This window comes from Streptomyces sp. NPDC058464 (assembly GCF_042721035.1).
GTDB lineage: Bacteria > Actinomycetota > Actinomycetes > Streptomycetales > Streptomycetaceae > Streptomyces.
The window spans coordinates 1-55,552 of sequence record NZ_JBHXMA010000001.1; the positions used below are offsets into that span (position 1 = coordinate 1).

Annotated in this window: 55 protein-coding genes; 33 read left to right on the forward strand and 22 right to left on the reverse strand. The window is 71.6% G+C overall.

From position 1 onward, the window contains the following. Positions 1-44 precede the first annotated feature (44 nt). Together ACFWPQ_RS00005 and ACFWPQ_RS00010 are read right to left on the reverse strand one after the other, a co-directional pair. Positions 45-1,274 carry an amidohydrolase family protein gene (locus ACFWPQ_RS00005; protein ID WP_384028215.1) on the reverse strand — a complete coding sequence of 410 codons (1,230 nt, stop codon included), beginning with the start codon at positions 1,272-1,274 and terminating at the stop codon, positions 45-47. 32 nt (positions 1,275-1,306) lie between these two features. Then, on the reverse strand, positions 1,307-1,636 hold the full coding sequence (locus ACFWPQ_RS00010; protein WP_384028217.1) for a hypothetical protein: 330 nt from the start codon (positions 1,634-1,636) through the stop codon (positions 1,307-1,309). Positions 1,637-1,791: 155 nt separating this feature from the next. Between ACFWPQ_RS00010 and ACFWPQ_RS00015 the strand changes: the two genes are divergently transcribed. Further along, positions 1,792-2,991: an RNA-guided endonuclease InsQ/TnpB family protein gene (locus tag ACFWPQ_RS00015; protein WP_384028219.1), complete on the forward strand. Its 1,200-nt coding sequence runs from the start codon at positions 1,792-1,794 to the stop codon at positions 2,989-2,991. Between the two features lie 73 nt (positions 2,992-3,064). Here the strand turns inward: ACFWPQ_RS00015 and ACFWPQ_RS00020 are convergent, their stop codons facing one another. Then, the gene (locus tag ACFWPQ_RS00020; RefSeq protein ID WP_384028221.1) at positions 3,065-4,348 is read right to left on the reverse strand and encodes an aromatic ring-hydroxylating dioxygenase subunit alpha; all 1,284 of its coding nucleotides are present in this window, start codon (positions 4,346-4,348) and stop codon (positions 3,065-3,067) included. Positions 4,349-4,484: 136 nt separating this feature from the next. Between ACFWPQ_RS00020 and ACFWPQ_RS00025 the strand changes: the two genes are divergently transcribed. The 3 genes from ACFWPQ_RS00025 to ACFWPQ_RS00035 are packed head-to-tail and all read left to right on the forward strand — an operon-like array spanning position 4,485 to position 6,436. Then, positions 4,485-5,213, forward strand: coding sequence for an aldehyde dehydrogenase family protein (locus ACFWPQ_RS00025; protein ID WP_384028223.1), 729 nt, complete (start codon positions 4,485-4,487; stop codon positions 5,211-5,213). A gap of 3 nt (positions 5,214-5,216) precedes the next feature. Continuing rightward, positions 5,217-5,588 (forward strand): carboxymuconolactone decarboxylase family protein, encoded by a 372-nt coding sequence (locus ACFWPQ_RS00030; protein ID WP_384028225.1) that lies wholly within the window; start codon positions 5,217-5,219, stop codon positions 5,586-5,588. Further along, positions 5,585-6,436 carry an NAD(P)-dependent oxidoreductase gene (locus tag ACFWPQ_RS00035; protein WP_384028227.1) on the forward strand — a complete coding sequence of 284 codons (852 nt, stop codon included), beginning with the start codon at positions 5,585-5,587 and terminating at the stop codon, positions 6,434-6,436. Before ACFWPQ_RS00030 ends, ACFWPQ_RS00035 begins: the two co-directional genes overlap by 4 nt. On the opposite strand, the gene ACFWPQ_RS00040 is transcribed toward ACFWPQ_RS00035, so the two are convergent. The 11 genes from ACFWPQ_RS00040 to ACFWPQ_RS00090 form a co-directional block, all read right to left on the reverse strand. After that, positions 6,412-7,005, reverse strand: coding sequence for a TetR/AcrR family transcriptional regulator (locus tag ACFWPQ_RS00040; RefSeq protein ID WP_383717378.1), 594 nt, complete (start codon positions 7,003-7,005; stop codon positions 6,412-6,414). The two genes, ACFWPQ_RS00035 and ACFWPQ_RS00040, sit on opposite strands and share 25 nt — an antisense overlap. Before the next feature lie 89 nt (positions 7,006-7,094). Beyond that, the gene (locus ACFWPQ_RS00045) at positions 7,095-7,910 is read right to left on the reverse strand and encodes an NAD(P)-dependent oxidoreductase (RefSeq protein ID WP_384028229.1); all 816 of its coding nucleotides are present in this window, start codon (positions 7,908-7,910) and stop codon (positions 7,095-7,097) included. 16 nt (positions 7,911-7,926) lie between these two features. After that, complete coding sequence (locus ACFWPQ_RS00050; RefSeq protein ID WP_361282372.1) at positions 7,927-8,427, reverse strand: DoxX family protein; 501 nt, start codon at positions 8,425-8,427, stop codon at positions 7,927-7,929. After that, positions 8,420-9,334: an alpha/beta hydrolase gene (locus ACFWPQ_RS00055; RefSeq protein WP_384028232.1), complete on the reverse strand. Its 915-nt coding sequence runs from the start codon at positions 9,332-9,334 to the stop codon at positions 8,420-8,422. Before ACFWPQ_RS00055 ends, ACFWPQ_RS00050 begins: the two co-directional genes overlap by 8 nt. Before the next feature lie 16 nt (positions 9,335-9,350). Further along, the gene (locus ACFWPQ_RS00060) at positions 9,351-11,027 is read right to left on the reverse strand and encodes an OB-fold domain-containing protein (protein ID WP_384028234.1); all 1,677 of its coding nucleotides are present in this window, start codon (positions 11,025-11,027) and stop codon (positions 9,351-9,353) included. Next, positions 11,024-12,394 (reverse strand): cytochrome P450, encoded by a 1,371-nt coding sequence (locus tag ACFWPQ_RS00065; protein ID WP_384028236.1) that lies wholly within the window; start codon positions 12,392-12,394, stop codon positions 11,024-11,026. Before ACFWPQ_RS00065 ends, ACFWPQ_RS00060 begins: the two co-directional genes overlap by 4 nt. Before the next feature lie 33 nt (positions 12,395-12,427). Next, positions 12,428-12,628, reverse strand: coding sequence for a ferredoxin (locus ACFWPQ_RS00070; protein WP_384028238.1), 201 nt, complete (start codon positions 12,626-12,628; stop codon positions 12,428-12,430). Between the two features lie 8 nt (positions 12,629-12,636). Next, complete coding sequence (locus ACFWPQ_RS00075) at positions 12,637-14,022, reverse strand: ABC transporter substrate-binding protein (protein ID WP_384028240.1); 1,386 nt, start codon at positions 14,020-14,022, stop codon at positions 12,637-12,639. Positions 14,023-14,123: 101 nt separating this feature from the next. Beyond that, positions 14,124-15,329, reverse strand: a complete 1,206-nt coding sequence (locus ACFWPQ_RS00080) for a CaiB/BaiF CoA transferase family protein (protein ID WP_384028242.1) — start codon at positions 15,327-15,329, stop codon at positions 14,124-14,126. After that, on the reverse strand, positions 15,326-16,792 hold the full coding sequence (locus ACFWPQ_RS00085) for an aldehyde dehydrogenase family protein (RefSeq protein ID WP_384028244.1): 1,467 nt from the start codon (positions 16,790-16,792) through the stop codon (positions 15,326-15,328). Before ACFWPQ_RS00085 ends, ACFWPQ_RS00080 begins: the two co-directional genes overlap by 4 nt. Continuing rightward, positions 16,789-17,520 carry an SDR family oxidoreductase gene (locus ACFWPQ_RS00090; RefSeq protein ID WP_384028246.1) on the reverse strand — a complete coding sequence of 244 codons (732 nt, stop codon included), beginning with the start codon at positions 17,518-17,520 and terminating at the stop codon, positions 16,789-16,791. Before ACFWPQ_RS00090 ends, ACFWPQ_RS00085 begins: the two co-directional genes overlap by 4 nt. A 143-nt stretch (positions 17,521-17,663) precedes the next feature. On the opposite strand from ACFWPQ_RS00090, the gene ACFWPQ_RS00095 reads away from it, so the two are divergent. The 4 genes from ACFWPQ_RS00095 (at position 17,664) to ACFWPQ_RS00110 (ending at position 20,786) form a co-directional block, all read left to right on the forward strand. Next, positions 17,664-18,470 carry a TauD/TfdA dioxygenase family protein gene (locus ACFWPQ_RS00095; protein ID WP_384028248.1) on the forward strand — a complete coding sequence of 269 codons (807 nt, stop codon included), beginning with the start codon at positions 17,664-17,666 and terminating at the stop codon, positions 18,468-18,470. Then, a complete protein-coding gene (locus tag ACFWPQ_RS00100; RefSeq protein WP_384028250.1) occupies positions 18,467-19,195 on the forward strand; it encodes an SDR family NAD(P)-dependent oxidoreductase in 729 nt (242 codons plus the stop codon). The genes ACFWPQ_RS00095 and ACFWPQ_RS00100 overlap by 4 nt, the downstream gene beginning before the upstream one ends. Then, a complete protein-coding gene (locus tag ACFWPQ_RS00105) occupies positions 19,192-19,719 on the forward strand; it encodes a carboxymuconolactone decarboxylase family protein (protein ID WP_361282350.1) in 528 nt (175 codons plus the stop codon). The genes ACFWPQ_RS00100 and ACFWPQ_RS00105 overlap by 4 nt, the downstream gene beginning before the upstream one ends. Before the next feature lie 113 nt (positions 19,720-19,832). Continuing rightward, positions 19,833-20,786 carry a dihydrodipicolinate reductase gene (locus tag ACFWPQ_RS00110; RefSeq protein WP_384028253.1) on the forward strand — a complete coding sequence of 318 codons (954 nt, stop codon included), beginning with the start codon at positions 19,833-19,835 and terminating at the stop codon, positions 20,784-20,786. 34 nt (positions 20,787-20,820) lie between these two features. On the opposite strand, the gene ACFWPQ_RS00115 is transcribed toward ACFWPQ_RS00110, so the two are convergent. The 3 genes from ACFWPQ_RS00115 to ACFWPQ_RS00125 are packed head-to-tail and all read right to left on the reverse strand — an operon-like array spanning position 20,821 to position 23,668. After that, positions 20,821-21,612 (reverse strand): enoyl-CoA hydratase, encoded by a 792-nt coding sequence (locus ACFWPQ_RS00115; protein ID WP_384028255.1) that lies wholly within the window; start codon positions 21,610-21,612, stop codon positions 20,821-20,823. A 23-nt stretch (positions 21,613-21,635) separates the two neighbouring features. Beyond that, positions 21,636-22,769 (reverse strand): acyl-CoA dehydrogenase family protein, encoded by a 1,134-nt coding sequence (locus tag ACFWPQ_RS00120; RefSeq protein ID WP_384028257.1) that lies wholly within the window; start codon positions 22,767-22,769, stop codon positions 21,636-21,638. A gap of 20 nt (positions 22,770-22,789) precedes the next feature. Then, positions 22,790-23,668: an acyl-CoA dehydrogenase family protein gene (locus ACFWPQ_RS00125; RefSeq protein ID WP_384028259.1), complete on the reverse strand. Its 879-nt coding sequence runs from the start codon at positions 23,666-23,668 to the stop codon at positions 22,790-22,792. Positions 23,669-23,835: 167 nt separating this feature from the next. On the opposite strand from ACFWPQ_RS00125, the gene ACFWPQ_RS00130 reads away from it, so the two are divergent. The 13 genes from ACFWPQ_RS00130 (at position 23,836) to ACFWPQ_RS00190 (ending at position 37,407) form a co-directional block, all read left to right on the forward strand. Then, positions 23,836-24,720, forward strand: a complete 885-nt coding sequence (locus tag ACFWPQ_RS00130; RefSeq protein ID WP_384028261.1) for a TetR/AcrR family transcriptional regulator — start codon at positions 23,836-23,838, stop codon at positions 24,718-24,720. A gap of 226 nt (positions 24,721-24,946) precedes the next feature. After that, positions 24,947-26,110 (forward strand): acyl-CoA dehydrogenase family protein, encoded by a 1,164-nt coding sequence (locus tag ACFWPQ_RS00135; protein WP_384028263.1) that lies wholly within the window; start codon positions 24,947-24,949, stop codon positions 26,108-26,110. A 10-nt stretch (positions 26,111-26,120) separates the two neighbouring features. Beyond that, a complete protein-coding gene (locus ACFWPQ_RS00140) occupies positions 26,121-26,888 on the forward strand; it encodes an SDR family NAD(P)-dependent oxidoreductase (RefSeq protein ID WP_384028265.1) in 768 nt (255 codons plus the stop codon). A 65-nt stretch (positions 26,889-26,953) separates the two neighbouring features. Beyond that, on the forward strand, positions 26,954-27,721 hold the full coding sequence (locus ACFWPQ_RS00145; RefSeq protein ID WP_384028267.1) for a FadR/GntR family transcriptional regulator: 768 nt from the start codon (positions 26,954-26,956) through the stop codon (positions 27,719-27,721). 110 nt (positions 27,722-27,831) lie between these two features. Beyond that, on the forward strand, positions 27,832-28,632 hold the full coding sequence (locus ACFWPQ_RS00150) for an enoyl-CoA hydratase/isomerase family protein (RefSeq protein WP_384028269.1): 801 nt from the start codon (positions 27,832-27,834) through the stop codon (positions 28,630-28,632). A 2-nt stretch (positions 28,633-28,634) separates the two neighbouring features. After that, positions 28,635-29,600: an acyl-CoA dehydrogenase family protein gene (locus ACFWPQ_RS00155; RefSeq protein WP_384028271.1), complete on the forward strand. Its 966-nt coding sequence runs from the start codon at positions 28,635-28,637 to the stop codon at positions 29,598-29,600. Further along, positions 29,597-30,745, forward strand: a complete 1,149-nt coding sequence (locus ACFWPQ_RS00160) for an acyl-CoA dehydrogenase family protein (RefSeq protein WP_384028273.1) — start codon at positions 29,597-29,599, stop codon at positions 30,743-30,745. The genes ACFWPQ_RS00155 and ACFWPQ_RS00160 overlap by 4 nt, the downstream gene beginning before the upstream one ends. 16 nt (positions 30,746-30,761) lie before the next feature. Then, the gene (locus ACFWPQ_RS00165; protein ID WP_384028275.1) at positions 30,762-32,345 is read left to right on the forward strand and encodes a FadD3 family acyl-CoA ligase; all 1,584 of its coding nucleotides are present in this window, start codon (positions 30,762-30,764) and stop codon (positions 32,343-32,345) included. Between the two features lies 1 nt (position 32,346). Further along, positions 32,347-33,531: a CaiB/BaiF CoA transferase family protein gene (locus ACFWPQ_RS00170; protein WP_384028277.1), complete on the forward strand. Its 1,185-nt coding sequence runs from the start codon at positions 32,347-32,349 to the stop codon at positions 33,529-33,531. Next, a complete protein-coding gene (locus ACFWPQ_RS00175; RefSeq protein WP_384028279.1) occupies positions 33,528-34,331 on the forward strand; it encodes an enoyl-CoA hydratase/isomerase family protein in 804 nt (267 codons plus the stop codon). Before ACFWPQ_RS00170 ends, ACFWPQ_RS00175 begins: the two co-directional genes overlap by 4 nt. Continuing rightward, the gene (locus tag ACFWPQ_RS00180; RefSeq protein WP_384028281.1) at positions 34,328-35,464 is read left to right on the forward strand and encodes a thiolase family protein; all 1,137 of its coding nucleotides are present in this window, start codon (positions 34,328-34,330) and stop codon (positions 35,462-35,464) included. Before ACFWPQ_RS00175 ends, ACFWPQ_RS00180 begins: the two co-directional genes overlap by 4 nt. 14 nt (positions 35,465-35,478) lie before the next feature. After that, entirely contained in the window at positions 35,479-36,627 is a 1,149-nt protein-coding gene (locus ACFWPQ_RS00185; protein WP_384028283.1) for an acyl-CoA dehydrogenase family protein, read from the forward strand. 3 nt (positions 36,628-36,630) lie between these two features. Continuing rightward, positions 36,631-37,407 (forward strand): SDR family NAD(P)-dependent oxidoreductase, encoded by a 777-nt coding sequence (locus ACFWPQ_RS00190; RefSeq protein WP_384028285.1) that lies wholly within the window; start codon positions 36,631-36,633, stop codon positions 37,405-37,407. A gap of 15 nt (positions 37,408-37,422) precedes the next feature. Here the strand turns inward: ACFWPQ_RS00190 and ACFWPQ_RS00195 are convergent, their stop codons facing one another. Continuing rightward, positions 37,423-38,688, reverse strand: a complete 1,266-nt coding sequence (locus ACFWPQ_RS00195; protein ID WP_384028287.1) for an amidohydrolase family protein — start codon at positions 38,686-38,688, stop codon at positions 37,423-37,425. A gap of 565 nt (positions 38,689-39,253) precedes the next feature. Here ACFWPQ_RS00195 and ACFWPQ_RS00200 point away from each other — a divergent pair. The 7 genes from ACFWPQ_RS00200 (at position 39,254) to ACFWPQ_RS00230 (ending at position 47,438) form a co-directional block, all read left to right on the forward strand. Further along, positions 39,254-39,790 (forward strand): enoyl-CoA hydratase/isomerase family protein, encoded by a 537-nt coding sequence (locus tag ACFWPQ_RS00200; protein ID WP_384028289.1) that lies wholly within the window; start codon positions 39,254-39,256, stop codon positions 39,788-39,790. 766 nt (positions 39,791-40,556) lie between these two features. Beyond that, complete coding sequence (locus tag ACFWPQ_RS00205; protein ID WP_384028291.1) at positions 40,557-41,921, forward strand: amidohydrolase family protein; 1,365 nt, start codon at positions 40,557-40,559, stop codon at positions 41,919-41,921. Next, positions 41,903-42,865, forward strand: coding sequence for an ABC transporter permease (locus ACFWPQ_RS00210; protein ID WP_384028293.1), 963 nt, complete (start codon positions 41,903-41,905; stop codon positions 42,863-42,865). Before ACFWPQ_RS00205 ends, ACFWPQ_RS00210 begins: the two co-directional genes overlap by 19 nt. Beyond that, positions 42,855-43,742 carry an ABC transporter permease gene (locus ACFWPQ_RS00215; protein ID WP_384028295.1) on the forward strand — a complete coding sequence of 296 codons (888 nt, stop codon included), beginning with the start codon at positions 42,855-42,857 and terminating at the stop codon, positions 43,740-43,742. Before ACFWPQ_RS00210 ends, ACFWPQ_RS00215 begins: the two co-directional genes overlap by 11 nt. 84 nt (positions 43,743-43,826) lie before the next feature. Continuing rightward, positions 43,827-45,407 (forward strand): ABC transporter substrate-binding protein, encoded by a 1,581-nt coding sequence (locus ACFWPQ_RS00220; RefSeq protein ID WP_384028297.1) that lies wholly within the window; start codon positions 43,827-43,829, stop codon positions 45,405-45,407. Then, complete coding sequence (locus ACFWPQ_RS00225; protein WP_384028299.1) at positions 45,404-46,441, forward strand: ABC transporter ATP-binding protein; 1,038 nt, start codon at positions 45,404-45,406, stop codon at positions 46,439-46,441. The genes ACFWPQ_RS00220 and ACFWPQ_RS00225 overlap by 4 nt, the downstream gene beginning before the upstream one ends. Next, positions 46,434-47,438: an ABC transporter ATP-binding protein gene (locus ACFWPQ_RS00230; RefSeq protein ID WP_384028301.1), complete on the forward strand. Its 1,005-nt coding sequence runs from the start codon at positions 46,434-46,436 to the stop codon at positions 47,436-47,438. Before ACFWPQ_RS00225 ends, ACFWPQ_RS00230 begins: the two co-directional genes overlap by 8 nt. Here ACFWPQ_RS00230 and ACFWPQ_RS00235 read toward each other — a convergent pair. Both ACFWPQ_RS00235 and ACFWPQ_RS00240 read right to left on the reverse strand, forming a co-directional pair. Beyond that, positions 47,399-48,193: an alpha/beta fold hydrolase gene (locus tag ACFWPQ_RS00235; RefSeq protein ID WP_384028303.1), complete on the reverse strand. Its 795-nt coding sequence runs from the start codon at positions 48,191-48,193 to the stop codon at positions 47,399-47,401. The genes ACFWPQ_RS00230 and ACFWPQ_RS00235 overlap by 40 nt on opposite strands. Beyond that, a complete protein-coding gene (locus ACFWPQ_RS00240) occupies positions 48,193-49,383 on the reverse strand; it encodes an Lrp/AsnC family transcriptional regulator (RefSeq protein WP_384028305.1) in 1,191 nt (396 codons plus the stop codon). Before ACFWPQ_RS00240 ends, ACFWPQ_RS00235 begins: the two co-directional genes overlap by 1 nt. A 50-nt stretch (positions 49,384-49,433) precedes the next feature. Here ACFWPQ_RS00240 and ACFWPQ_RS00245 point away from each other — a divergent pair, with 50 nt between their 5' ends. The 4 genes from ACFWPQ_RS00245 to ACFWPQ_RS00260 all read left to right on the forward strand — a co-directional run bounded on the left by ACFWPQ_RS00245 (position 49,434) and on the right by ACFWPQ_RS00260 (position 53,172). Next, the gene (locus tag ACFWPQ_RS00245; protein WP_384028307.1) at positions 49,434-50,738 is read left to right on the forward strand and encodes an amidohydrolase family protein; all 1,305 of its coding nucleotides are present in this window, start codon (positions 49,434-49,436) and stop codon (positions 50,736-50,738) included. A gap of 387 nt (positions 50,739-51,125) precedes the next feature. Continuing rightward, positions 51,126-52,118 carry a dihydroxyacetone kinase subunit DhaK gene (dhaK, locus tag ACFWPQ_RS00250; protein WP_361282292.1) on the forward strand — a complete coding sequence of 331 codons (993 nt, stop codon included), beginning with the start codon at positions 51,126-51,128 and terminating at the stop codon, positions 52,116-52,118. A 51-nt stretch (positions 52,119-52,169) separates the two neighbouring features. Then, entirely contained in the window at positions 52,170-52,769 is a 600-nt protein-coding gene (gene dhaL / locus ACFWPQ_RS00255; RefSeq protein WP_384028309.1) for a dihydroxyacetone kinase subunit DhaL, read from the forward strand. Then, positions 52,762-53,172 (forward strand): PTS-dependent dihydroxyacetone kinase phosphotransferase subunit DhaM, encoded by a 411-nt coding sequence (locus tag ACFWPQ_RS00260; protein WP_384028312.1) that lies wholly within the window; start codon positions 52,762-52,764, stop codon positions 53,170-53,172. Before dhaL ends, ACFWPQ_RS00260 begins: the two co-directional genes overlap by 8 nt. A 7-nt stretch (positions 53,173-53,179) precedes the next feature. Here ACFWPQ_RS00260 and ACFWPQ_RS00265 read toward each other — a convergent pair whose 3' ends face one another. Continuing rightward, positions 53,180-53,815 carry a TetR/AcrR family transcriptional regulator gene (locus ACFWPQ_RS00265; RefSeq protein WP_384028314.1) on the reverse strand — a complete coding sequence of 212 codons (636 nt, stop codon included), beginning with the start codon at positions 53,813-53,815 and terminating at the stop codon, positions 53,180-53,182. Between the two features lie 161 nt (positions 53,816-53,976). On the opposite strand from ACFWPQ_RS00265, the gene ACFWPQ_RS00270 reads away from it, so the two are divergent. Beyond that, positions 53,977-54,738 (forward strand): SDR family NAD(P)-dependent oxidoreductase, encoded by a 762-nt coding sequence (locus ACFWPQ_RS00270; protein WP_384028316.1) that lies wholly within the window; start codon positions 53,977-53,979, stop codon positions 54,736-54,738. Positions 54,739-54,799: 61 nt separating this feature from the next. Here the strand turns inward: ACFWPQ_RS00270 and ACFWPQ_RS00275 are convergent, their stop codons facing one another. Then, entirely contained in the window at positions 54,800-55,486 is a 687-nt protein-coding gene (locus tag ACFWPQ_RS00275) for a glycoside hydrolase family 75 protein (RefSeq protein WP_384028318.1), read from the reverse strand. Between the last annotated feature and the right edge of the window lie 66 nt (positions 55,487-55,552).

Genomic DNA, 55,552 nt, shown 5'->3' on the forward strand with positions numbered 1-55,552 from the left:
GGCCCGGACAACATCCGGGCCACCACTGTCGTCCCGTACGGCGGTCAGGCCCCCTGCGTGTCGTCGCGGTACACCCGGCCCCCCTTCATCACGAAGCACACCCGCCCCGCGACGGACAGGTCGGCGAGCGGGTCGCCCGGGACGGCGATGACGTCGGCGAGCAGGCCCGGGCCCAGACGGCCCCGGTCGTCGGCGCCGATCAGTTCGGCGGCGACCGTGGTGGCCGCGCGCAGGGCCTGGAGCGGCCGCATGCCCCGGTCGACGAGGGCGAGCAGTTCCAGGGCGCCCTTGCCGTGCGGGATGGCGGGCGCGTCGGTGCCGAAGGCCACCTTGACCCCGCGCCGGATCGCGCGGGCGGTGGACTCACGGGCGCGAGGGAAGACCTCGGCGGCCTTCGCGCGGAGTTCCGGGTCCGCGTGCTCGGTGTTCATGCCCTCGGTGAGATACGTGGTGGCCACCAGGAAGGTGCCGCGCTCCACCATCAGGTCGAGGGTGGCGTCGCTCGCGAGGAAGCCGTGCTCGATGCAGTCGATGCCGGCCTCCACGGCGGCCCGGATCGCCGCGTCCCCCATGCAGTGGGCGGCGACCCTGAGGCCCGCCCGGTGTGCCTCGTCGACGGCGGCGCGCAGTTCCTCGTCCGAGTACTGCTGCGCGCCCGCCGGGCCGGTGTGTGACATGACACCGTTGGAGGCGCAGACCTTGATGACCTTCGCCCCGTACTTGATCTGGTACCGGACCGCCTTGCGCACCTCCGCCACGCCGTTGGCGATGCCCTCCTCCACGGTGAGGGGCAGCACGCCGGGTGCGAAGGCCTGGAACATGGTCGGGTCGAGGTGCCCGCCGGTCGGGGCGATCGCGTGCCCGGCGGGCACCACGCGCGGTCCGTCCACCCACCCGAGGTCGATCGCCTTCTTCAGGGCGACGTCCAGGAGCACGCCCCCGGTCTGCACGAAGAGACCGAGGTTGCGTACGGTCGTGTACCCGCGGTGAAGGGTGCGGCGGGCGTTGGCGACCGCCCGCAGGGTGCGCAGCGCCGGGTCCTCCTGGACCGGGATCAGCGGGCTGCGGTGGTCGGGGCCGCCGAGGAAGAGGTTGACCTCCATGTCCATCAGGCCCGGCATGAGGGTGACGTCCCCCAGTTCGTGGACGACCGTACCCTCGGGCAGCCTCTCCGGCTGTATCTCGGCGATGTGCTCGCCGACCACCAGCATCTCACCCGGCTCGACCAGTTCGCCCTTGTCGACGTCGAGGAGCCGGGCCGCCCGCAGGAGCACGGGCGGCCGTGGCTCCGTCTCCCGGCCCGCCATCACACGGCGGGTTCGACGACGGCGTGGATGCCGGCGGGACCGCTGTCCGGGACCCTCGGCTGGCCCCACGCCTCCACCGGGAAGGCGACGGTCACCAGCGAGCAGAACGCCCACAGCAGGTTCCGGTCCTGCTCACCGATACCCTCTATACCGACCTGCTCCAGATACACGGTGCCCTTCTGCAGCAGCGGGAACGCCACGTCGTAGAAGGCCTGCAACTCCTCCATGGTGCTGGCGACGCGCTTGGCGTAGCGGGCGCGCTCGCCGTGGATCGCCCAGTCCGCGAACGGCTCCAGCTCGTGGAACCCGGCGGGAAAGACCGTGGTCATCTGAGTCCTTTCGTGAATGCCTCCGGCTTCAGCCGGGGGAGGAAACGAGACCCCTTGCGGAGCAGGGCAAGGAGCTGGGATTGGCCGCCAAGGCGGATCCAGGTGCTCTGACCGGCAGGTTTGATCCTCACCTGTAGCCAGGCTAGTTTGTGAGCATGGCCGCGAGCCCTGTGAAGCGTGCGTTCAAGTACCGCTTCCATCCGACCGATGCGCAGGCGGCCGAGCTGTCGCGCACGTTCGGGTGCGTGCGGAAGGTCTACAACCTGGCGCTGGCGGCCCGTACCGAGGCGTGGACGCGGCAGGAGAGGGTCAACTACAACGCCACCTCGGCCATGCTGACGGCGTGGAAGAAGACCGGGGAGCTGGCGTTCCTCAACGAAGTCTCCTCGGTGCCGTTGCAGCAGACACTGCGGCATCTGCAGACCGCGTTCACCCACTTCTTCGCCAAGCGGGCGAAGTACCCGCGCTTCAAGTCGCGGAAGAAGTCGCGCAGGTCCGCCGAGTACACCACCAGCGGTTTCCGCTTCCGGAACGGCGCGCTGACCCTGGCGAAGATGACGGACCCGCTGGAGATCGTGTGGTCCCGGCCGCTGCCCGAAGGAGCACAGCCGTCCACCGTGACCGTCTCGCAGGACACAGCTGGACGCTGGTTCGTCTCCATGCTCTGCGACGACCCCACCGTCGGGCCGCTTCCCGCCATCGACACGGCGGTCGGAGTCGACGTCGGCCTGGACCACCTCCTGACCCTCTCCACCGGGGAGAAGATCGCCAATCCCCGACACGAGCGCCGTGACCGCGGCCGTCTCGCCAAGGCCCAGCGGGAGCTGTCCCGCAAGGCCAAGGGAGACGGCGCCAACCGTCGTAAAGCCCGGTGCAAGGTCGCCAAGATCCACGCCCGGATCGCCGACCGGCGCCGGGACATGCTCCACAAGATCACCACCCGACTCGTGCGTGAGAACCAAACGCTCGTGATCGAGGACCTGACCGTGCGCAACATGGTCAGGAACCACATGCTCGCCCGGGCGATCTCGGACGCGAGCTGGAGCGAGTTCCGCTCCATGCTGGAGTACAAGGCCGCCTGGTATGGGCGGGAAGTGATCGCGGTGGACCGCTTCTTCCCCTCCTCCAGACTGTGCTCCGCATGCGGCACCCTGAAGGACAAGATGCCGCTCAACGTCCGTACGTGGACGTGTGACGGCTGCGGCACGACCCATGACCGGGACGTGAACGCGGCGAACAACCTTCTGGCCGCCGGGCTGGCGGTGACAGTCTGTGGAGCCGGTGTAAGACCTCAACGGAGAACTCCGGGCGGGCAGTCGGCGACGAAGCAGAAAGCCCCACGGCGCGAGCCGTAGGAATCCCCCTCGTTCACGAGGGGGAGAAAGTCAACTCTGCACTCTCCCTGTCTGCTTCTGCTCGATGGACGTCTCAGGACGCGGGGGCCGGTGCCGCCGGCTGCTCGTGGGCGCGCACGAACCGCTGTGCGGTGGCGTGCAGATGGCGCAGCAGGACCTCCTGGTCGCACAGCGGGAACCCGTCCACGGTGCGCGACTCCAGCATGGTCTGGGTGGCCTCCAGGGTGTTGCCGTCCTGCAGGCCGTACTCCTTGAAGGACACCACCGCGAGTTCCTGCTGGAGCCGTTGGAAGGCGTTCTCGGGCGGGACGAAGTAGCAGGTGCCCTCGAAGATGTGGGTGTTGTGGGACGTCGGCCAGTAGTGGTAGGTCAGCACCCAGTTCGGCCGCCAGAGGAGCAGCATGAAGTTGGGGAAGAAGACGAACGAGTCCATGCCCCAGACCTTGCTGCGGGTGGGGTTGATCGCCGGGGGCAGCTGCTCGGTGGTCAGGCCGATGTCGGGAGCCTCCCAGGGCCCGAACAGGCCACTGCGCAGGGCCCGTTCGACGGGTTTGACCATCGCCCGCTCCTTCGGCGGAGCGATGCCGCCCCAGGAGGAGACCATGCTGTGCGGGCCGTCGATGTCGTACGACAGCGCCTCGTAGCCGTACTTCTTGATCTTGGCGGCCTCTTCGGAGACGTACTGGCCGGAGTGCAGGATCGGCGCGTGGTAGAACTCGGCGAACGCGTCGATGAACAGCTTCCAGTTGCTGCCGATCTCGGCACGGTACTTGTGCACCTGGGTGAGCTTGTGGAAGGGGTAGCCCTCGATGCCGTGGGCGAACCGGCCGAGGTAGTCCCGTAGTGGAGTGGTGTTGTCGGGGTCGAGATTGACGAAGACGAACCCTTCCCAGACCTCGGTCTGCACGGCCAGCAGCCCGTACTTCGACTTGTCGACGTCGAAGAACTCCGACTCCTGCTGGACGAAGGCGAGTTTGCCCTCCAGGTCGTAGCGCCAGGCGTGGTACTTGCAGGTGAAGGCACGGCAGGTGCCCTTGGTCTCCTCGCGGGGATAGTCGTCCCACACCAGCTTGTTGCCGCGGTGGCGGCAGATGTTGTGGAAGGCGCGCACCACGTCGTCGGTGCCGCGCACCACGACGACGGAGGCGCGGGCCGCGTCCAGCTCCTTGGTGAAGTAACTGCCCTTGCGGGGCAGTTGTTCGACCCGCCCGACGTTCAGCCAGGTCCGCCGGAAGATGGCGTCCCGCTCCCGTTCGTAGAACTCCGGTGAGATCGAGTCCGCGTAGGAGACCGGCTCCGTACCGATCTTGAAGTGCTCGGTCCAGCTGCCCTCGGCGGGCTTCGGGAAGTGCGCCATCAGTGGGAACCTCCGATCGGTTGACAGCCCCACGATAACAATCGTCTCTGATTTGGAGAATAGCGTTTCCGTATTCTGCATATGGAACCTATGGTCGGGTCATCGGTCCCGTGCTTCCCACGAGTGGAGGACGCCCTTGACGACACGCCACGACCACTGGATCGACGGCCGTCCCGAGCCGCCGGCGGGCGGCACCCGGCTGGCGACGCTCGATCCGGCTGCCCGGCTGCCCGGCGACGAGATCGCGGCCGGGGACGCGGCCGACATCGGACGTGCCGTCGCCGCGGCGGAACGGGCCCGGCACGGCTGGGCCGCCCGCTCCCCCACCGAGCGCGGAGCGGTCCTGCATCGCATCGCGGACGCGATCGAGGCCGACGCCGGCACCCTGATGCGGCTGGAGCGGGAATGCACCGGGAAGGTCCCCGCGCAGCTGCGGCTGGAGACGGACATGTCGGCGGCCTACTTCCGCTACTACGCGGGGGTGGTACGGGCCGCCGGCCACGGGCAGGTCATCGAGCAGGGGGCGGGCGTCCACACGTACACGCGCTACGAGCCGTACGGCGTGGTCGGCGTGATCACCCCCTGGAACCTGCCCCTCAACCAGGCCTGCCGGACCCTGGCCCCCGCCCTCGCGATGGGCACCGTGGTGGTGGTGTGGAGCGGCGACCTGGCGCGCGGGCTGCGGCTCGCCGAGCGGATCGAAGCGGGGCAGGTGTCGGTGAACGGCGGCCCGCTCACCATCGAGACGCCGTTCGGCGGCTACCGGAACAGCGGCCACGGCCGGGAGAAGGGCCTGGCGGCACTGTACGAGTACGCACAGCTCAAGACCGTCAGCGCGAGCCTCGGCCGACCACGGAGGGGATGACTCATGTACGACGAAGCAGCGCAGCGGGCCGCACGGACGGTGCGCCGTGAGGTGATCGGCGACGACGGCACGGCCGCCGCGGACACCCTGCCGGACGGGTACCAGGACTTCGTCACGGCGACGGCCTGGGGTGTCTGGGCCCGTGGCGGGCCGCTGAGCAGGCGCGACCGCAGTCTGCTGGTGCTGGCGATGACGGCCGCGACGGGCCGGATGGGTGCCTTCCGCATCCACTTGGAGGCAGCCCCACGCGCCGGTGTCACCGACGCCGAGATCGACGAACTCCTCTTCCAGCTGACCGCCTACTGCGGCGCGCCGGCCGGGAACGAGGCGTCGGCGGTCCTCCGCCAGGTACGGGCCGCCCGGGAAGCGGTATGAGCGGGACCCGGGCGGTGGGCTTCATCGGGCTGGGCAACATGGGCGGGGCGCTGGCGACGAACCTGGTGCGCGGCGGCTTCGAGGTGGTGGCCTACGACGCCGCCGGTCCGGCCCGCACCCCCGACGGCGCCCGCTGGGCACCGAACCCGGCGGAGGTGGCCCGAGCCGTCGGCACGGTGGTGCTGAGCCTGCCGGACGGCACGGTCTGCGGGAACGTCGTGGGTGACCTCCTCGCCACGAGGGACCGGCGGGTCACCCACGTCGTGGACACCTCCACCGTGGGAGTGGCGGCAGCCCGTCAACTGGCCGCCACCGGGATGGCGTACGTCGACGCGCCCGTGTCGGGCGGAGTCGCGGGGGCACGGAAACGCACCTTGATGGTCATGTACGCCGGCTCCGACGAGGACTGCGCGCACGTCGAACCGGTGCTCGCGGGGCTGAGCGACCGCAGACGCAGGGTCGGTGACCGTCCGGGGCAGGCGCAGGCGTTGAAGCTCGCCAACAACTTCCTGTCCGCGAGCGCGCTCGCGGCGGCCAGCGAGGCCGTGGCCTTCGCGCGGGCCGCCGGACTGGACATGGGTGTGCTGCTGGACGTGCTCAACGCGTCCAGCGGTCGCAGCGGGGCCACGATCGACAAATTCCCGCAGGAGGTGCTGACCGGTCGCTACGCCTCGGGGTTCAGCAACTCGCTGATGGCCAAGGACCTGCGGCTGTATCTGCGCGAGGTGGACGAGACGGACACGCCCGCGGCGCTCGCCGCCGTCACGGAGGCGGTGTGGGAGGCGTTCGCCACGGCCGAGCCGGACGTCGACTTCACCCGCATCTATCCGTTCGTCAGCGGCAGTTGAGGCTCCGGGACGCTGTCGGTGCCGAGCAGCACGGACAGCGCCTCGCGCACGATCCGGGGGTAGCGCTCGGCGTCCTGGTCGACGAGCCACAGCTGGTGGACGCCTTCGATGAGGGCCAAGACAGCGGCCGCGGCGGTCCGCGGGTCCAGTCCGCTGGGCAGCCGCTCTCCGTATCGCTCGATCAGATGGGCGGTGAGATGCTCCTGGAGGGACCGGCTGCGTTCGCGGACGTAGCCGCAGGCCGGTTCCTGGCCGGTGACCGCCTCGGCGAGGACCACGGTCTGCACGGTGGCGAGCGAGGGATGGTGCACTTCGAAGGCCACGGCCTCGGCGAAGTCGCCGGCCCAGTCCTCGCCGAGCCTGCGTCCTGCGAGGTGCTCCCGGGCGAGCTCCTCGCGGAAGGCGAGGAGGTCGAGGAGCAGCCGCTTCTTGCTCGGGAAGTAGTGCAGCACGCCCTGCCGGGTGAGGCCGGCGCGCTCGGCCACCGCGTCGATCGAGGTGCCCTTGAACCCGCGTTCGGCGAAGACCTCCAGGGCCGCTTCCAGGATCTGCTGACGCCTCGCGGACACCACGTGGGGCCCCTTCCGCCGTTGGAGAGGTGCCCGCCCACACTATGTAGGGGCGCCTCGGCAGGGCGAGAGGGCGTACTGGATTGGCCTCATTTCCCCATCGCGGCCAGGGCGGCGAGCGCGGCCCCGCGGAGTGCCGACGCCGTGTCGGCACCGGCCGTGTCCGCGATGTCGGCGAACAGCCGGACGTCCTTGGCGAGCAGTCCCCCCGCGTGGGCGGCGATGCGATCGAGGGTACCGCCCGAGTCGGCCACCCGGTCCAGTGCGAAACTGCGTGCGCTCCCGCGGGGCAGGACCCGGGACAGCTCGGCCCGGTCCAGGCCGAGGGCGGCACCCACCCCGAGCGCGTCGGCGGCGAGCCCCAACTGGGCGGTGAACAGCACGTTGTTGAGGATCTTCGCGAGTTGTCCGGAGCCGGTGGGCCCGAGGTGGACCACGGGGTCGCCGTACGTCTCGAACACCGGCCGGCAGTAGGCGAAGACCTGGGGGTCGCCGCCCGCCATGACGAGCAGGATGCCCTGTTCGGCGGCCCGGCCGCCCCCGCTGACCGGTGCGTCGAGGAGGGAGACACCGGAGGCCCGGGCCACCGCCGCCAACCGGCGGCAGGTGTCGGGGTGCACGGTGGAGTGGACGGCGATCACCCCGCCCCGGCGCAGCCCGGCGAGGACGCCGTCCGGGCCGGTGACCACCTGCTCGACGTCGGCGTCGTCGACGACGCACAGGCACACCAGGTCGCTCGCGGCGGCCAGTTCGGCGGGCGAGCCTGCCGTCCTGGCACCGCTGTCGGCGAACGGGGCGAGCGTGGCGGGCCTGCGGGCCCACAGGGTCGTCTCGTGTCCCGCCCCGGCGATCCGCCGGGCCATGGGCCCACCCTGGCTGCCCAGTCCGATGAAGCCCACACGCATGGGTGCCCTCCTCACGTCAGGTCGTCTTCCCCGGGCGCCAGAACAGCGCCAGCAGTCCGGCGGTGGCCACCACGCCCACCGCGAGCACGACACCGCCCCCCGTCCATCCGGTCACCGTGATGTCCGCCGCCGTGTCCAGTGCGTATCTGCCCGGTCCCCAGGCGCCGAGTGCGACCGCGAGCGTGCCGAGGACGAGGACGTACTCGTAGCCCTCCTTGAACACGAAGAAGCCGTGCGGCCGGTGGGCGAGGAGTCCGGCGACCAGCGTCACCGACAGTACGGCCGCGCAGGCGAGCGGGGTCAGCAGGCCCAGCGCGAGCAGGCCGCCCGCCCCGAGTTCGGTGAGCACGCTCAGCCAGGCCTGCAGCCGGGGCCGGGTCAGGCCGAGGCCGCCGAACCAGCCCGCGGTGCCGTCGATCCCGCCCGGGCCGCGCCAGTGGTTCCAGCCGTGCGCGACCATGACCGCGCCCAGCACGAGCCGTACGGCGAGCAGTGCCGCGTCCGGGGCCTCACCCATCCCGGTGCCGCCTCTCCACGGGCAGCGCCCGGACGCCGAGCGCGCACTCCTCCACGAAGGCGAGGACGTGCAGGTGGTAGGCGGGGGCGGTGCGGCCGACACTGGTGTTGTGACCGGCGCCCGCCTGCTCGTGCACGACGACGCGGGGCGATCCGGTGAACATGGAGGCGAGGTCCGCGAGTCCTTCGGGGCCGTTGGCCCACACCTGCTCGTGCTCGGCGAGGGTGATGTGGACGGGCACCGGCACCTGCGCGGACAGCCTGGCGAATTCCTGCTGCCAGTTCTCCCGGTGCCCCTCGTAGGCGGGCGAGGCGGAGCCGATGTGCCGGCCGCCGTACACGTCGGGCGGGTAGGCGTGCGGTGGATCCCACAGCGCCCGGCGGAGGTTGGGCCGGGTGCGCGTCGGATCGCGCCGCCACTCCTCCATCGCCAGCACCGAACGGGGGTGGTGGACACGCCCCATCCCGGCCAGCTCCACGCCCAGCAGATCGGCGCCCCGCCGGTCGCTCGCCATGCGTACGGTGAGTTCGCAGCCCGCCGAGTGCGCCCAGAGGAACACGCCGTGGCCGCGCTCCTGGCCGTCCAGCAGCGCGGCCACGGCCTCGTAGGCGAAGTCGGTGCGCTGCTCGGGAGTACCCATCCGGTCCTCGTGCCCGGCCGAACTGCCGTAGCCGGGGCGGTCCAGGGCCAGGACGGTGAAGCCCGCGGCAGCCGCGGTGCGCAGGAGAGAGAGGCGGGGGTGGCCCGGATGGTCGAAGTAGGCGGAGGTGGTGGCGCCCCCGTGCAGGGCCACGATCACGGCCTGCGGGCGTGGCACCTCGGCCAGCAGCCCGGAGGCGGGGACTCCGTGGACGTCGGCCACCAGCCGCCGTACCGCATGGGTGAGTTCGGGTTCGAGCGAGGTCATTCGACCGTCCTGGAGGTCATCCGTCCGTCCTGAGCAGGAGTACGCCGCTGGGGGTGAGCCCGCCGCTGGAGACCACCGCGGTACGCGCGCCGGCCACTTGGCGGGTGTCGGCCTCGCCGCGCAGCTGGAGCACCGCCTCGTGCACCAGGCCCATGCCGTGGGTGCGGCCGTGCGAGAGCTGGCCGCCGTGCGGGTTGAGAGGCAGTACCCCGTCGCGGGCGATGTTCTTGCCGCCGTCCAGGAAGTCCCGGGCCTCACCGATGCCGCAGAAGCCGAGCGCCTCGATCCAGGACAGGCAGTTGAAGGTGAATCCGTCGTAGAGGAGGGCCACGTCCACGTCGGCGGGGCGCAGGTCGGTACGGGTCCACAGGTGGGCGGCCTGACCGAGCACCTGCGGTTCGTGGGTGAGGGTGGACTGGTCCCACTCCGGGCGTTCGAGGATCTGGGTCCCGACCGCCTCGAAGCGGACCGGGGGCTTGGGAAGGTCGGATGCCGTCTCGGCGGCGGAGACGACGACGGCCGTCGCGGCGTCGCAGGGGACGTCGCAGTCGTACAGGCCGAAGGGGGTGGTGACGGTGCGTGCGGAGAGGTAGTCGTCCATGGTGAGCGGGTCGCGGTAGATCGCGTCCGGGTGGCGGGCGGCGTTGGCGCGCTGGTTGAGGGCGATCCAGCCGAGGGTCTCGCGGGTGGTGCCGTAGCGGTGCATGTGCCGCTGGGCGTTCATCGCGAGCATCGTCGCCGGGGAGACGGCACCGAACGGCTTGAACCAGCCCTCGGGACCCGCGGGTTGAGCTGCCCGGATGCTGCCCTGCTTCAGCAGTTCGGCATACGTCGACTCCCAGACCGTACGGAAGCACAGCACGTGCCGCACCAGCCCGCTCGCGACCGCCAGCATCGCGGCGATCAGCGAACCGCCGGGGCCGAAGGTCTCCCCCGCGCCGTTGTGCCAGACCGGGTGGATGCCGAGCGCCGACTCCAGTGCCGTGATCCCGCCCTCGGCGAAGCCGCCGTAGGCGCCGCCGCCCGGGTAGGTGGCGAGGCCGTCGATGTCGTCGAAGGTGAGGCCGGCGTCGGCAACGGCCTTCTCGCAGGCTTCCACGGTGAGTTCGAGGGGCGGGGCCATGAGGCGGCGGCCGATCCGGGAGGCTCCGGCGCCGCTGATCACCGCGCGCTCCTCGAACCGGCGGGGGACGGGGGCCGTACGGACGTGTTCCCGCATGCGCTCGGGTGAGGGTTCGTCGGTGGGCAGCGGTGCGGGCGGGGGCTGCTCGGCGCACGGCCGGAACAGCGGCAGCCAGACGTCCGCCACCTGCTCGAACACGGCCTCCATGCGCATGCCGAGGCGCAGTTCCTCCGGTGTGCAGCCGACGACATTGGTGGTCAGCCGGACCCGTGGGTCCTCCTCGATCGCCACCTGGGCGACGAGGAACGGGGTGGGCAGGCCGGGGAAGGGGAAGCGGTGGTTGACCGTGAAACCGATGAGCGTGGCGCGGCCCGAGACCTCGCGGAGGCCGTCGGCGCGGCCCCGGCAGTACCGGCAGACGGGCTGCGGCGGGTGGATCAGGGACGAGCAGGAGCCGCAGGTACGGAAGCGGAGCCGTCCGTCGCGGCCGGACGTCCAGAAGAACTCGGTCTCCGGGGCGGTCACGGGCCGGGGGCGGGCGGCTCCGGGCTTCTCGTCGGGCGTGCTCAACGGAGCTTCGCCTCCGCCTTGCGTATCGTCACCGGTTCCGCCAACCCCTGCTCGTCACAGGCGCGTTGGAGGGTCTCCAGGGTCTCCGCCAGGCCGGGGCCGAGCCGGCGGCCCGGGGTGAAGGCGGCGGGAAGGTGGCGCATGCCCTGGATGACGCCGATGGTCTCGTAGTGGACCGTGCCCTCGGGATCGCAGACGAAGTCCGGGACGCGGTCGAGGACATGGAGCAGCATCCGCTTGAAGACCGCACGGGCCACGTTGGAACCGATGCAGCGGTGGATGCCGAGGCCGAAGGCGGTGTGCCGGTTGCCGCCGCGGGCGAGGTCGACGGTGTCGGGGTCGGCGAAGACCGCCGGGTCGCGGTTGGCCATCGCCCAGGACAGCCAGAGCCGGTCGCCCTCCCTGAACTGCTTGCCCGAGATCTCGCAGTCCTCGGCGACCGTACGGCCGTCCCCGGGCGCCGGGGTGAAGTAGCGCAGGAACTCCTCGGTGGCCGTGTCGAGGAGGGTGTCCCGCTCGCGGCTGAGGCGCTCCCGCTCCTCCGGGTGCTCGGAGAGCCACTCCAGGGCGTGTGCGGTCAGGGCGGTCGTGGTGTCGAAGCCACCGCCGATGAGCAGGGCGAGGGCGCCGACCAGGTCCGCCTCCGCCGGAGCCTCGCCGTCGAACTCCATGCGGACGAGGGCGTCGACGAGGCCGGGGCGTGGGTTCGCCCGGACCTCCTGGAGGGTGGCGCCGATGTCCTTGAGCATCGCCATGTGGGCCTGCACCACCCTGGCCATCTCCGGGGAGTTGGGCGGGGTGTAGACACCGGCGTGCGCGGGTTCGTTGTACAGCTCCCACTTCTTCAGCGGGATGCCCATCATGGCGAGCGTGAAGACGGCGGGGACGATGTTGGCGAGGTCGTCGACGAAGTCGATACGGCCGCTCTCGATCCGTTCGTCGAGGCAGGCCCGGGTCACCTCGTCGATGAAGGGGATCCAGCGCTTGATCGCCGCCGGGGAGAGATAGGGGTTGAGGGCGCCCCGGTAGGCGCGCTGCTCGGGCGGGTCCATCTCCAGGAAGCCGCCGCGCAGCCCCCTGCCGCGGGGCGGCGGCGGGATGCTGATGCCCTGGTAGCCGCGGCGCTCGCCGTGCACGTCGTGGTCGTTGGAGAGCTTCTCGCCGGCCCGGGCGAAGGCGAGCAGTTCGCGGTTGCCGGCGGCGACCCAGTGGCCGCCGTAGGTGTCGGACCAGGCCAGCGGGCAGCCGGTGTGGAACTCCTGGGTCTTCTCCTCGAAGTGGTGCCGGTACTCGGGGGCGTGCCGGTCGAAGTGGACCCGGGGCTGTTTGCGGGCCTCGTCTCCGGTGTCGTCCGGTGCGGTCGTCATGGGGTGGCTTCCTCTCGGTCCGCCGGGTGCGGCTCAGAACACGCTGATGGCGCGTTCGGGGCAGGAGCGGACGGCCTCGACCACCGCGTCCTCCTGGTCGGCGGGGACGTCCTCGGTGACCGGTGAGGAATGCCCGTCGATCTCGCTCAGGTCGAAGACCTTCGGCGCCCGCATGGCGCACAGGGTGTGGCCCTGGCAGCGCTCGGGGTCGACACGTACCTTCACGTGACTCATCTCCGGTTTCATTTCAGGTCGGCCATCGACTTGCCGACGCTCGCGAGCGTGGCCGGCTTGCCGTAGTCGGCCTGGTACTTGTAGACGGGGGCGTCACAGCGGTAGGCGCCCTGGTCCGGGGCGAAGTCGGCCGCCTGCCAGCCCTTGCTGGTCGCCTCGACGATGGAGTAGCACTTGGTCGGCTGCTTCGAGGTGAGGTCGAAGGGGGCCTGCAGGCCGCCCGCCGTCCAGTCGGTGTTCTTCACCGCGTTGCCGTACACGCAGGTGCGGGTGAGGGTGGCGCAGTCGCGGGCCGCCGTGGCGAACAGCAGCCAGGCGGAGAAGGCGCGCAGGGCCGGGTAGGTGACCTGCTTGTCCGGCGCGTACTTCTTGTAGAGGTCGATGACCTGCTGGGTGGCGGGGTTCGAAGCGGCGCTCTCCAGCGGGGCGGTGGCGAACAGTTCGGCGTAGTTGTGCTGCTTGGCCAGGGCGGTGCCGGCGAGTTGGAGGAAGGCCGGGCCGTAGGCGTTGCTGTTGGCGTCGATCCAGTCCGGTGTGTAGCCGATGTCGGTGAGGGCTTGTTCCAGTTTGGCCAGGGAGGCGAAGTCACCGAGGAACACCAGGCCCTTGACGCCCTTGTTCTTGATCGACTGGGCGTACGGCGTCCAGTCGGAGACCCCGGCCGCGGGGTAGAGGTCGCTGTACGAGACGGTTCCGCCGAGGCCGGCCACGGCCTCCTTGAACTGGGCGGCCATCACCTTGGTGACGGGCGAGTCACCGGCGATGATGCCGACCTTCTTCGCCGAGTCCGGGTACTTGTCCTTCAGCAGCCACGTGTAGTAGCCGGCGTACTGGAAGTACCCGGCGACGGGCTGGGAGGCCATCACCTGGAGGTCGGAGCCGATGGCGCCGATCTGGCTGGACTGGCCGGGGAAGTTGGGCAGCAGGCACTTGAGGCGGTCCTGCACGCCGAGGCTGTCCAGCGCGGAGCCGCCGCCGACGAGCGCGAAGTCCGCCTTGCACGCCTCCAGGACACCCTGGCGGACCTCGGTCAGCTTGGTGTCGCGGGTGACGGGGACGAGCTTGCGGCCGTTGATGCCGCCCGCGTCGTTGCACCAGGAGGTGAACACCTTGGCGGCGTCCACGAACTCGGAGTTCTTGGTGAAGCCGACGTCGGACATCACGCCCACCTGGATCTGGTCGGCGGTGACGCCCTGGGAGGTGGAGGACTTGGCGGTGCCGGGACCGCACACGTCCTTCAGCGTGCCGAAGTCGGCGCTGGATGAACCCGATCCGCTCGCGGTGGGGCTCGCGTCGTGTGCGGCGTCGGAGCCGGTGGTGTCGTCGGAGCGCGTGGAACAGCCGGCCAGCAGCACCGCGGTCACGGTGACCGCGCCGATCAGCAGCCTGCGCATGGTGCCTCCTCGAAGGGCTCGGACGGCGTCGTCCGAGGGGGTGAGAGCCTGTGCCATACGCCCGGCCGGGGGTATGACACAGGCTCTGAGGAAGTGCGGGGTCAGGTGACCGCGCCGCTCGCCTTCAGGGCGAGGATGCGGTCCCAGTCGTAGCCGAGCTCGGCGAGGATCTCCTCGGTCTGCGCGGCGAACTCCGGTGCGGGGCCGAGGGGGATGTCCTCGACGTCGAACTGGACGGGGCTGGCGACGAGTTCGAGGTCACCGGCGGGTCCGAGGTAGCCGTTGGCGCGGGCCTGCGGGTCGGCGGCGGCCTGGAGGGTGTCCTGGACGGGGGCCCACGGCCCGTCGAGGGCGGCGAACCGCTCGGACCACTCGGCGAGGGTGCCCCCGGCGATGATCTCCCGGAGGATCTTCACCGCCTCCTCGGTGTGCCCGGCGATGGCCTCGCCGGTCGCGAACCGGGGGTCCTCGGCGAGGTCCGGCCGCCCCAGGCAGTGGCAGACGCCCGGCCAGAACCTCGCCGGCTGGAGCATGACGAAGGAGATGTAGCGGTCGTCGGCCGTCCGGTAGAGGCCGGAGAGCGGGTTGCTGGGCGAGCCGTGGGCGCTGGGCCGTACGCCCTCCCAGGCCCGCTCCAGGTGCAGGGAGAGCCCGATGGCGTGGCCCATCGCCCACAGGCCGCTGCCGAACAGGGAGACGTCCACCACCGCTGCCTCCCCGGTGCGCTCGCGGCGCAGCAGGGCGGCCGCGATCCCGCCGGCCAGGTTGGTGCCGGAGACGGTGTCGCCGTAGGCCGGTCCGGGTGGGCTGATCAGTCCCTCGGTGCCGGGCGGGGTGATGCTGGCGGCGGTGCCGGCGCGGGCCCAGAAGGCGGTCATGTCGTAGCCGCCCCGGTCCGCCTCGGGGCCGCGCGGCCCGAGCGCGCTCCCTCGGGCGTACACGACTCGTGGGTTGACGGCGCGGATGTCGTCGACGTCGATCCCTAGGCGGGCCCGGGAGGCGGGCAGGAAGCTGGTGAGGAACACGTCGGCGTCCTTGGCCAGTTCGTACAGCACCTCGCGTCCCTCGGGCCGTGCGATGTCGAGGCCGATGGACCGTTTGCCGCGGTTGGCGTGCGCGACGTTGGGGTTGGGGTCGCCCTCGACCCTGAAGGTGCCGGTCTGGCGCAGTCCGCGCTGCGGGTCGCCGTTCACGGCGTGTTCGACCTTGACGACGTCCGCGCCCCAGTCGGCGAGCACGGCTCCGGCCGAGGGCACGAAGCCGTACATCGCGACTTCGAGGACCCGGATGCCCTCCAGAGGCCTCATGCCTGCTCCAGGGGCACGACGACCCGGGCGAACGACTTCTCCTCCAGGAACTCCTCGAATCCCGAACGGCCGCTCTCCCGGCCGACGCCGGACTGCTTGTAGCCGCCGAAGGGCACGTCGGGCGCGAAGTAGTTGCCGCCGTTGATGGAGAAGGTGCCGGTGCGGATGCGCCGGGCGAGACGGATCGCGCGCTGCTCGTCGGCGCTGTGCACGGCGCCGGACAGGCCGTAGCGGGAGTTGTTGGCGATCCGGACCGCGTCCTCCTCGTCGTCGAAGGGGATCACGGCGAGGACGGGGCCGAAGACCTCCTCCTGGGCGATCTCGCTGTCCGGCTCGACGTTCGCGAGGAGGGTGGGTTCGTAGAAGTAGCCGGGCTCGATGCGGTTGCCGCCCCGCACCAGGGTCGCGCCCGCCTCGACGGCCCGGCGGACCAGGCCGTCGACCTTGTCGCGCTGCTGCTCGCTGATCAGCGGGCCCATGGTGGTCCTGGGGTCGGTCGGGTCGCCGACGTTCACGCGCGCCATGCCCGCGGCCACCAACTCCACGATCCGGTCGTGGTGTTCGCGCGGCACGAGCAGGCGTGAGGTGAGGGCGCAGCCCTGGCCGGAGTGGGAGCAGATGGTGAACGCGGCGAACATGCCGGCCTTCACGAAGTCGGCGTCCTCCAGGACGATCATGGCCGACTTGCCGCCGAGTTCGAGGAAGACCCGCTTGACGGAGTCCGCCGCCGCGGCCATGATCCGGCGGCCGGTGGTGGTGGCGCCGGTGAAGGTGACCACGTCGATGTCGGGGTGGGTGGTGAGCAGTTCGCCGACCTCGGGGCGGGCGGAGCTGAGCACGTTGATCACGCCGGGCGGTATGTCCGTGTGCTCGGCGATGAGTTCGCCGAGGGCGAGGGTGGTGAGCGGGGTCTGCGGGGCGCCCTTGAGGACGACGGTGCAGCCCGCGGCGAGGGCGGGGGCGAGCTTGGCGAGGGCGAGCTGGTTGGGGTAGTTGTACGGCAGGATCGCGGCGACAACGCCGGCCGCTTCCTTCTCCACCCAGCGGTGGTGGCGCTGGCCGCGCAGCTCGACCTCGCCGAGGTCCTCGGAGAACTCGTAGGCCTCCAGCAGGTCGGCGTAGAACTTGACTATGCCGATGGGCTCGTCGAGCTGCGGGCCGTGGGTGAGCTGGCGTGGGGCGCCGACCTCGGCGATGGTCAGTTCGCGCAGTTCCTCGCGGTGCTCGTCGAGGGCCTGGTGGAGCTGGCGCAGGCAGCGCAGCCGCAGGTCGCGGTCCGTGGACCAGCCGGTGGTGTCGAAGGCGCGGCGGGCGGCGGCCACGGCGGCCTCGGCGTTGGCGGTGGTGGCGTCGGGGGCGTGGCCGAGGAGTTCACCGGTGGCGGGGTTGTAGGTGGGGAACGTGGTGTCGGCGGTGAGGAGTTTGCCGTCGATCAGCTGGGACCTGCCGGCGGGCGCGCTCACAGCCGCACCAGCGATCCGCCGTCCACGGCGAGGATCTGGCCGGTGACCCAGGCCGCGTCGTCGGAGAGCAGGAACACCAGCGCGCCCGCCTGGTCCGCCGGGGTCCCCATGCGCTTGAGGGGGAAGGACTGCACCATGGCCGAGCGGTGCGCCTCCGGGATGATGCTGCGGGTCGCCTCGGTGTCCGTCGGCCCGGGCGCGATGGCGTTGACGCGGATGCCGCGCGGTCCGAGTTCGGAGGCCAGCGAGACGGTGAGGTGGTTGACGCCGGCCTTGGCGAGTCCGTAGAAGCCGGTGGCCTGCCAGGCGGCGGTGGACGACTGGTTGACGATCGCCGCGCCCTCCTTCAGGTGCGGCAGCACCGCGCGGGTGACGTGCAGGGCGCCGAGCAGGTTCACCCTGAGGAACCGGTCCAGGTAGTCGTAGTCGACGGTGACGATGCCCTCGCGGCGCATCCCGTGGAAGATCGCCGCGTTGTTGACGAGGTGGTCGATGGAGCCGTACTCATCCATCACCGTGGCGGCGAGCTGCGCGGCGGAGGAGGGGTCGGCCACATCGACCGCGACGAAGAGCGCGTCGCCGATGTCCTTGGCGACGCGCCTGCCCTGCTCCTCGTTCAGGTCCGCCACCACGACCCGCGCGCCCTCGGCGGCCAGTGCCCTGGCGTATCCCTCACCGATGCCCTGGCCTGCCCCGGTGACGATCACCACCTTGTTCTGCAAGCGCATCCCAGCCTCCTTGCTCGGTTGGGCTGGAAACTACATTCTCACTTTGTGCGAATCAAGGACTCGAACACGAGAATCTCATGCTCTTCACTTCCCGCCCCCACCACGAGGAGAATATGGTTCTCACAAACGAAAGGGGAGTTTTCATGATCGACTCGAAGGCCGTACGCCCGTCGCTCGGCGTGGAGTTCACGGGTGTCGCGGACCCGCTCGACGACACCTTCGTGCATCGCTGCGTCGAGGCGCTCAAGTGGCGCGGTGTGCTGGTCGTGCGCGGGCTGCACCTCGACGACGAGCGGCAGCTGGCGTTCAGCCGCCGGCTCGGCGAGGTGGTCGCGCTGCGCGGTCAGGAGATCTTCCCCATCTCGATCAACCCGGAGAAGAGCGCGAGCGCCAAGTACCTCAAGGGCGCCTTCTTCTGGCACCTCGACGGCACCAGCGACGACGTGCCCGTCAGGGCGACCACGCTCACCGCCCGGCACGTGGCCACGGCGGGCGGCGGCACGGACTTCGCCAGTACCTACGCCGCCTACGAGAACCTGCCGGTCAAGGACCGCGAACGCTACGAGACCCTGCGGGTGGTGCACACCTTCGAGGCGGCGCAACGGCTGGTGACCCCGGACCCCACCCCGGAGGAGCTGGCCGGCTGGCGCACCCAGCCCGCTCACGAGATGTCCCTGGTGTGGCGGCGCCGGGACGGCCGCCGTTCGCTCGTCGCCGGTGCCACCGCCGACCACGTCGTCGGAATGGACCCCGAGGAGAGCCGTGCCCTCCTCGACGACCTGCTCGACTGGACCACCCAGGAGCGGTTCCGCTACACCCACGACTGGGAGGTCGGCGACCTGGTCGTGTGGGACAACACCGGGATCCTGCACCGGGCGTTGCCGTACGACGAGAACTCCGAGCGACTGCTGCACCGGACGACCATCGTGGGTGACGAGGCCTTCGCATGACGGCGACAGCCGCCGTACCGGTGCGGACGGCGGTCGTCACGGGCGGCGCCTCCGGCATCGGCCTGGCCGTCGCCCGCCGGCTCGCAGCCGACGGGCTGAAGGTCGCCGTACTGGACCTGGTCCCGGCGCCGGAGGCCTACGGGCTCGCCGTCGACGTCACCGACCGGGCCCAGGTCGACAAGGCGATGGACGCGGTGCGCGAGCGTCTCGGCCCCGTCTCCGTGCTGGTCAACGCGGCAGGCAGGGACGGCTTCACGCGCTTCGGCGACCTGTCGTTCGCCGACTGGCAGCGGATCGTCGACATCAACCTGAACGGCGTCTTCCACTGCGTGCAGTCGGCCCTGCCGGACATGTGGGAGGGCCGCTGGGGCCGGATCGTGAACATCTCCTCCTCCAGTACCCACTCGGGGCAGCCGTTCATGGCGCACTACGTCGCCGCCAAGTCCGCGGTGAACGGGCTGACCAAGTCCCTCGCACTGGAGCTGGGCCCGCGGGGCATCACCGTCAACGCGATACCTCCGGGGTTCGTCGACACCCCGATGCTGCGCACGGCCGAGCGCGAGCAGCGCCTCGGCGGCACCGTCGAGGACCACATCGCCCGCACCCCCGTCCGCCGCGTGGGCCGCCCCGAGGACATCGCCGCGACCTGCTCCTTCCTGGTCAGCGAGGAGGCCGGCTACATCACCGGGCAGATCATCGGTGTGAACGGGGGCCGCAACACGTGACGAGGCTGCCGCCGATACCGTACGAGGACTGGGACGCCGAGGCCCTGCGACCGCTCACGGGCGGCCGTACTGTCCCGCCGTCCAACGCGCTCGGCCTGCTGCTGAACCACCCGCGCCTGGCCAGGGCCTTCCTGACGTTCTCCACCCAACTGGTCTACCGCGGCACGCTGCCGGCCCGGATGCGGGAACTGGCGGTCCTCCGGGTCGCCTGGCGCAACCGCTGCCGGTACGAGTGGGCGCATCACGTACTGCTGGCCCGGGAGGCCGGTGTCACGGACGAAGAGGTCGAAGGAGTACGCCGCGGCGTGGACACCCTGGTGAACCGGGCGGTGGACGAACTCGACACCGCCTCCTCGCTCTCGGACGCGCTGTACGCGGAACTGGCGAAGGAACTGGACGAGCCGCAGTTGATGGAGTTCGTGTTCGTCGTCGGCGCGTACCGCCTGCAGGCCATGGCGTACAACACCTTCGGTGTGGAGCCGGATGCGGGCATGGACGGCGGAGGGATGGAGGACGAGGGGTGAGTCCACGGCATCCCCGGCGCCTCCGGCGTCCGGAGCGGATCCTGCGGGTCGTGCAGTGGGCCACCGGAAACATCGGTTCGCGCTCGCTCCGTGCCGTTGTCGACCATCCGCGCATGGCTCTGGCCGGTGTGTACGTCACGGGTCCGGAGAAGGCCGGGCGGGACGCCGGCGAGCTGTGCGGAAGCGGTCCGACCGGGGTCGTCACCACCTGCGACCCCGACGAGATACGCGCGCTCGGCGCCGACTGCGTGTTGTACATGCCCCGCGTGACCGACCACGACGAGCTGTGCGCCCTGCTGGCGTCCGGTGCGAACGTGGTGACCACGGCGGGCGGTTTCCACCACCCACCCGGTCTGGAGCCCGCGCTGAGGCTCCGGGTCGAGGAGGCCTGCGCGCGGGGCGGCACATCACTGCACGCCACGGGGAGCAGTCCGGGGTTCATCACCGAGGCCGTACCGCTCGTCCTGGCCTCCGTGCAGCGGCGGCTGGAGAAGCTCACCGTCCACGAGTACGCCGATCTGTCGCGCCGCAACTCACCGGGGCTGCTCTTCGACGTGATGGGGTTCGGAGCGGCACCGGACGGCGGGTTCGACGAAGGCCGCCTGGCACACGTCCGGTCGGGTTTCGGGCCGTCCCTGCGGCTGGTGGCCGATGCCCTGGGCCTGCCCCTCGAATCCGTCGAGGCCCGGGGCCGGATCGCCACCGCCGTGCGCACGACCGCCATCGCCGCCGGAGTCCTTCGTGCGGGGACGGTGGCCGCGCAGCGGATCACGCTGTCCGGCCGCCACGGCGGACGCACGCTGCTGGAGTTCGACGCGACCTGGTACTGCACCACGGACCTGGACGTGGACTGGGACCTGCGTTCCACCGGTTGGCATCTGGCGGTCGACGGCGACACGCCGCTGGACGTCGACATGCGGTTCCCGGTGCCGTCGGAGCGACTGGCCGCGGTCTCCCCCGGATACACCGCGCATCGGGCGGTCAACGCCGTCCCCGCCGTGTGTGCGGCCGCACCCGGCATCCGTACGACCGTGGACCTCCCCCTGTTCACCGCAGCCCTCGGCTGAGCTCCGGGACGGGAGGGAGCCGGGCCTCTCCCGTTCAGCCCTGCTTCAGACGGCTCTTCATCTCGTCCAGCCGGGTCAGGATCGGATAGCCGTCCACGCTCAGGGCGTTGCCGTGCCCGGTCTGGTGGATGTCGAAGACGGACTGGAGGGCGGCGTAGAAGCCCTGGACGTCGAGGGTCTGGTTGACGGCACGCTTGGCCTGGCGCAGGCCGAACGACGGCATCCGCGCTATCCGCCGGGCCAACTCGTCAGTGGCCGGGCCGAGTTCGGCCAACGGGACGACCTTGTTGACCATGCCGACCTGTTCGGCCTCGTGCGCGGTCAGGGGGCGGCCGGTGAAGAGGATCTCCTTGGCCTTCCTGGGCCCCAGCTCCCAGGTGTGGCCGTGGTACTCGACCCCGCCGATGCCCATGTGGACCACCGGGTCGGAGAACTCCGCGTTCTCCGCGGCCACGATCAGGTCGCACGGCCAGCACAGCATCAGCCCGGCCGCGATGCACTTGCCCTGGACGGCCGCGATGGTGGGCTTCGGGATGTTGCGCCACTTGAGCGAGTATTCGAGGTAGCGGCGCGTCTCGGCGGCGTAGATCCACTCGAGGGTGATCTCGCCGGGTCCCGGCCAGCGGTCCTTCAGGTCGTGGCCCGCGGAGAAGTGCCGGCCGTTCGCCCTGAGCACGACCACCTTCACCGCCTCGTCCCGGGCCGCGCGTGTCCAGGCGGCGTCGAGGTCGTCGAGGAGGGCCATGGTCTGGGCGTTCGCGACCTCGGGTCGGTTGAGGGTGATCGTCGCGATGCCGTCCTCGGCGTCGTACAGGATCTGGTCCATGACTGGGGTCCTCTGTCCGTCCTCTAGCGCGGCAGGCCGAGGATGCGCTCGGCGACGATGTTGCGCTGGATCTCGCTGGTACCGCCCGCGATGGTGCCGGCGAAACTGCGCGCGTATCGCTCGAACCAGCTGGAGATGAACGCCTCGTTGTTCATGTGGTGGTACGGCCCGGTGCGGGCGGGATGCGGCAGGGCGTCGGCGCCGTGGGCCTCCAGGGCGTGCAGGGACGCGGACTGGACGGCCTCGGAGCCGAGCAGCTTGAGGACCGACAGTTCGGCGGGGTCCCGGCCCGGGCCGAGTTGCCGGTAGCCGAGCAGCCGTAGCGCCTGGAGGTCCATGAGCAGGGTGGCATACCACTCCTCACCCGCTCCGACGTCGGCCGCGTCCTGCACCAGGTCCTCCAGACGCTCGGCGAACGACAGCCACAGCAGGGTGCGTTCGTGCCCCAGGGAGCCGTTGGCCACCCGCCAGCCCTCGTGGAGCGGCCCGACGAGGTTCTCGCGCGGCACCCGGACGTCGGTGAGGAACACCTCGTTGAAGTCGAGATCGTCCTCGGCGGCGATCGAACCGAAGGGACGCCGTACGACGCCCTCGGTGGCCGTGGGGATCAGCAGCGCGCTGATCCCCTTGTGCTTGGGCGCGTCGGGGTCGGTGCGCACGAAGGCGAGCACGACGTCGGCGTCGTGGGCACCGGAGGTCCAGATCTTCTGCCCGTCGACGGTGAAGGTGTCACCGTCGAGCACCGCCCGGGTGCGCAGGGAGGCCAGGTCGGAGCCGGCCTCGGGCTCGCTCATCCCGAGCGCCGCGGTGATCTCGGCACGCAGGATCGGCACGGCCCAGCGGCGCTTCTGCTCCGCGGTGCCGAAGGTGATCAGGGACGCGGCGATGATGCCGAGGCCCTGCGGGTTGAAGCTGTGGTAGATCCGGCGGTGCGCCAGCTCTTCGAGATGCGCGAGCTGTTGCGGCAGCGTGGCGTCACGGCCGCCGAACTCCGCCGGCTGGCCGGGCAGCAGCCAACCCTCGTCGAACAGGGTGCGCTGCCAGCGGCGGGCCCAGTCGGGGACGTGGGCGCTGGAGCGGGAGCGGTCCCGCGCCTCGGCCTCGGCGGGCAGGTGGGCGTCGAGGAAGGCGGCGAACTCGGCTCGGAAAGCGGCCACTTCGGGATCGTCGGCGAGTCTCATGAGCCCAGCAGGGCCTTCCTGTGCGCGGACGCGGTGCCGAGGAGCAGATCGCAGGCCTGGGCTCGCTTCAGGTGGTACTGGAGTTCGTTCTCCCAGGTGAAGCCCATGGCTCCGAAGAGCTGCAGCCCGTGCCGGAAGACCACCCGCTGGCATTCCCCCGCCGCGGCCTTGGCCATGTGGGCGGCCCGGGTGCGCCGGGGGTCGTCCTCGGCGATGGTCAGGGCGGCGAAGTGGGTGAGGGCACGGGCGCGTTCGATCGCCACGTGCATGTCGGCGGCCTTGTGCTTCACGGCCTGGAAGGAACCGAGCGGGCGGCCGAACTGCACCCGCCGCCTCACGTGTTCCAGGCTCAGGTCGAGGATCCGGCGGCAGGCGCCGACCGCGGTGGCCGCGAGGCCGGTCAGCGCCAGGTCGGGCACGCCTTCGGCGAGGGCACCGGCCTCCGCGAGGGCACCGGTACCGGCCTCGATCCCGGCCACGTGCAGGTTCGGGTCGAGCACGGGCATCCGGCGCGCCGCCAGTTCGGCACCGGGTACGACGACCACGCCGTCCGCCGTGAGCAGCGCGACCTCGTCGGCGCGGTCGGCGTCCAGGACGTACCGCCCGGCGCCGTCGAAGACCGCCGTGCCGCTGCCGTCGGGGAGCCGTCCGGTCAGCGGGGCGAACCAGGTGGCCGTGGCCAGGAACGGTGTCGGGTCGGCCGCGTATCCCAACTCCTCCAGGATCAGGGCGAGTTCGAGCGGTGGCGCCTCCAGCCAGCCGAGCCGGCGGTAGGTGCTCCACTGCTGGTCCTCGGGTCGGCCGCGCACCTTGGCGACCGTCTCGCGCACCGTGCGCCGCAGCAGTTGCTGGTCCTCGTCGAGTTCGAACTCCACGCCCGCCTCCGCCCTGCCGGTACCCGATGGCCGCACACCGAGCGCGAGCCCAGATCGGGGAGAATATCATTCTCGCTCAGCGAAAGTAATACTCTTGTTTCTTACGGAGTGCGATTCGGTAGGGGGAGCGCCCCTCCTTTTCACATACGTGGAGTACCGTTCTGCTCATGAGTGCCGTCCCCGCAGAACCGGTCGAGACACCCGAGCCCGCCTGGCGGCAGCGCGCCGTCGAGCGGTCCACCCGTGCCGCGAAGCTGCGCGCCGAGCAGCGCGTCCAGCGGTTCCTGGACGCCGCCCAGGAACTGATCGCCGACAAGGGCACCACCGACTTCACCGTGCAGGAGGTCGTGGAGCGCTCCCGGCAGTCGCTGCGCAGCTTCTACCAGCACTTCGACGGCAAGCACGAGCTGCTGCTCGCGCTCTTCGAGGACGCGCTGTCGAAGTCGGCCGCCGAGATCCGGGAGCGGGCCGCCGCGGGGCGGGACCCGCTGGAGCGGCTGAAGATCGCGGTCGATCTGCTGTACGCCTCCTCCACACCGCGTGCCGGTCAGCAGTCCCCGCTCTTCACCGACTTCGCGATCCAGCTGCTGGTCACCCACCCGGACCAGGTGGCCACCGCCCACCTGCCGCTGCTCGCCTACTTCACGGAGCTGGTGGAGGAGGCGGTCGGAACGGGCCAGGCCGTGACCGCGAAGCCCCGGCGCACCGCGTCCCTGATCATGCAGACGGCGATGTTCACGGCACAGGCCCCGGCGGCACCGGTCGGCGCCCACCCCTCACCCATCACCGCCGAGGAGGTCTGGGCGTTCTGCCTGGGCGGGCTCAGGGGTCCCGGCACGGCACAGGACCCGGCCGCGACCGCACCGACCACGACCGCACCGGCCGAGGACGCCCCCGCGACGAAGCCGACGGCCCCCGCGGCGACGGCACGCAAGGCGGCCCCGGCGAAGAAGACCACGGCCACGCCGCAGAAGCGGGCCGCCGCCGCGAAGAAGGCCGCTCCGGCCAAGAAGGCGACCACCGCCACGAAGGCCGCCCGCTCCCAGGCGTGACCTGACCGGTCCGGGGCCTCCGCGGGATCCCTGCGGGGGCCTTTTGCCTGCCACGGGACCCACCGCCGTACCGTGAGCGACATCTTTTCACCCCCGGATCTCTCCGCCCCCTCCCCCAACTTCCCCGGCAGAGCCGGACCTTGAAGCCTCGCCCCCTTGACGGAACCTTTCGGTCTGACCTTTGATATGTTTCGCAAATCAGCCGCCGGCAGAGGGGTTCCCCGCCGTGGACTTTGAGCTGACCGAGGACCAGGAGACGATCCGCAAGGCCGTGACCGGTCTCCTGCGCGACTTCGACGACCGGTACTGGATGGAGAAGGACCGCGACCACGCCTTCCCCGAGGAGTTCTACGAAGCCGTCGCGGGCGGCGGCTGGCTGGGCATCACAATCCCGGAGGCGTACGGCGGCCACGGCCTCGGCATCACCGAGGCGACGCTGCTGCTGGAACAGGTCGCCCGCTGCGGCGGAATGAACGCGGCCAGCTCGATCCACATGTCGATCTTCGGCATGCACCCCGTCGTCGTGCACGGCTCCGAGGAGCTCAAGCGGCACACCCTGCCCCGGATCGCGGACGGCGACCTGCACGTCTGCTTCGGCGTGACGGAACCGGGCGCGGGCCTGGACACGACACGCATCACGACCTACGCCCGCCGGGACGGCGGCCACTACGTCGTCAGTGGCCGCAAGGTGTGGATCTCGAAGGCGATGGAGTCCGAGAAGATCCTGCTGTTGACCCGCACGTCGAAGGCCGACGAGGTCGAGAAGCGGACCGACGGCATGACGCTGTTCCTCGCCGACCTCGACCGCGACCGGGTCGACATCCGCCCGATCCCGAAGATGGGCCGCAACGCCGTCACGTCGAACGAGCTGTTCATCGACGAACTGCGCATCCCGGTCGAGGACCGGGTCGGCGAGGAGGGCCAGGGCTTCCGCTATCTCCTCGACGGCCTGAACCCCGAGCGGATGCTGATCGCCGCCGAGGCACTCGGCATCGGCCGGGTGGCCCTGGACCACGCGGTGCGGTACGGCAGGGAGCGGGAGGTGTTCGGCAGGCCGATCGGCATGAACCAGGGGATCCAGTTCCCGCTGGCCGACTCCCTCGCCCGGCTCGACGCGGCCGAGCTGGTCCTGCGCAAGGCGACCTGGCTCTATGACCAGGGCCGGCCGTGCGGGCGTGAGGCGAACACCGCCAAGTACCTGTGCGCGGACGCCGGGTTCACCGCCGCCGACCGGGCGCTGCAGACCCACGGCGGCATGGGCTACTCCGAGGAGTACCCGGTCGCCCGCTACTTCCGCGAGGCACGGCTCATGCGCATCGCGCCCGTCAGCCAGGAGATGGTCCTGAACTACCTGGGCGAGCACACCCTGGGACTGCCCAGAAGCTACTGAGGAGTTGGGGATGACCGACCGAACGGATCTGTTCGACCTCACGGGGCGCTCGGCACTGGTGACCGGTGCCGCGGGCGGTATCGGCTCGGCGGTCGCCGAGGCGCTCGCCCGGGCCGGGGCGACGGTGCTCGTGACCGACGTCGACGAGACCGCCGCGGCGGCCGTCGCCGGGAAGATCTCCGCCGCCGGGCTGACCGCGCACAGTGCCGCGCTCGACGTGACCGACCGCGCGAGCGCCGACGCGGCGGTGTCCCGGGCAGCCGCGCTCGCCGACGGCACCCTGCACATCCTCGTCAACAACGCGGGCATCACCGCGCCCGCCATGTTCGCGAACCTGGCGGAGGACGCCTTCCGGCGGCTCCTCGACATCCACGTCCTGGGCAGCTTCCACTGCGCACAGGCCGCGTTGCCGTACCTCCCGGACGACGGACGCGGCCGCATCATCAACGTCACCTCGTCCGCCGGGATCGTCGGCACGCTCGGACAGGTCAACTACTCCGCCGCCAAGGCCGGCATCATCGGCCTCACCAAATCCCTGGCCCGCGAACTGGCCCGCAGGCACATCCTGGTGAACGCCCTCGCGCCACTGGCCGCGACCCCGATGACGGAGACCATCCGGACGAACGAGAAGTTCGCCGCCCAGATGCTGGCCCGGATCCCGCTCGGGCGTTGGGCGGAGCCGGAGGAGGTCGCGGGGGCGTTCGTCTTCCTCGCCTCCGACGCGGCTTCGTTCATCACCGGTCAGGTACTGCCGGTCGACGGGGGCATGGTCATGTGACACTCGGGGACGTCCTGTGTTGAATGGTTCAGCCGAAACGGACGTACGACGAGAGGCCTGAACCAGTGCCCAGCGCCGAGCCCTCCGCCCGCACCCCGCGCTTCGACACGCTGACCGTGCCGAAGGCGTCGGACGTGCTGGCGGCGGAGGTCCGCGAGCGGATCCTGTCCGGGGAGATCGGCGAGGGCACGGCCCTGCCGCCGGAGCGTCAGCTCGTCGAGCAGACCGGGCTGAGCCGGGCCACCGTGCGTGAGGCGCTGCGGATCCTGGAGGTCGAGCGGCTCGTGGAGATCCGGCCGGGGCGCGGCGGCGGGGCCTTCGTGCACCGGCCCGGGCGCGAGTCCCTGGCGAACACCGTGCGATTGGTGATTCGCGGCCAGCAGATCCGGCTGGAGGCGCTGCACGAGACCCGGGAGGCGATCGAGCCGACGTGCGCCGCGCTGGCCGCGAGACGGCGCACCGACCGGGATCTGGCCGAACTGGACGCCGCGAACGCGGAGTTGAAGGAGGCCGGGGACGACACCCAGCGGTTCCTCCGGGCGAACGTGCGCTGGCACAACGCGGTGGCGCGCGCGGGCGACAACGAGCTGCTCATCGGGTTCATGAGCGCGCTCTCGCAGTCGATCCACGCGGCCACGAACCTGCGGCAGTTCACGGGAGCGGACATCCGCGAGGTCACCGCGCGGGCGCACGCCCGGATCACCGACGCGATCCGGGCCGGTGACGAGGCGGCGGCGATGCGGCGGATGTCCCGGCACGTGTGCGGTTTCGCGCGTGCGGCGGTGGAGGTGGACGTGCGCGAGCGCGTGGAGCTGACCGACCCCGAAGCCTGACAGGCGGCGCACGAGACGCCGGGGTACGGCCAGAGTTCGCGAGAATCTCATTCTCATATTCGCGCAACACCATTGACAGTTACGGCCTGACCTTTACTAGCATCGCTCGCATGAGCGAGGTGAGTCCCGTACTGACCGTGGCCGCCGACGGCGACGTCCGCATCGTCACCCTGAACCGTCCGGAACGTCTCAACGGCGTGTCCGCGGAACTCCACCGCAGGTTGTCCGAGGTGTGGCGCGAGTTGGCGGACGACGCCAAGGCGCGGGCCGTCGTCCTCACCGGCGCCGGCCGGGCGTTCAGCGCGGGCGGCGACTTCGATCATCTGCGCCGCCATCATGAGGATCCCGAGCTGCGCGAGCGGTCGATCCGGCTCGACCGGACCATCCAGACGGAGATGATCCGTTTCCCGCTGCCCGTCATCGCGGCCGTCAACGGCCCCGCGGTGGGGCTGGGTTGCTCCCTGGCCCTCGGCTGCGACCTGGTCCTGATGGCCGAGGACGCCTACCTCGCCGACCCGCATGTCTCGGTCGGTCTGGTGGCGGGCGACGGCGGGGTCACCCTGTGGCCGCTGCTGACGAGCCTCCTCCGGGTGAAGGAGTACCTGTTCACCGGGGACCGCATCCCGGCCGCCACCGCGCTCGGGCTCGGCCTCGCCAACCGGGTCGTGCCCGCCTCGGATCTGATGCCCGAGGCGCTGGCGCTGGCGCACCGGCTCGCCGCGCAGCCCGCGGAGGCGCTGCGCGCGACGAAGGCGGCGCTGGCCGCGGTGGTCGAGCAGGTCTCGCGCGGCGGCATGGAGGCGGCGCTCCTGGCGGAGCGGTCCACGATGACCAGCCCGGACCACATCCGCATCGTCGGCGACCTCGCCACCCGGGCCCGCCGCCGCCTGGCCGCCCCCGAGGAGGAGTGAGGGTGCAGCCCGAGGAATTCACGCTCGTCCGCGACCTGCTCCGGACATTCGCGGCCCAGCACGCCATCGGCTCGGCAGACGACGTCAAGCCCCAGTCCCGCGCCGCGGCGCAGCAGGCACTGGACGGACTGGGCCTCGCCGAGCTGCGCGGTACCGCCCTGCCCGCCGCCACCGTCCAGGAGTGCTCGCTCCTCGCCGAGGAGCACGGCCGGCTGCCGCTGACCACCTCACTGCTCGGCACCGTCCTGCTGGCTCCGGAGCTGCTGCGCCTCCTCCGTGCGGACCGGCACGACGCGCGGTTCACGGTGGCCCTCGCCTCCGACCTGCGTCTCCCGGGCCCCGACGCACAAGATCTCCGCGCCTGGGACTGCGACGGAGCCGATGCGGCACTGTACGCCGACACCGAGGGAACCGTGACCCGCGCCCGGCTCGGACCGCCGGCACCGACCGCCGACCTGCTGCGCAGCGTGCGTCATGCCTCCGCCGTGGGCGAGCCCCTCGGCCGGCTCGCACCGGAGGACCGACAGCGCTGGCAGGCGTACGCGCTGGTGGTCGTCGCGAGCGAACTCGTCGGCGCGGCGGGTTCGCTCGTCGAGCAGAGTGTGGTGTACGCCCGCGAACGCCGGCAGTACGGCCGGCGGATCGGCTCCTTCCAGGCCGTCCAGCACCTGCTCGCCGACGCGACCGTCCTGGTGGAGGCCGGCACCAGCGCCACCCGGTACGCCGCGTGGTGCCTGGACCACGAGCCGCCGGACCGGGCGCTCACGGCGGCCCGCACGGCCAAGGCGGAGCTGAACACCTCGGCCTTGGAGGCGGTGTACGCCGGGATGCAGGTGTTCGGCGGTATCGCCCAGACCTGGGAGCACATCGCCCATCTGTACCTGCGCAAGGTGCTCGTCGGCGCCACCGTGCTGGCCACCACGGCCGACCTGTTGCCCGCACTCGCCGCACCGGAGGCGACCCGATGACCGACGGCCCCCTCGACTTCGGCGACCCGACGGACCTGGAGCGGCTGCGGCGGGACTTCCGCGCCTGGCTGGCCGACCATCCGCTGCCCGGGCGGCGACCGGACGAACCGGTCCCCGCCTTCCTGCACCGCTGGCACCGCATCCTCCACTCCGGCGGCTGGGTCGGCCTCGACGTACCGCGGGAGTACGGCGGCCGTGGCCTGACACCACTGCACCAGGTCGCCGTCAGCGACGAGTTGGGAGCACGCGGCGCCCCCGGCGTCCCCCGGATCGGCTATCTCGCCCACGCCCTCCTGGAGTTCGGTGACGAGGAGCAGCGCAGACGCCTGCTGCCCCGGATGCTTTCCGGGGACGACGTCTGGTGCCAGGGCTTCAGCGAGCCGGGCGCGGGCTCGGACCTGGCCGGCATGAGCACCCGCGCCGAACGGCAGCCGGACGGCGGCTATCTCGTCAACGGACAGAAACTGTGGACGAGTTACGCCCAGTATTCCGACCTCTGCCTGCTCCTGGCCCGAACCGACCGCACGGCTCCCGCGCACACCTCGGTCTCGGCGTTCGCCCTGCCCCTCGACCGGCCCGGCGTGACCGTGCGCCCGCTGCGCGCGGCCAACGGCGACGAGGAGTTCTGCGAGCTGTTCCTCGACGACGTCCGCGTCGAGGAGTCGGAGCGGGTCGGCGCCGAGGGCGACGGCTGGCCACTGGCGATGACCACGGTGTCGTACGAGCGCAACGCCCTCGACACCGGCCACCTGCCGAAGTACGGGCTGCTCGTCGAGCGCCTGTGCCGCACCGCGGACGAACGGCGCGGGAGTCTGCCGGACGGGCTTCGCACGCGGATCGGGCAGTGCGTGGTCGACTACCGGGTCCTCGTCGCCCACGCCCGGCGCCGGACCGCGCAGCGGCGCGCCGGTCCGGTCGCCGGGCCGGACTCGTCCGTCGACAAACTGCTGATGACCCGCGCCGAGCAACGTCTCTACGAGACCGCCCTATTGGTGTTCCCCGAAGAGCTTCACGCGGAGGGCGGCGAGGTGTTCGGGGAGTACCTCTACTCCCGGGCCGCGTCGGTCTACGGCGGAACGTCCCAGATCCAGCGCAACATCATCGCCAAGCGGCTGCTGCGTCTGCCGGCCGACGACCGCGCCTGAACAACGGAGTCCGCCGATGCGACACGACCAGGAGTTCCGCAGCATCCCGAACATGATCAGGATCGCCGCCCGACGGTTCGGCGACGCCCCGGCCCTCGTCGACGGCGAAGGGCGTCTGACCTTCCGTGAGCTGGAGGAGCGGATGGTCCGCTCGGTGCGCGGGGCGCTCGCGCTGGGCATCGGGCCCGGGGACCGAGTGGGCCTGTGCGCGCCGAACTCGGCGGAGTGGATCGTCGCGGCCCTCGGCATCCAGGGCGCGGGAGGTGTCGTCGTCCCCCTCAACACCCGCTTCAAGGCTCAGGAGATCTCCTACATCCTGCGCAGGTCCGGTGCCCGAGCGCTCTTCGCGGCCGCCTCCTTCCTCGGCACCGACTACATCGGCGACCTGCGCCGGGAGGACCCCGGGCTGCCCGCACTCGCCACCGCCGTTTCACTCCTCGGGCCGTCGGCGAAGGCCGCCCTGGGCTGGCAGGACTTCCTCGAAGCGGGAGCGGGGACGGCGCCCGCTGCCGCGCACGCCTCGATCGACCGGATCGGGCCGGACGACCTGTCCGACGTGATGTTCACCTCCGGCACCACCGGCCACCCCAAGGGCGTGCAGCTGACCCACGGACAGTCCCTTCGGGCGTACGGCTGGATGTCGACGGAGTACACCTTCGACGCCTCCGACACGTTCCTGGTCATCCCGCCGTTCTTCCACTGCTTCGGCTACAAGGCGGGCTGGCTCGCCTCCCTGATGCACGGGGTGACGGTGATCCCCATGGCCGTCTTCGACCCGGAACGGGCACTGCGGCTCATCGCCGGCGAACGGGTGAGCATCCTCCTCGGCCCGCCCACCATCTTTCACGACCTCCTGAGCCACCCCGACCGGTCCGCGTACGACCTGTCCTCGCTGCGGGTGTCCATGACGGGCGGCACCACGATCCCGGAGCCCCTGATCCGCGCCATGAAGAAGGAGCTGACCTTCGACATCGTGCTGAGCGCCTACGGGCTGACCGAGTCGAGCGCGCTGGTGACCAGCACCCGCGTCGGCGATCCGGAGGAGACGGTGGCCCGTACCACCGGCCGGGCCGTACCCGGCGTCGAGGTCCGCATCGCCGGCGACAACGGCCGGGACGTCGCTCCGGGCGAGGACGGGGAGATCCTGGTGCGCGGCTACAACGTCACCCGCGGCTACTGGGACGACCCCGAGGCCACCGCCGACGCGATCGACCCCGAGGGCTGGCTGCACACCGGTGACATCGGCCGCCTCGACCCGTACGGCAACCTGTCCGTCGTCGACCGCAAGAAGGAGATGTTCATCGTCGGCGGCTTCAACGCCTACCCCGCCGAGATCGAGAAACTGCTCCTCGGCTGCGCGGCGATCGCCCAGGTCGCGGTGATCGGCGTCCCCGACGAGCGACTCGGAGAGGTCGGGTGGGCCTTCGTCGTGCCGAAGGCGGGGGCGGACCCGACCGAGCGCGAGGTCATCGCCTGGGCCAGGGAGCACATGGCCAACTTCAAGGTCCCCCGCCGGGTCCGTTTCGTGGCCGAACTCCCACGCAACGCCAGCCAGAAGATCCTCAAGCACGAACTGCGCGCCTGCCTCGGGGAGTTCTGACATGGGCGGACCACTGACCGGCGTCACGGTCGTGACCCTGGAGCAGGCCGTCTCGGCCCCCATGTGCACGCGCACGCTGGGCGACTTCGGCGCCCGTGTCATCAAGGTCGAGAACCCCGAGGGCGGTGACTTCGCCCGCCACTACGACGACGTGGTGGGCGGGCTCGCGGCGCACTTCGTGTGGGCGAACCGGGGCAAGGAGTCGGTGGCGCTGAACCTGAAGTCGAAGGCCGGTCTGTCGATCCTGCACCAACTCCTGGCGCGAGCCGACGTCCTGGTCTCCAACCTCACCCCCGGCACCACGGCCAGGCTCGGCCTCTCCCCCGCCGACCTGCAGGTACGGCACCCCGCGCTGATCCCCGTGGAGATCGACGGGTACGGCCCCGGCGGCCCCCTCTCCCACAAGCGCGCCTACGACATGCTGGTCCAGGCGGAGTCCGGTGCCTGCTCGGTGACAGGCCGTTCCGACGCCCCGGCGAAACCCGGCCCGCCCGTGGCGGACGTGTGCAGCGGGCTGTACGCGGCGCTGTCGGTCCTGGCGCTGCTGTACGGCAGGAGCAGGGGTGGTTCGTCGTCGTCCGTGGCGGTGAGCATGTTCGACACCATGGCCGAGCTGATGGGGTACCCGCTCACGTACACCCTGCACTCGGGCATCGAGCAGCAGCCGCTCGGCATGGGCTCGCCCGCCGTCGCGCCCTACGGCGCCTATCTCACCGGCGACGGGCAGACCGTCGTCCTGGGCACCACCAACGACGCCGAATGGCAGCGGCTGGCACGGGAGTTGCTGGGCCGCCCGGACCTGGCGGACGACGAGCGCTTCCGTACGAACGCCGACCGGGTCGAGCACCGTGCGCCGCTGGACGAGGTGATCGGGACCTGGTGCGCACGGCACGACCTGGCGTACGTCCAGGACCGCGCGGACGCCGTCGGGATCGGCAACTCCCGCTACAACACGGCGAAGGACGTCCTCGCCCATGAACAGCTCACCGCCCGCGACCGCTGGCGGGAGATCGGCACTCCGTCCGGGCCGGTGCCCGCGCTGCTGCCGCCGCCGGTGATCGCCGGCTTCGACCCGCCCATGGGCGCCGTGCCCGCCCTCGGCGAGCACACCGACGCCGTACTGGCCGAACTCGGCTTCGCGGCACCGGACATCGTCGCACTGCGCGAGCAGGGAGCGGTGCGGTGACCGTGCTGCTGACGAGCGACACCTCCGCCGGCGTACGGACGCTGACGCTGAACCGGCCGGACCGCAGGAATGCCATCGACGGCGAGCTGTGGGAGGCGCTGGCGACGGCCCTGCGGGAAGCCGGAGGAGACCGGTCCGTTCGGGCACTGGTCCTCACCGGGGCGGGCGGCGCCTTCTGCTCCGGTGCCGACATCTCCCGGCCGGTGACCGACCGGCATCCGTTGCACCGGATGCGGACACTCACCGAAGTGACCCTGCTGCTGCACGAGTTGCCCTTCCCGACCCTCGCCAAGGTGACCGGTGTCGCGGTGGGCGCGGGCTGGAACCTGGCGCTCGGCTGCGACCTGGTGGTGGCCACGCCCCAGGCGCGGTTCGCGCAGATCTTCGCGCGGCGCGGCCTGTCGCTCGACTGCGGTGGCTCGTGGCTGCTGCCGAAGCTCGTCGGACTCCAGCAGGCCAAGCGGCTCGCCCTGCTGGCGGAGACGATCGACGCCGAACAGGCGCGGGCGCTGAACCTGGTGACCTGGGTCGTGGCCGCCGACAAGGTGGACGCCTTCGTCGACGACCTGACGGCGCGCCTGGCGTCCGGCGCGCCGGTCGCGCTCGCGCAGACCAAGGCGCTGCTCGACGAGGGCGCCGACCGCACCCTGCGGGACGCACTGGCGAACGAGGCGCGGGCGCAGGCGGTCAACTTCGCCACCGCCGACGTGTGGGAGGCCTACACCGCGTTCGCCGACGGACGAGAGCCGCGGTTCACCGGCCGCTGGGCGGTGCCGAGACGAACGGAGAACGACACATGACGCGGGAAGCGGTGATCGCGGCGGCGGTCCGCACGGCCGTCGGCAGACGGAACGGCGGGCTGGCCGGCACCCATCCGGCGGACCTGTCCGGGGCGGTGCTGACGGCGCTGGCCGACCGGACCGAGATCGATCCGGCGGTCGTCGACGACGTGATCTGGGGATGTGTGTCCCAGGTCGGCGACCAGTCGAGCAACATCGGCCGCTACGCGGTGCTGGCGGCCGGCTGGCCGGAGAGCGTTCCGGGGACGACGGTCAACAGGGCGTGCGGGTCGAGTCAGCAGGCGTTGGAGTTCGCGGTCCAGGCGGTGCTGTCGGGGCGGCAGGACGTGGTCGTGGCGGGTGGTGTCGAGGTCATGAGCCGGGTGCCGCTGGGCTCGGCGAAGGCGGGCGGCATGCCGTACGGGCCCCGAGTCCGCGCCCGCTACCAGGACTTCTCCTTCGACCAGGGCATCTCGGCGGAACTGATCGCGCAGAAGTGGGGCTTCACGCGGGAGCGGCTCGACGGGTACGCCGCGCTGTCGCACGCGCGGGCGGCGGCCGCACAGGACGGCGGGGTCTTCGACAGGCAGATCGTGCCCGTGGCCGGGGTCGCGGCGGACGAGGGCGTCCGGCGTGGCACCAGCGTGGAGACGTTGGCGAGGCTCGAGCCCTCCTTCCAGGAGGACGGTGTCCTGCACGCCGGGAACGCCTCGCAGATCTCCGACGGCGCGGCGGCGCTGCTGATCACCACGCCGGAGCGGGCCCGCGTGCTGGGCCTGACCCCGCTCGTGCGGTTCCGGGCGGGCGTGGTCGTCGGCTCCGACCCGGTGCTGATGCTGACCGGGCCCGTCCCGGCGACCGAGAAGGTGCTGCGGAGGGCCGGAGTGGCGTTGTCGGAGGTCGGGGTCTTCGAGGTGAACGAGGCCTTCGCGCCCGTCCCGCTGGCCTGGCTCGCCGAGACCGGCGCGGATCCCGAGCGCCTCAACCCGCTCGGCGGCGCGATCGCGCTCGGCCATCCGCTCGGCGCGTCGGGTGCGGTCCTGATGACGCGGATGATCCATCACATGCGGGCCCACGGGATCCGCTACGGCCTGCAGACCATGTGCGAGGGCGGCGGCACGGCCAACGCCACACTCGTCGAACTCGCGGAATGACAGGGGCGGTCAGCATGCGACGGGATGTCTTCACCGACGACCACGAGGCGTTCCGGGGACTGGTGCGGGACGTCGTAGCGAAGGAGGTGGTGCCGCGCTACGGCGAGTGGGAGAAGGCAGGGCGGACACCCCGCGACTTCTTCACGTCCCTCGGCTCGCTGGGCCTGCTGGGCATGGCGATCCCGGAGCGCTACGGCGGCAGCGGACTGCCCGACTACCGCTACAACGTCGTCCTCCAGGAGGAGGCGGCCCGCGCTTTGGTCACCCTGGGCACCGTCCGCACCCAACTCGACGTCGTGCTGCCCTACTTCCTCGCCTACGCGAACGAGGAGCAGCGCGAGCGCTGGTTCCCCGGGCTGGCGTCCGGGCGGCTGCTGACCGCGATCGCGATGACCGAGCCGGGCACCGGCTCCGACCTCGCCGGTATCCGGACGACCGCCGTGCGCGACGGCGACACCTATGTCCTCAACGGCGCCAAGACCTTCATCACCGGCGGGCTGCTGGCCGATCTGGTGATCGTGGTGGCGCGTACGGCGACCGAGCCGGGCGACCGGCGGGCGGGACTGACGCTGCTCGTCGTGGCGGACGGCATGCCCGGGTTCACCCGTGGCCGGGTGCTGGACAAGATGGGCATCAAGGTGCAGGACACGGTCGAGCTGGCCTTCGACGACGTGCGGGTGCCGGTGGCCGACCGGCTCGGCGAGGAGGGCGCGGCCTTCCGGTACCTGGGCCACAACCTCCCGCAGGAGCGGATGACGGTCGCGGTCGGCTCGGTGGCACAGGCACGGGCGGCTCTGGACACGACGATCGCCTACGTCAAGGAGCGCGAGGTGTTCGGCTCACCGGTCGCCGCCTTCCAGAACACCAAGTTCGAACTGGCCGCCGTCGCCACCGAGATCGAGGCGGCGCAGGCTCTGCTGGACCGGGCCGTCCTGGACCTGGTCGACGGCCGGCTCTCCGGCGCCGACGCGGCGAAGGTCAAGCTGTTCTGCACCGAGATGCAGGCCCGGGCCGTGGACCGGTGTCTTCAACTCTTCGGCGGATACGGCTACATGCTGGAGTATCCGATCGCCCGGCTGTACGCGGATGCCCGTATCACGCGGATCTACGCGGGGACGAGTGAGGTCATGAAGGTCATCATCGCCAAGTCACTGGGGTTGTGAGCCATGTCCGTGGAGGACTTCACCGGCCGGTCCGGGACCGCGTTCGTCGCGGGCGGCACCGGCGGCATCGGCACCGCGGTCGTACGGGCGCTGGCGGAACACGGCAGCGATGTCACGTTCACGTACCGGACCGACCACGAGGCGGCAGGTGCCCTGGCGGACGAGGTCAAGGCCCTCGGTCGGCAAGTCCACTCGCTACGGGTCGACCTGACCGATGAGGTGGCGACCGCGCGGGCCGTCACCGAGACAGCGGAGACGTCCGGCGGCCTGCACACTCTGGTGTACGCCGCCGGACCCCATGTGCCCATGACCCATCTGAGCCAGGTCACGCCCGCCCGGTACCGCGCCCAACTGGAGGGCGACGCCGTGGCGTTCTTCAACCTCGTCCATCCGGCGCTGCCCGCGCTGCGGGCGAGCCGGGGCGGCATCGTCGCCGTCACCACCGTCGCGACCCGCCGTTACCCGGTCCGGGACGGGCTGTCCTCGGGGACGAAGGGCGCGGTCGAGGCCGTCGCCCGCGCCCTGGCCGCCGAGGAGGGCCGGTACGGGGTCCGGGTCAACTGCGTGGCCCCCGGCATGCTGAACGACGGCATCGCGGCCCGGCTGATCGAGACGGGGGATCTCGACGAGGGAGCCCTCGCGATCACCCGGCGCAACATCCCGCTGCGCCGGTTCGGGTACGCCCGGGACATCGCGGAGGCGGTCTGCTTCCTCGCCTCGGACCGGGCCGCGTTCATCACCGGACAGGCACTGGGGGTGGACGGCGGGTACAGCGTCTGATCCGGGGCGACGGGCTCAGGGAGCGATCGCCCGGCCGGCCACGTAGGTGGCGCGTACGAGATCGGCGGACAGGGTGTCGAGCGCCTCGCGCAGCGGGACGTGGAGCAGGCACAGGTCGGCCGGGCTTCCGATCACCAACTGTCTTGTACGGGACGGCTGTTCAGGGGAGCCGAGGAACAGGCGCAGGGCTGCCCTCGCCGTGACGGCCTCCCCGTCGTCCCGCGTCACTGCCGCCCGTATGACGGTCCATGGGTCCGGGGGGCCGTACGGCGCGTCCGTTCCGGCTGCCAGCGGGACGCCGGCCTCGGCCAGGCTGCGGCAGCGGTAGAGGTGGGGCAGGTCGTCCGGAGCGACGTCGGTGGCGTACTCGGGGCCGCGCAGGACGGGGAAGTGCGGCTGGGTCACGACCGTCACGCCGAGCCGCCGCAGCCACGGCAGAACATCGTCCGGGATCACCGCTCCGTGCTCGATGCGGTCGCCCTCGACCGGTCCTGCCTCCTCCAGGGCGAGCAGGGTCACCAGCAACTGCACACGGGTGACGCAGTGCACGGCGACCGAGCGGGGCCGCACCCCGGCGACGGTGGCCGCGAGTCCGGCAGGCGTGGGCAGAGTCGGGTCGTCGAGCATGATCTTGACCGGGGCCGTCCCGTCCGCGCCCATGACGACCACTCGCTGCGGCAGCACCGCGAGGGTCCGGGCGAGGCCGGGCGCCGGGCGCGGATCGGCGTTGGTGAACCCCGTGACGCCGTACCGTGCCGCGCGGCGCCCCAGGCCGGCCAGGTCGAGCTCTACCGGAGGGACCAGGCGGCGCAGCCGCTCGTCCGCTCGCCACAACCGGCCGTCACTGCCTTCGCCGTCGTCCAGGCCGGCCGACCGCAGTGCGGGGCTGTTGAGGAACCACATGGCCCCGCTGCGATGCTGCACCCGTACCGGCCGGTCGGGCACGATCGCATCCAGCGTCCACCGGTCCAGTTCTCCAGCCACGCTCTCGTGGTAGCCGACGGCCCGCACCCACTCCCCCGGCGGCCCCTCGTGCAGCGCGGCCGCAAGTCCTGCGCGGCCGCGTACGTCGCGGGGCCCGACTCGTACGGAGGCAGTTGCCGCCGCCAGCGCGGTGAGGTGGACGTGATGGTCGTGGAGTCCGGGCAGCAGCGCCCCGCCGTGCCCATGCACGTCCGCCGGACCCGCGAGGCGGGGGCCGATCTCCGCGATCCGGCCTTCGGCCCCGACCCGTACGTCCACCAGGCCGCGCCCCTCTGTCTCCACCGCCCTGATCAGCACGACGCCGCCCGGCTCACCGCGAGGGCGCTGGCACCGGCGGCCATGAGGTGGCAGGGGCCGCCCGCCGACACTCCCCATTGGTCGAGAACTATGTTCTCCACAACGCGAACACCCTTCTCCCTCAAGGGACGTCAGATTACACTTCGGGACCGTGGAGTCGCCCTTTACCTGCGTCGACCTGGACCGCGCCCTGCCCTCACCGTGCGGGACGGATCAGGTGCGGGTCGCGATCGCGGCCGAACCACGTGATACGAGCGGGGAGTTCGACGTCCTGCTCACGGCTGCGCCTGATCCTCCGCGCCCATGGGTGAGCTGCGCCGACCCTTACACCACCGCAAGGCTCCTGCACACCACCGTGACACGCCATCCGGCAGCCAGCATGAGCCTCGTGCAGGTGCTCCGGATGAGCCACGAGCTCTCCGGGCCCGACCGTCTCGTTCTCGAGTCGCTCGCCTACTCCACGCTCCAGGCGGGCCGGGACTTCCACGCCTGGCTGGCTTCGGCACGCCCACGCGCTTCGCGCCCCGCCGCCGAACCCGTTCAGGTATGCCGTGACGGTGCACGAATGAAACTGACCTTCAACCGCCCCTGGGTGCGCAACGCCTTCGACGCGGCCACACGGGACGCCCTGTGCGAGGCGCTGGAGGTCGCCGTGCTGGACCCGACGCTCACCCACGTCGACCTGTACGGCAACGGGCCCGCGTTCTGCAGCGGCGGTGATCTGTCGGAGTTCGGCACATCGAGCGACCCTGCCGAAGCGCACCACATACGCATCCACCGCAGCCCCGCTGCGCTGCTCCAACGGTGCGCCTCCAAGGTGACGGCCCACGTGCACGGCCCCTGCGTCGGAGCGGGAGTCGAACTGGCCGCCTTCGCGGGATCGATCACGGCCGCCCCCAACACGACCTTCCAGCTTCCCGAGATCAGCATGGGACTGATCCCCGGCGCCGGCGGTACCGCCAGCCTCCCGGCCCGCATCGGCCGCGAACGAACCGCCTACCTGGCCCTGTCGGGTACTACGACAGACGTGGAAACGGCGCTGACGTGGGGGCTCGTCGACACGCTGTCCCTCGGTCCGGCCGCCGAGCCCCCTACCCCATGACTCCGTCGCAGGCCGGCATGGGTGGACGAATGCGTTCCGCGATCCCTGACACACCACGGAGCCCACGCCGTCGGTGACTGCGAGGGCACGCCGGTGAGGGACAGGGGCCGCGGTTCCGTGCGACGACGAATGCACCGACCACCGTGATCGGACGGCGTCGGCCGATCGAGCGCGCCGCCCTCGCCGGGAGCGATCCCGGCGTGCCGGGAGCATGGTGATCACGACACGGCGTCGCACACCGCTTCCGGGACGCTTCCGGCGCCATGGCCGCCCACCGCGGCGAGACGTTCGACGGCAGCGGCCCGGCCAGTGACGGCGGTGCCGCACTCGGTGCCCCGGGCGCGGTGCGGCAGCGTCGACTCCCTTGAGTCCACCGTGGCGGAAACCTGCGCCTCCAGGCGCGGCGGATTCCTGCGCGTCCGCTGCGGAACCCCGGTGAAATCTGCGCCGTGACACCGGCAGGCGATCCCCCGCCCACACTCCTCGGTGTCAGTTCCCACCAGGAGGTGAACAAACCATGACGAAACCTGCCGAGCCCGCGGGCATTCGCACCACACCGCGTGCGGATCGCACGGCCGGTGCACGGTACCGGGGCGATGCGCGCCCAGGCCGTCGCGGTCGTCACCGCGCCGAGGGAACGGTCACTCATTCCGGCCTCGCCGAGACCGCCTGGCCCACTCGGTGCGCTTCCGTCGCGGTCCGGTCCGGGCACGCGGACGGCCGCTGGGCGGCACCCGGTTTCCGGCCACCGACCGAGGAGCTTTGGATGGCGGAGCGAACGGTCCTTTCCGGCGTGACGTTGATCGACGGCACGGGAAGTGCCCCGCGGGGGGACATGTCCGTGGTGATCGACGGCGCCGTGATCACCGAAGTGGGCCCGGCCGACAGGACGGTGACGGCCCCCCAGGACCAGGTGTACGACCTGCCGGGGACGACGCTGCTCCCCGGGCTCATCGACTGCCATGTGCATCTGCGGTCCAACGCGGGCGCTCGGCCGCGGGACGTGCACCTGTGGAACATGCTGACCTCGGTCGAGGAACAGACCCTGCACGCCGCCGCCAACGCCCGTGAGGCGCTGCGGTCCGGTTTCACCACGGTCCGTGACACCGCGGGTTCGCTGCCCGAGGTGGCCGTCAAGCACGTGATGGACGAGCACGTCCTCGACGGGGCCCGGGTCGTCTCCTCCGGTCTGGTCGGCATGACCGCCGGACACGGCGACATGTTCTGCCCGGCGACGCTCGACGAGAAGCGGATGTGGGCTCCGGCCGACGGTGCCGACGAGTGCCGTAAGCGCGTCCGGGAGTACGCCCGGATGGGCGTGGACCTGATCAAGATCTGCACCAGCGGCGGCACGCTCTCCATCGGCGACAGGACCGGCTGGCGCAACTACACGGACGCCGAGATCGACGCGATCGTCGACGAGGCGCACGCCCTGGACCTGCGGGTGGCGGCGCACGCGCACACCCGGGCCGGGATCGAGGCGGCCCTGTGCGCCGGGGTCGACACCCTGGAGCACGGCTCCGAACTCGACGACGACCTCGTCGAGCTGATGCTGGAACAGGGCACCTTCCTCTGCCCGACCCTGACGCTCAGTGAGTTCATGGCCGAGCACGGGCAGCGTCGTGGACTGTCCGCCGAGCATCTGGACAAGGCGGAGCGGCTGCGCGAACACCGGCTCACCTCGGTGCGCCGGGCCCATCAGGCCGGCGTACGGATGATCGCGGGCAGCGACTCCTCCAACACCCTGCGGTTCGGCTCCCACGCCCGGGAACTCGCGCTGCTGCACGAGCAGGTCGGCATGACCCCGATGCAGGCCCTGGTCGCCGCGACCTCGGCCGCCGCCGACGCTCTCGGCATCGGCGACCGGACGGGGACCGTCGCCCCGGGGATGTGCGCGGACCTCCTTCTCGTGGACGGCGATCCGCTCGCCGACCTGGGCCTGCTCGGGGACCGGCGGCGGCTGCGCGCGGTACTGCGCGAGGGCCGGGCCGTCGACCCGAACGCAGCGACGTCGGTGCCCCCGGGTCTGGCCGCGAGGCGCCGGCTCACAGCGACCGGCCACCATCCGCGCCGCACGTCGGCACCGGCCACCGCGGGACAGGGAGACGACCAGTGCTGCGTTACCTGTTGATCCGGATCGCCCGGGCGCTCGCCGTCGTGCTGTGCCTGAGCGCTGTCGTGTTCCTGCTCGCGCATCTGATCCCCGGCGATCCGGCGACCCTGATCGCCGGCGAGAACTCCACACCCGAACTGCGCGCCCAGATCACCCGGGAGCTGGGACTCGACCAGTCCGTGTGGTCGCAGTACCTCAGCTGGCTCGGGCACGCCGTCCGGGGCGACCTCGGACAGTCCCTGCTCGACGGGCAGAGCGTCGCCGCGCAGGTCGCCGACCGGCTCCCGGTGAGCCTCGAACTCGCCGTCTACGCCGCGCTGATCGCGGCCGTCTGGGGCATCCCGGCGGGTATCTGGTCCGCCATGCACCAGGGCCGGGCGGTCGACCGGCTGGTCAACGGCACCGCGTTCCTCGGGCTCGCCTTCCCTCCGTTCGTCGTCGGCACGGTCATGGTGCTGCTGGTGAGCCGGCTGACCCCGGGCTGGCCGCTGTTCTCCTTCGTACCGTTCGACCAGGACCCGCTGCTCAACCTCCAGGACCTGCTGCTGCCCGCGGTGGCGCTGGGCATCCCGTTCGGCGCCACGCTCTGCCGCTACATGCGGGCCGCCGTCCTCGACGTGGCGGGCCAGGACTTCATGCGGACCGCGGCGGCGAAGGGGGCCGGGCGACGGCGCCTGATGCTGCGGCACGCCCTGCGCAACGCGCTGGTGCCCGTGGTCACCGCGGGCGGTCTCCAGCTCGGGGTGCTGGTCGGCGGCACCGTCATCGTCGAGCAGGTCTTCGCCCTCCCCGGGCTCGGCTCGCTGATCGTCAACTCCATCACCCAGCACGACTTCACGGTGGTCCAGGGGGCGGTCCTCGCGCTGGGCGCCTCCTATGTGGTGATCAACCTGGTGACCGACCTGCTCTACCCGCTCATCGACCCCCGGATCCGGACGACAGGAGCACGCCGTGACGGCTGAGACCGTACTGCCCGACGCCGGTGCGGCCGTGACCGCGACGGCCACCGCGCGACGGCTGTTCCGCGGCTGGAACCCGACCCTCACCACAGGTGTCTGCCTGCTCGGCGGACTGGTGCTGACCTCTCTTGCCGTCACCGGCTTCGGCCCCTACTCCGCCGAGGACGTCGGCGACGCCCTGCTCGGCGGGCCCACCGGCAGCCACTGGCTGGGCACCGACAACCTCGGTCGCGATCTGCTCACCAGGACCTTCGTCGCCGCGCTGCACTCCCTCCTGGTCGCTTTCGGGGCCACCACGCTCGCCGCGCTGATCGGCGTGCCCATCGGTCTCCTCGCGGGCTACACCGGCCGGCGGGTGGACGGTGTGCTGATGGCGGTGATGGACATCGCGATGTCCATCCCCTCGGTGCTGCTCGCGCTGGTGCTGGTCTCCGTGTTCACGCCGGGCACGACGGTCCTGATCGCGGGCATGGGGCTGATCTTCGTACCGTACTTCGCCCGGATCGTCCGCGCCCCGGCGCTGACCGTGCGCGAACGCGACTTCGTCTCGGCGGCCCGGATCGCCGGGGTGCGCCCGCCAGTGATCATCGGCCGCCATGTGCTGCCGAACGTGCTGTCCGCCGCTCTCGTCCAGTACGCCAACACGGCAGCCACCTGCGTCCTGGTGGAGGCGTCCCTGAGCTACCTGGGCCTCGGCATCCAGCCGCCGACACCGAGCTGGGGCCGAATGATCTTCGAGGGTCAGCGCTACATGGCGAACGACCCGCTGCTCGTGATCGTCCCCGGGATCACGCTGGCCGTGGCCACGGCAGCCTTCGGCCTGATCTCCGACGGCCTCCAGGAACGGATCGACCCGCGCGGCACCCGCCGTACCTCCTGATCCACCCTTCTCCTCTCCGGTAACCCCCCACCTCCTGACACCTCTCCTCGCTCATCCAACCCTCAGGCACAGGCGGTCATGATCATGAATCACGGGTACACCCGCAGAACCACCCTCGCGCTCGGCGGCGGCACGCTGGCCGCGGCCCTCCTTTCGGGGTGCGGTGGCACGGCGACGACGGCCGGCAAGAGCAACGGCAAGCCCGTCAAGGGCGGTTCCCTCACCATCGGCCTCGACGCCGAACCGACCACGGGCTTCGACCCGCAGGTGGCGCAGGCCTACGCCGACCAGCAGATCGTCTCCCAGTTCTACGAGGGTCTGCTGAGCCTGGACGACAAGGGCCAGGTCCAGCCCGGCCTGGCCAAGAGCTACCGGCAGGTGGACGCCACCACCCACCGCTTCACCCTCCGCGACGGCGTGACCTTCCACGACGGGAGCAGGCTCACCACCGACGACGTCGTCTTCAGCCTGGAACGGCTGATGGACCCCGCCATCAAGTCGCCGTTCACCCAGCAGTACAAGATCAAGAAGGTGACGGCGGTGGACGCGACCACCGTGGAGGTCAAGCTCAGCGCCCCGCAGCCGTCCCTGTACCACTTCCTGGCCCGCCCCTGGAGCGGCGCCGTCATGAGCAGGAAGTGGACGACGGCCCACACCGAGGACCAGATCAAGACGGCGGAGAACGGCACCGGGCCCTTCAAGCTCACGAAGTGGACCAAGGGCGTCTCCATCCAGCTCGCCGCCCACACCGGCTACTGGCAGAAGCCGAAGCCCTACCTCTCCTCCGTGACCTACCGGCTCATCCCCGACGAGACCTCGCGGGTGGCCGCCCTGCGCTCGGGCGCCGTCCAGCTGATGGCCTTCCGCGACCTGCGGCTGGTGGACGACCTCAAGAAGACGGCCGGCGTCACCGAGGCGAACGGGCCCCTCGTCTCCAGCGTCTGGATCAACATGAACACGCTGAGCGGGCCGCTCGCCGACAAGCGGGTGCGGCAGGCGTTCAACCTCGCCGTCGACCGCCAGGCACTGATCAAGACCCTCGGCGGCGGCGACTCCGCGACCCTCGGCTATGTCATCCCGCCCCAGGACCCGTACGGCACCACCCCGACCTCCGCCGACTCCGTGTACGTGCAGAACCAGGCCAAGGCCAGGGAACTGCTCCGGGCCGCCGGCCAGACCGAGGTCAGCCTCGAACTGGTCGCGCCCAGCGACCCGGCCTACGGCCCCGACATCTCCGCCATGGAGCTGATGAAGGCCCAGCTGGCCCAGGTCGGCATCACCCTCGACCTCAAACTGACCCCGTTCGCGACGGTCGTGCCGCGGGTGCTGTCCGGCGACTACAGCAACATGATCATGATGACGAGTGTGCTCAACGCCGACCCCAGCCAGTACCTCAGCCTCTGGTTCGCCAAGGGCGGTCCGGCCACCAAGGTCAAGGACCAGCACCTGTGGGACCAGCTGGCCGCCGCGGCGGCGGAGAGCGACGACAACAAGCGGGTCACCCTCTACCACCAGCTCGCCCAGTACATCGCCGACCAGTGCTATCTGATGGTGCCCTACGCCAAGGCGGTGCGCGGCGAGGCCTGGACCGACAAGGTGAGCGGCTACCGGCCGGACGCCACGGCCACCCGTCTCGAACTCAAGAACACCTGGCTGGCCTCGTGACCACCGGTGCACCGACCACCGCGCCGGCCGCCACCGCGGCCGGCGCCGGAGGCCGGGTCCTCGACGTCAACGGGCTGCGCATCGGCTTCGGCGGCTCGGAGGTCGTCTCCGGCGTGGACCTGCACGTCGAACGCGGCGAGGTGGTCGGCCTGATCGGCGAGAGCGGCTGCGGGAAGTCCAGCGTCGCCCTCGCCGCGATGGGCCTGCTCGGACCCGGCGCCTCGGTCGCCGCCGACCGGCTGGAGGCCTGCGGCACCGACCTGCTGAGCAGCGGCCCCCGCGACCTCCAAGGCCTGCGCGGCAACCGGGTGGCCATGGTGTTCCAGGAGCCCATGACCTCGCTCAACCCGTGCATGCGGGTCGGCGCCCAGGTGGCCGAGGTACTGCGGATCCACGGCCGGGCGAACCGCCAGGAGGCCCGGGACCGGGCCGTGGAGCTGCTGCGCGCGGTGGAGATCCCCTCGCCGGAGCGCAGGGCACGGCAGTTCCCGCACGAACTCTCCGGCGGTATGCGGCAGCGCGTCGTCATCGCCATCGCGATGGCGGGCGACCCGCAGCTGCTGCTGGCCGACGAGCCGACGACCGCGCTGGACGTCACCGTGCAGGCCGAGATCCTGCACCTGCTCCGCTCGCTGCAACAGGAGCACGGCATGGGCATGCTGCTCATCTCGCACGACCTCGGCGTCATCACCGCCATGTGCGACCGGGTACAGGTGATGTACGCCGGGCAGGTCGTCGAGTCCGGCACGACCGGCCAGGTGCTGACCGCACCCCGGCACCCGTACACCCGTGCGCTGCTCGCCGCGGTGCCGCGGATGCGGGACGGCGACGGTACCCGGCTCACCGCGATCCGCGGCCAGCTCACGGACGACGACCGCCGCCGCCCCGGCTGCCGCTTCGCGTCCCGCTGCCCGAGCGTCGCCGAGGCCTGCGCCGCCCCGCAGCCGCTGCGCGAGGCAGGCGAGGGACGGACGTCGCGCTGCTGGCGCGAGCCGGAGGAAGAGACGACGACGAAGGGTGACGGCGATGAATGAGACGCCGGTCGAGGTGGGGACGGACGACGACACCGGGGCGCCGCTGCTGGAACTCGCGGGGGTCGGCCACACTTTCGGGCACGGGCCCGGCCGTTCGGGCGTCCGGGCGGTGGACGACGTCTCACTCACCCTGGGCCGCGGCGAGACCGTGGGCCTGGTCGGCGAATCCGGCTGCGGCAAGAGCACCCTCGGCCGGATCGCGACCCGGCTGTACCGGCCCACGCAGGGGGCCGTGCGGTTCGAGGGCCGGGACATGACCCACCGTCCGGACGGCACCGACCTGAAGGCCTTCCGCCGTGCGGTGCAGATGGTGTTCCAGGACCCCAACAGCTCGCTCAACCCCCGGCTGCCCGTGGGCGCGAGCATCGAGGAGCCGCTGCGGGTGCGGCGGATGCCACGGGCAGACCGGCGGGACCGGCTGGCGCGGGTGCTGGAGGAGGTCGGCCTGGACAGTACGGCCGCCGTCCGCCACCCGCACGAGTTCTCCGGCGGACAGCGCCAACGCCTCGCCCTCGCCCGGGCGTTGGCCCCGCAGCCCGCCGTGATCGTCCTGGACGAGCCGACCTCCGCGCTGGACGTCTCCATCCAGGCGCAGATCCTCAACCTCCTCCAGGACATCCAGCGACAGGACCGCATCGCCTACCTGTTCATCTCGCACAACCTCGGTGTGGTCCGCCATCTCAGCAGCCGGGTCGCCGTGATGTACCTCGGCTCGATCGTCGAACTCGCCCCCTCGCGGCGGCTGTTCGAGGCGCCGCAGCACCCTTACTCCCGGGCGCTGCTGTCCTCCGTCCTGGAACCGGGTGACACTCCCGGCACGGGCGGGCGCATCGAGCTCAAGGGCGAACTGCCGTCGCCGACGGACGTCCCGGCCGGCTGCCCGTTCTCCTCCCGCTGCTGGCTGGCCGACGACCGCTGCCGTACCGAGCGGCCCGTACTCGTCGAACGGGCCTCCGGTCATCTGACCGCCTGCCACAAGCCGGGCGAGGTCGGGTGATCGGACGCCAGCGCCCGCAGCAGGGCCGCCACGAAGCCCGGGACGTCGTCCGTCAGCATGTGGTGGTCGGCGTCGGGCACCTCGACGATCGGGATGCCGGCCCGCCGGACCCCGTCCTCGCCCGGGTACGGCCGGCTGCGGGCGCCGACGATCAGCACGCGCGGCTGCGGCAGGCCGTGGAAGGTCTCCGCCACCCCGGGAACCGCCCCCCGCACCAGGTGGACGGCGCTGCGGTGCACGATCGCCGGGTCCGCCGTCCGCATCCGGGCCGCGTACTCGGGTACCAGCCCGGCCAGCAGGGCCCGGAAGCCGTGCCCGACGAAGTCCCGCTCGGACTGCGCGGCGATGGCGCGGCTGTAAAGCCCGCCGCCCGCCAGCAGGTTGGGCTCGGCCACGACCACCCGTGAACACAACTCCGGCCGCCGGGCGGCCAGCAGGATCGCGGCGGCGCCGCCCATCGAATGCCCGACGAGCACCGCGCTCCGGACCGCACAGTGGTCGAGGACGGCCGCGACCGTGTCGGCATGCGCCTCCAGCGTGCCCGGAAAGCCCTCCGGGCGGTCGCTGAAACCGTGCCCGAGCAGATCGACGACGATCGTCCGCCGCCCGGCCAGACCCGCATGCGTGACGATGCCCGGGAAGTCGGCGGAACCGGCGGAACCCAGCCCGTGGAGGTACACGTGCGGGGCGCCCTCGCCAGGAATGTCGATCCAGCGCACATGAGCGGCGGCCGAGGGAACGTAAAGGGACCTCATCAGCGCTCCTGGGCCCTGTCCAAGCCGCCGAATCCACGGTGCGCGGACACCTCGGACTCCGGCGGCTGCCGGGTCTCCTGCGGGTGCCGCAGCGGTACGACGCCCACGCAGTGGCCGTCCCGGTCCAGCAGCCGCCCCATGTGCTTGACCGTGCTCAGGACCACCGAACGGTCGTCGATCCGAAGCCGCGGCAGCCGTCGCGAGAGATGGACCTCGAAGGTGTGCACATCGGCGAGCGTGCGCAGCCAGACGTCGATCACCAGGTTGTGCGGCCCGGTGGCGATCGCGCAGGACCGGACCTCCCGCACGCCGGACAGGACCCGACCGGTCTCCTCCAGGTACTGGGCGGGCACGGACGCGAAGTACACGGCGGACAGTGGCCACCCGGACAGCGGTCTGGCCACGTCACAGCGCAGGCTCACCCGGGAGGCGAGCAGCGACTGGAGCCGACGGCGCACCGTGGTGGCACCGCCGCCGGTGGCATCCGCGAGGTCGCAGATCGACATCCGGCCGTCCGCGCTGAGCAGTTCCAGCAGCTGTGCGTCCAGCGGATCCCAGGCCGGCGCGGTGGTCGCCCGCTGATCCGGCGGGACGTCCGCGAGGCGGCCGGCCTCCAGACGGGCGCACTGTGCGTCGTCCAGTTCGCGCAGTCGCCAGCGGCTGCCCTCGGTGGGCACGCCGGTCGAGACGTGCGTCCGGGTCGCCCGGACCCCCGGCGTCCGCTGGAACAGCGAGGTGGTGAGGCGGGCCAGTTCGTTGAGGTCCGCGGCCTGCACGGTGAGCATCAGATCGCGGCCACCCGCGGTGAGTTTGACGTTCGCCGCCGAGTGCTCCGCGGCGAGGGCCTGGGCCACCTCCTGGGCCCGGCCGGGCTCGGTGTCGACCTCGACGATGCCGGTCACCACGATGCGGTGGTCGGACAACCGGGGATAGGCGGTCACCCAGGCCAGGCCCGCGTCGCGCAGCCGCCGCCAACGCCGGGCCGCCGTCACCGGGTTGACCGCCAGCACGTCCCCCACCAGCGTCCACGGGGCCCGCGGATGGACCTGGAGGGCGTGTACGACACGGAGGTCCAGCTCATCAAGGCCTTCCGCGGTGGAATCCTGCGCTTTCTGGACCGGCGTATTCCTGCGTGTCTCCGTGGAATCCCCACGCGAAGCTGCACTGCGGCACGGGGCGCTCTTGTTCATTCCACACTCCAATTCGCCTGTTCCTGATACCGAGGAGTGCTGCGATCTCCATGTCCGAAGCCACGACGTACCAGACCTCCAGGACCGCGCTGCGTGTCGAGAACGCCCGTCTCGTCGACGGCACCGGCGCCCGCCCGGTGGACGATGCCGTCGTGGTCGCGGACGCGACGGGAGTCCTCACCTACGCCGGGCCCGCAGCCCTGGCCCCGCCGGCCACCAGGGGCGCCTCGGCGGTGCGTGTCATCGACGCCGGGGGCCGCACCGTCCTCCCCGGCTTTTTCGACTGCCACACCCACCTGGCCTACGCGTACGGCTCGCCGCCCGGCCGCCGTGCCGAGCTCGACCCGGTCCTGGTCACCTACGACACCGCCACCAGGCTGCGGCAGACCCTCGACGCGGGCATCACCACCGCCCGCGACCTGGGCGGCCTCTCCACCGGCTACCGCACCGCCGTGGAGACCGGCCGCATCGTCGGCCCCCGGCTGCACACGGCCGTACGGATCATCAGCCACACCGGCGGCCACGCCGACTTCCGGCTGCCCGACGGCACCGACCTCACCGGGGGCGAGATGGCCGAACTCGCCGACACCGTGGACGAGTCGCGGCTCGCCGTGCGCAGAACGCTGCGCGCGGGCGCGGACCTGATCAAGATCTGCGCCACCGGTGGCATGGCCAGCCCCTACGACCAGCCCGAGGACGAGGGCCTGCTGGAGGAGGAGATCCGGGCGGTCGTGGACGAGTGCCGACGCCACGGCGGCAAGCCGGTCGCCGCCCACGCCCAGGGCACCGCGGGGATCCTCAATGCGATCCGCGGCGGGGTCACCAGCATCGAGCACGGCTACGGCCTGGACGCCCAGGCGCTGGAGATGGCGGGCGAGCGGGGCGTCTTCGTCGTGCCCACGCTGTCGACGGTCTTCGGAGGAATCGACAAGAACGCGATGCCGGAGCACCACTACCGCAAGAAGGTCCGCTGGTCGGGAGTCACCAAGGAGAACATCGCCCGCGCCATCGAGCAGGGGGCCCGGATCGCGCTCGGCACCGACGCCGCCGTCTGTCCGCACGGCCAGAACCTGAGGGAACTCAGCCATCTCGTGGACCTCGGCATGGACCCCATGACCGCGATCGTGGCGGGCACCCGCACCTCGGCCGAACTCCTGGGCCTGGGCGACCGCCTCGGCACGCTCACCGCGGGCAAGACCGCCGACCTGGTTCTGTGCGACGGCGACCCGCTCGCGGACATCGGCGCGCTCGGGGATCCCGCGAACATCGTGTGCGTGGTCCAGGACGGCATCGTGCGCAAGGACCTCCTGCCCACGACGGAACCGACCGCAGCGAGCGGCGCCGAGCCCCGCTGAGCTCCGCCGGTGCACCCGAGAGTCACTCATGCCGGGAGCATAGGGACGACCCGAGCACCGGCGACTTGCTCCGTTCCGCTCAGCAGACCCCCCGCCGCCGACCGCAGCCCGTGGTTCGGCGGCGGACATGCCCTTCCCGAGCCCGCCCGGGTGACCTTCGCGCGCGCAAGGTCGATACTGCGCTCAGGAGAACTGCGCCACTCGCGGTCACGGCCCCACCCGCACCTGACAGACAGTCACCAAACTCGGCATTCAGTCAGCATCAGCCTCGCCACGACCCGCTGTGGACCGCCATGGGGCGCCAAGATCAGGAACCGGAGAAACCAGTCTCTGACCTGCAAAGGAGCAGGTCAGAGACTAGTCTGGTAGCGTTACTTGGAGGATCACATGAAGATGTTGATCAACGTTCCGGAGACCGTGGTGGCGGACGCGCTGCGGGGCATGGCGGCGGCTCATCCCGACCTCACCGTGGACGTGGAGAACCGGGTGATCGTACGGCGTGACGCGCCCGTCGCCGGGCAGGTCGCGCTGGTCTCGGGCGGCGGCTCCGGGCACGAGCCGCTGCACGGCGGATTCGTGGGCCCCGGGATGCTGTCGGCCGCCTGTCCGGGCGAGGTGTTCACGTCCCCGGTCCCGGACCAGATGGCCCGGGCCGCCGCGGCCGTGGACAGCGGGGCCGGGGTGCTGTTCATCGTGAAGAACTACACCGGTGACGTGCTCAACTTCGACATGGCCGCCGAACTCGCCGAGGACGAGGGCATCCAGGTGGCGAAGGTGCTCGTCAACGACGACGTGGCCGTCACCGACAGCCTGTACACCGCGGGCCGGCGCGGCACCGGCGCCACCCTGTTCGTCGAGAAGATCGCCGGCGCGGCCGCCGCCGAGGGGCAGCCGCTGGAGCGGGTGGAGGCCGTCGGGCGCCAGGTGAACGAGAACTCCCGCAGCTTCGGTTTCGCACTGAGCGCCGTCACCACCCCGGCCAAGGGCACCCCGACCTTCGATCTGCCGCCCGGCGAGCTGGAGTTGGGCATCGGCATCCACGGCGAGCCGGGCCGGGAGCGGCGGGCCATGATGACCTCCGGCGAGATCGCCGACTTCGCGGTCAACGCCGTCCTGGAGGACCTGCCCCCGCGCGATCCGGTCCTCGTCCTGGTCAACGGCATGGGCGCGACCCCGCTCCTCGAGCTGTACGGGTTCAACGCCGAGGTCCAGCGGGTGCTCGCCGAGCGCGGGGTCACGGTCGCCCGCACCCTGGTCGGCAACTACGTCACCTCCCTGGACATGGCCGGTGCCTCGGTCACGCTCTGCCAGGTCGACGAGGAGCTGCTGCGGCTGTGGGACGCACCGGTGAGGACACCGGCGCTGCGCTGGGGGATGTGAGCGACACAGACACCACCGACCCACGTCCGTACCGCAACGCAAGGAGATCCAGTGCTCGACGCCGACTTCTTCCGCCGCTGGATGGCGGCGACCGCCGCCTCCGTCGACCGCGAGGCGGAGCGGCTCACCGCCCTCGACTCACCCATCGGGGACGCCGACCACGGCAGCAACCTCCAGCGCGGGTTCAAGGCGGTGGTCGCCGCGCTGGAGAAGGACGCGCCCGACACCCCGGGGGGCGTGCTGACGCTCGCCGGACGCCGGCTGATCTCCACGGTCGGCGGCGCCTCCGGGCCGCTGTACGGCACGCTGCTGCGCAGCACGGGCAAGGCGCTCGGTGACGCGGCCGAGGTCAGTGAGGCCGAGCTCGCCGAGGCGCTGCGGGCCGGGGTGGACAAGGTCATGGCGCTCGGCGGGGCCGCGCCCGGGGACAAGACGATGATCGACGCCCTGGTGCCGGCCGTCGACGCGCTCGGCGACGGTTTCGGGGCGGCGCGGGCCGCCGCCGAGCGGGGCGCCGAGGCGACGATCCCGCTGCAGGCCCGCAAGGGCCGGGCGAGCTATCTCGGCGAGCGCAGCATCGGCCACCAGGACCCGGGCGCCACCTCGTCGGCGCTGCTGGTCGCGGGACTCGCGGAGGCGGCCGGTGAGTGACGACAAGCTGGTCGGGATCGTGCTGGTGTCGCACAGCGCGGAGGTCGCGGCGTCCGTCGCGGAGCTGGCCAAGGGGCTGGCGGGCGGCGCCACGGCGGTGCCGGTCGCCCCGGCGGGCGGCACCGAGGGCGGTGGGCTGGGCACCAGCGCCGAACTGATCGCCGCGGCCGCCGCGGCCGTGGACCGGGGTGCGGGGGTCGCCGTCCTCACCGACCTGGGCAGCGCGGTCCTCACCGTGAAGGCGCTGCTCGCCGAGGGCGACGAACTCCCGGAGGGCACCCGCCTGGTGGACGCCCCGTTCGTCGAGGGCGCGATCGCCGCGGTCGTCACGGCGGCCACCGGGGCCGGCCTCGACGCCGTGGAGGCGGCGGCCGCCGAGGCGTACACCTACCGCAAGGTCTGAACACCCCCTAGGACAGCCCGCCCGCCACGGTCGCGAGCGCCGCGCGCAGGGTCGCCCTGAACTCGGTCTCCGCCGTGGCCGCGTCCACCGTCCGGTCGGCGACGCGCCAGACGTGGTACTCGGCGCCCGCGCGCAGGGCCGCGTTGAGCGCGGCCGCCTGGATGGTGGTCCGCAGGTCGTCGGCGGGGACCCCGGCACGTTCGGCGAGGGCGCGGGCGAACGCCGGTTCGGCCTCGTCGTAGGACTGGAGCCACTCCGCGCGCAGGCCCGGTTCACTGCGGGTCAGCCGGATCAGGGCGCCCATGGTGGCATGGTCCGGGCTGTGCACCAGGCTGCCGTCCATCACGGCGCACTCCAGGGCGTCCTCCAGGGGCCGGCCGGGACGCCAGGCGCGCAGACCGTCGGCGACGGCTTCGATGCCGGCCGCGAACAGCGGCCGTACGCAGGCTTCCTTGCTCGGGAAGTAGCGCCACACCGTGCGTGCCGAGATCCCGACCGCCCGCCCGATCTGCTCGCCCGTGGTAGCGGCCACCCCCTGGGCGACGAACAGGTCCACCGCGACGCGGGCGATCTCCAGTCTGATCTCGGCCTTGCGCTCCTCGGTCAGGGGCGGGCGTCCCGTGCGTCCCGCTGCTGCGGTCATCTGCTCCTCCGGTGCCGGCGACTGGTGATCGGAATTCTCCCCGAGGTGGCGGGCGGCGGAAAATTCCGGTCGCCACTTCATGTCACTCAGAGACATTAAGTCGTATGGTGTGTCCGGCACCGGGCGCAGTGCGCCCACGAACCACCTGATGGGAGCACCACATGACCAGCGGACTCGACGGGCGCGGCGTCATCGTCACCGGCGCGGGATCGGGCATCGGGCGGGCCGCCGCCCTTGCCTTCGCGAGGGAGGGCGCCCGGGTCCTGGTCGCCGACCTGAACGCCGAGGCCGCGGGCGCGGCGGTCGAGGAGATCGAGAAGGCGGGCGGTACGGCCGAGGCCGTCACCGGCGACCTCAGCGAGCAGTCCGTGGTGGACCGGGTGGTCGCGACCGCCGTGGAGCGGTTCGGCGGGGTGGACGTCCTGGTGAACAACGCCGGGATCATGGACCGGATGTCGGCACTGGCGGACGTCAGCGACACGGAGTGGGAGCGGGTGATACGCGTCAACCTCACCGCTCCGTTCCTGCTCACCCGGGCGGTGCTGCCGCACATGCTGGCCGCGGGCCGGGGTGCGATCGTCAACACCGCCTCCGAGGCCGGCCTGCGCGGCAGCGCGGCGGGCGCCGCCTACACGGCCTCGAAGCACGGTGTCGTCGGCCTGACCAAGAACCTGGCGGTGATGTACCGCAACCAGGGCATCCGGGCCAACGCGATCGCCCCCGGCGGTACCAGGACCGGGATCCAGGTGGACCTGGAGGACGGTGCACACGGGCCGGCCGCGCTCGGCCCGTACTTCGGCAACGTGGGCCAGCTCTCCGAGCCCGAGGAGCAGGCGGCGGCGATCGTGTTCCTGGCCTCGGACGCGGCGAGCAACATCAACGGCGCGATCCTGCCGGTGGACAACGGCTGGGCGGCCGTCTGACCCGTACGCCGGGCCGGCGACCGCCCTCCCCGCCGGTGTCGGTGGCCGCCGGCCCGCCCGGTCAGTCCTCCCCGGCGAACTCCGCCGCCAGCCGCTCCCCCTCCGCCTCCGCCGCCTCGCGGTCCTCGATGGGCTCGACCCCGGAGTCCTTGAAGACGATGTAGGTGACGCCGGACGCCACCCCGCCCGCCCGCGGGTCGGGGTTCATGCCCAGCGCCTTGGCGGTGGCGTACGAGGCCTCGCCGATGATGTCGCGCGGCCCGGTGTCGCCGACGACCGCGTACTGCACCCGGTCCTTGTAGATGACCGCGGCCACCGCGCCGCCCCGGACGCCGAACGCCCGATGGTTCCAGCGGTCGCTGACGCCGGGCACGACGACGTAGGGCAGCTCCTCGGCGTTGAGCTGGCCGCCGTCGGACTGCTGGAAGGCGGTGGCGGCGGAGAACGCCGGGTCGGCCGCGCGGTTGCAGTGGGCGGTGGCCCGGCCGTCGCAGTCGATGTCGAGGTCGGCCTTCCAGAAGACGGCCTGCCGGGTGCCGCACACGGGGACGGTGGCAGCGGTACCGGCGTCGGAGCGGTAGCGGCCCTTGGAGACCTGGACGCAGTCCTGCACCCGGGCCAGCAGGTCGGTGGCGGTGATCCGGTGCCGGTCACCGGAGGCCGCATAGGAGACCGCGGGGGCGGGCAGTGTGGCCGGGGCGAGCAGGGCGGCGCCGGCCGCGGCCAGCGTCAGCGACTGGACACGCACGATGAGGGACCCTTTTCGTGGGGGACATGGAGTCACCCGGAACAAGATGGTGCGGGTCCGGCGGCC

Bases quoted from the DNA above. Each gene is read 5' to 3' on its own strand.
- ACFWPQ_RS00110 (WP_384028253.1), top strand. From the start codon at position 19,833: ATGGCTCTGGCCGGTGTGTACGTCACGGGTCCGGAGAAGGCCGGGCGG.
- ACFWPQ_RS00190 (WP_384028285.1), top strand. From the start codon at position 36,631: ATGTCCGTGGAGGACTTCACCGGCCGGTCCGGGACCGCGTTCGTCGCG.
- ACFWPQ_RS00245 (WP_384028307.1), top strand. From the start codon at position 49,434: ATGTCCGAAGCCACGACGTACCAGACCTCCAGGACCGCGCTGCGTGTC.
- ACFWPQ_RS00270 (WP_384028316.1), top strand. From the start codon at position 53,977: ATGACCAGCGGACTCGACGGGCGCGGCGTCATCGTCACCGGCGCGGGA.
- ACFWPQ_RS00015 (WP_384028219.1), top strand. From the start codon at position 1,792: ATGGCCGCGAGCCCTGTGAAGCGTGCGTTCAAGTACCGCTTCCATCCG.
- ACFWPQ_RS00240 (WP_384028305.1), bottom strand. From the start codon at position 49,383: ATGAACAAGAGCGCCCCGTGCCGCAGTGCAGCTTCGCGTGGGGATTCC.
- ACFWPQ_RS00065 (WP_384028236.1), bottom strand. From the start codon at position 12,394: ATGACGACCGCACCGGACGACACCGGAGACGAGGCCCGCAAACAGCCC.
- ACFWPQ_RS00205 (WP_384028291.1), top strand. From the start codon at position 40,557: ATGGCGGAGCGAACGGTCCTTTCCGGCGTGACGTTGATCGACGGCACG.
- ACFWPQ_RS00100 (WP_384028250.1), top strand. From the start codon at position 18,467: ATGACGGCGACAGCCGCCGTACCGGTGCGGACGGCGGTCGTCACGGGC.
- ACFWPQ_RS00150 (WP_384028269.1), top strand. From the start codon at position 27,832: ATGAGCGAGGTGAGTCCCGTACTGACCGTGGCCGCCGACGGCGACGTC.
- ACFWPQ_RS00185 (WP_384028283.1), top strand. From the start codon at position 35,479: ATGCGACGGGATGTCTTCACCGACGACCACGAGGCGTTCCGGGGACTG.
- ACFWPQ_RS00075 (WP_384028240.1), bottom strand. From the start codon at position 14,022: ATGCGCAGGCTGCTGATCGGCGCGGTCACCGTGACCGCGGTGCTGCTG.
- ACFWPQ_RS00160 (WP_384028273.1), top strand. From the start codon at position 29,597: ATGACCGACGGCCCCCTCGACTTCGGCGACCCGACGGACCTGGAGCGG.
- ACFWPQ_RS00030 (WP_384028225.1), top strand. From the start codon at position 5,217: ATGTACGACGAAGCAGCGCAGCGGGCCGCACGGACGGTGCGCCGTGAG.
- ACFWPQ_RS00035 (WP_384028227.1), top strand. From the start codon at position 5,585: ATGAGCGGGACCCGGGCGGTGGGCTTCATCGGGCTGGGCAACATGGGC.
- ACFWPQ_RS00020 (WP_384028221.1), bottom strand. From the start codon at position 4,348: ATGGCGCACTTCCCGAAGCCCGCCGAGGGCAGCTGGACCGAGCACTTC.
- ACFWPQ_RS00010 (WP_384028217.1), bottom strand. From the start codon at position 1,636: ATGACCACGGTCTTTCCCGCCGGGTTCCACGAGCTGGAGCCGTTCGCG.
- ACFWPQ_RS00095 (WP_384028248.1), top strand. From the start codon at position 17,664: ATGATCGACTCGAAGGCCGTACGCCCGTCGCTCGGCGTGGAGTTCACG.
- ACFWPQ_RS00180 (WP_384028281.1), top strand. From the start codon at position 34,328: ATGACGCGGGAAGCGGTGATCGCGGCGGCGGTCCGCACGGCCGTCGGC.
- ACFWPQ_RS00265 (WP_384028314.1), bottom strand. From the start codon at position 53,815: ATGACCGCAGCAGCGGGACGCACGGGACGCCCGCCCCTGACCGAGGAG.
- ACFWPQ_RS00165 (WP_384028275.1), top strand. From the start codon at position 30,762: ATGCGACACGACCAGGAGTTCCGCAGCATCCCGAACATGATCAGGATC.
- ACFWPQ_RS00200 (WP_384028289.1), top strand. From the start codon at position 39,254: ATGAAACTGACCTTCAACCGCCCCTGGGTGCGCAACGCCTTCGACGCG.
- ACFWPQ_RS00055 (WP_384028232.1), bottom strand. From the start codon at position 9,334: ATGACCTCGCTCGAACCCGAACTCACCCATGCGGTACGGCGGCTGGTG.
- dhaK (WP_361282292.1), top strand. From the start codon at position 51,126: ATGAAGATGTTGATCAACGTTCCGGAGACCGTGGTGGCGGACGCGCTG.
- ACFWPQ_RS00130 (WP_384028261.1), top strand. From the start codon at position 23,836: ATGAGTGCCGTCCCCGCAGAACCGGTCGAGACACCCGAGCCCGCCTGG.
- ACFWPQ_RS00170 (WP_384028277.1), top strand. From the start codon at position 32,347: ATGGGCGGACCACTGACCGGCGTCACGGTCGTGACCCTGGAGCAGGCC.
- ACFWPQ_RS00230 (WP_384028301.1), top strand. From the start codon at position 46,434: ATGAATGAGACGCCGGTCGAGGTGGGGACGGACGACGACACCGGGGCG.
- ACFWPQ_RS00080 (WP_384028242.1), bottom strand. From the start codon at position 15,329: ATGAGGCCTCTGGAGGGCATCCGGGTCCTCGAAGTCGCGATGTACGGC.
- ACFWPQ_RS00220 (WP_384028297.1), top strand. From the start codon at position 43,827: ATGAATCACGGGTACACCCGCAGAACCACCCTCGCGCTCGGCGGCGGC.
- ACFWPQ_RS00045 (WP_384028229.1), bottom strand. From the start codon at position 7,910: ATGCGTGTGGGCTTCATCGGACTGGGCAGCCAGGGTGGGCCCATGGCC.
- ACFWPQ_RS00090 (WP_384028246.1), bottom strand. From the start codon at position 17,520: ATGCGCTTGCAGAACAAGGTGGTGATCGTCACCGGGGCAGGCCAGGGC.
- ACFWPQ_RS00115 (WP_384028255.1), bottom strand. From the start codon at position 21,612: ATGGACCAGATCCTGTACGACGCCGAGGACGGCATCGCGACGATCACC.
- ACFWPQ_RS00140 (WP_384028265.1), top strand. From the start codon at position 26,121: ATGACCGACCGAACGGATCTGTTCGACCTCACGGGGCGCTCGGCACTG.
- ACFWPQ_RS00050 (WP_361282372.1), bottom strand. From the start codon at position 8,427: ATGGGTGAGGCCCCGGACGCGGCACTGCTCGCCGTACGGCTCGTGCTG.
- ACFWPQ_RS00235 (WP_384028303.1), bottom strand. From the start codon at position 48,193: ATGAGGTCCCTTTACGTTCCCTCGGCCGCCGCTCATGTGCGCTGGATC.
- ACFWPQ_RS00070 (WP_384028238.1), bottom strand. From the start codon at position 12,628: ATGAGTCACGTGAAGGTACGTGTCGACCCCGAGCGCTGCCAGGGCCAC.